Source organism: Cytophaga sp. FL35 (assembly GCF_014349235.1).
Lineage (GTDB): Bacteria > Bacteroidota > Bacteroidia > Flavobacteriales > Flavobacteriaceae > Euzebyella.
This window is the reverse complement of sequence record NZ_JACSOH010000031.1, coordinates 1-50004: the sequence shown is the minus strand read 5'-3', so window position 1 is coordinate 50004 and position 50004 is coordinate 1. Positions and strand designations below refer to the sequence as shown.

At 39.7% G+C, this 50004-nt stretch carries 45 protein-coding genes; 14 read left to right on the top strand and 31 right to left on the bottom strand.

Going from position 1 to position 50004, the window contains the following annotated elements; genetic code table 11:
* The first annotated feature begins 343 nt into the window (after window positions 1–343).
* A complete protein-coding gene (locus BIZ36_RS18285; RefSeq protein WP_187459338.1) occupies window positions 344–889 on the top strand; it encodes a pyridoxamine 5'-phosphate oxidase family protein in 546 nt (181 codons plus the stop codon).
* Here BIZ36_RS18285 and bshC read toward each other — a convergent pair.
* Window positions 886–2559, bottom strand: coding sequence for a bacillithiol biosynthesis cysteine-adding enzyme BshC (bshC, locus tag BIZ36_RS18280; protein ID WP_222937458.1), 1674 nt, complete (start codon window positions 2557–2559; stop codon window positions 886–888). The genes BIZ36_RS18285 and bshC overlap by 4 nt on opposite strands.
* Before the next feature lie 115 nt (window positions 2560–2674).
* Between bshC and BIZ36_RS18275 the strand changes: the two genes are divergently transcribed.
* Window positions 2675–5140, top strand: coding sequence for a M14 family metallopeptidase (locus BIZ36_RS18275; RefSeq protein ID WP_187459337.1), 2466 nt, complete (start codon window positions 2675–2677; stop codon window positions 5138–5140).
* Between the two features lie 66 nt (window positions 5141–5206).
* The gene (locus BIZ36_RS18270; protein ID WP_187459336.1) at window positions 5207–6175 is read left to right on the top strand and encodes an NAD(P)-dependent alcohol dehydrogenase; all 969 of its coding nucleotides are present in this window, start codon (window positions 5207–5209) and stop codon (window positions 6173–6175) included.
* Between the two features lies 1 nt (window position 6176).
* On the opposite strand, the gene BIZ36_RS18265 is transcribed toward BIZ36_RS18270, so the two are convergent.
* The 4 genes from BIZ36_RS18265 to rimO form a co-directional block, all read right to left on the bottom strand.
* The gene (locus BIZ36_RS18265) at window positions 6177–7175 is read right to left on the bottom strand and encodes an SMP-30/gluconolactonase/LRE family protein (RefSeq protein WP_187459335.1); all 999 of its coding nucleotides are present in this window, start codon (window positions 7173–7175) and stop codon (window positions 6177–6179) included.
* 37 nt (window positions 7176–7212) lie between these two features.
* Window positions 7213–8535 carry a GntP family permease gene (locus BIZ36_RS18260; protein WP_187459334.1) on the bottom strand — a complete coding sequence of 441 codons (1323 nt, stop codon included), beginning with the start codon at window positions 8533–8535 and terminating at the stop codon, window positions 7213–7215.
* Window positions 8536–8592: 57 nt separating this feature from the next.
* Window positions 8593–9750: a galactonate dehydratase gene (gene dgoD / locus BIZ36_RS18255; protein ID WP_187459333.1), complete on the bottom strand. Its 1158-nt coding sequence runs from the start codon at window positions 9748–9750 to the stop codon at window positions 8593–8595.
* A gap of 141 nt (window positions 9751–9891) precedes the next feature.
* Window positions 9892–11193: a 30S ribosomal protein S12 methylthiotransferase RimO gene (rimO, locus tag BIZ36_RS18250; protein WP_187459332.1), complete on the bottom strand. Its 1302-nt coding sequence runs from the start codon at window positions 11191–11193 to the stop codon at window positions 9892–9894.
* A 106-nt stretch (window positions 11194–11299) separates the two neighbouring features.
* Here rimO and BIZ36_RS18245 point away from each other — a divergent pair, with 106 nt between their 5' ends.
* On the top strand, window positions 11300–12445 hold the full coding sequence (locus BIZ36_RS18245) for a serine hydrolase domain-containing protein (RefSeq protein ID WP_187459331.1): 1146 nt from the start codon (window positions 11300–11302) through the stop codon (window positions 12443–12445).
* Between the two features lie 3 nt (window positions 12446–12448).
* Here BIZ36_RS18245 and ftsY read toward each other — a convergent pair whose 3' ends face one another.
* The 11 genes from ftsY to recR all read right to left on the bottom strand — a co-directional run bounded on the left by ftsY (window position 12449) and on the right by recR (window position 20830).
* Complete coding sequence (gene ftsY, locus BIZ36_RS18240) at window positions 12449–13402, bottom strand: signal recognition particle-docking protein FtsY (protein ID WP_187459330.1); 954 nt, start codon at window positions 13400–13402, stop codon at window positions 12449–12451.
* 137 nt (window positions 13403–13539) lie between these two features.
* Entirely contained in the window at window positions 13540–13692 is a 153-nt protein-coding gene (locus BIZ36_RS18235; protein ID WP_187459329.1) for a DUF4295 domain-containing protein, read from the bottom strand.
* Window positions 13693–13732: 40 nt separating this feature from the next.
* On the bottom strand, window positions 13733–13915 hold the full coding sequence (rpmG, locus tag BIZ36_RS18230; RefSeq protein WP_187459328.1) for a 50S ribosomal protein L33: 183 nt from the start codon (window positions 13913–13915) through the stop codon (window positions 13733–13735).
* A gap of 11 nt (window positions 13916–13926) precedes the next feature.
* Window positions 13927–14163 (bottom strand): 50S ribosomal protein L28, encoded by a 237-nt coding sequence (rpmB, locus tag BIZ36_RS18225; protein ID WP_187459327.1) that lies wholly within the window; start codon window positions 14161–14163, stop codon window positions 13927–13929.
* A gap of 67 nt (window positions 14164–14230) precedes the next feature.
* Window positions 14231–15490, bottom strand: a complete 1260-nt coding sequence (locus tag BIZ36_RS18220) for a competence/damage-inducible protein A (RefSeq protein ID WP_222937457.1) — start codon at window positions 15488–15490, stop codon at window positions 14231–14233.
* 26 nt (window positions 15491–15516) lie between these two features.
* On the bottom strand, window positions 15517–15855 hold the full coding sequence (locus BIZ36_RS18215) for an Hpt domain-containing protein (protein ID WP_187459326.1): 339 nt from the start codon (window positions 15853–15855) through the stop codon (window positions 15517–15519).
* Window positions 15855–16466: a fumarylacetoacetate hydrolase family protein gene (locus BIZ36_RS18210; RefSeq protein ID WP_187459325.1), complete on the bottom strand. Its 612-nt coding sequence runs from the start codon at window positions 16464–16466 to the stop codon at window positions 15855–15857. The genes BIZ36_RS18215 and BIZ36_RS18210 overlap by 1 nt, the downstream gene beginning before the upstream one ends.
* 3 nt (window positions 16467–16469) lie before the next feature.
* On the bottom strand, window positions 16470–17246 hold the full coding sequence (locus BIZ36_RS18205) for a 3'-5' exonuclease (RefSeq protein WP_187459324.1): 777 nt from the start codon (window positions 17244–17246) through the stop codon (window positions 16470–16472).
* An 80-nt stretch (window positions 17247–17326) separates the two neighbouring features.
* On the bottom strand, window positions 17327–18595 hold the full coding sequence (locus tag BIZ36_RS18200) for a DUF481 domain-containing protein (RefSeq protein WP_187459323.1): 1269 nt from the start codon (window positions 18593–18595) through the stop codon (window positions 17327–17329).
* Between the two features lie 166 nt (window positions 18596–18761).
* On the bottom strand, window positions 18762–20129 hold the full coding sequence (locus tag BIZ36_RS18195; RefSeq protein WP_187459322.1) for a dihydrolipoamide acetyltransferase family protein: 1368 nt from the start codon (window positions 20127–20129) through the stop codon (window positions 18762–18764).
* Between the two features lie 80 nt (window positions 20130–20209).
* Window positions 20210–20830, bottom strand: coding sequence for a recombination mediator RecR (recR, locus tag BIZ36_RS18190; protein ID WP_187459321.1), 621 nt, complete (start codon window positions 20828–20830; stop codon window positions 20210–20212).
* A gap of 108 nt (window positions 20831–20938) precedes the next feature.
* On the opposite strand from recR, the gene BIZ36_RS18185 reads away from it, so the two are divergent.
* The gene (locus BIZ36_RS18185; protein ID WP_187459320.1) at window positions 20939–22423 is read left to right on the top strand and encodes a sodium:solute symporter; all 1485 of its coding nucleotides are present in this window, start codon (window positions 20939–20941) and stop codon (window positions 22421–22423) included.
* Between the two features lie 69 nt (window positions 22424–22492).
* Here the strand turns inward: BIZ36_RS18185 and BIZ36_RS18180 are convergent, their stop codons facing one another.
* Both BIZ36_RS18180 and BIZ36_RS18175 read right to left on the bottom strand, forming a co-directional pair.
* Window positions 22493–22852 carry a CoA-binding protein gene (locus tag BIZ36_RS18180; protein ID WP_187459319.1) on the bottom strand — a complete coding sequence of 120 codons (360 nt, stop codon included), beginning with the start codon at window positions 22850–22852 and terminating at the stop codon, window positions 22493–22495.
* 211 nt (window positions 22853–23063) lie between these two features.
* Entirely contained in the window at window positions 23064–24071 is a 1008-nt protein-coding gene (locus BIZ36_RS18175) for a 3-oxoacyl-ACP synthase III family protein (protein WP_187459318.1), read from the bottom strand.
* Window positions 24072–24560: 489 nt separating this feature from the next.
* Here BIZ36_RS18175 and htpG point away from each other — a divergent pair, with 489 nt between their 5' ends.
* Entirely contained in the window at window positions 24561–26453 is a 1893-nt protein-coding gene (htpG, locus tag BIZ36_RS18170) for a molecular chaperone HtpG (RefSeq protein ID WP_353616857.1), read from the top strand.
* A gap of 74 nt (window positions 26454–26527) precedes the next feature.
* Here htpG and BIZ36_RS18165 read toward each other — a convergent pair whose 3' ends face one another.
* Together BIZ36_RS18165 and BIZ36_RS18160 are read right to left on the bottom strand one after the other, a co-directional pair.
* Window positions 26528–27337: an inositol oxygenase family protein gene (locus BIZ36_RS18165; protein WP_187459316.1), complete on the bottom strand. Its 810-nt coding sequence runs from the start codon at window positions 27335–27337 to the stop codon at window positions 26528–26530.
* Between the two features lie 51 nt (window positions 27338–27388).
* The gene (locus BIZ36_RS18160) at window positions 27389–29017 is read right to left on the bottom strand and encodes a solute:sodium symporter family transporter (RefSeq protein WP_353616856.1); all 1629 of its coding nucleotides are present in this window, start codon (window positions 29015–29017) and stop codon (window positions 27389–27391) included.
* A gap of 147 nt (window positions 29018–29164) precedes the next feature.
* Between BIZ36_RS18160 and BIZ36_RS18155 the strand changes: the two genes are divergently transcribed.
* Window positions 29165–29866: an MOSC domain-containing protein gene (locus BIZ36_RS18155; RefSeq protein WP_222937456.1), complete on the top strand. Its 702-nt coding sequence runs from the start codon at window positions 29165–29167 to the stop codon at window positions 29864–29866.
* Between the two features lie 59 nt (window positions 29867–29925).
* Window positions 29926–30294, top strand: coding sequence for a DoxX family protein (locus BIZ36_RS18150; RefSeq protein ID WP_187459315.1), 369 nt, complete (start codon window positions 29926–29928; stop codon window positions 30292–30294).
* Between the two features lie 80 nt (window positions 30295–30374).
* Here BIZ36_RS18150 and BIZ36_RS18145 read toward each other — a convergent pair whose 3' ends face one another.
* The gene (locus BIZ36_RS18145) at window positions 30375–30959 is read right to left on the bottom strand and encodes a T9SS type A sorting domain-containing protein (protein ID WP_187459314.1); all 585 of its coding nucleotides are present in this window, start codon (window positions 30957–30959) and stop codon (window positions 30375–30377) included.
* A gap of 214 nt (window positions 30960–31173) precedes the next feature.
* Between BIZ36_RS18145 and BIZ36_RS18140 the strand changes: the two genes are divergently transcribed.
* Together BIZ36_RS18140 and BIZ36_RS18135 are read left to right on the top strand one after the other, a co-directional pair.
* A complete protein-coding gene (locus BIZ36_RS18140; protein WP_187459313.1) occupies window positions 31174–32061 on the top strand; it encodes an AraC family transcriptional regulator in 888 nt (295 codons plus the stop codon).
* Window positions 32062–32661 carry an alpha-ketoglutarate-dependent dioxygenase AlkB family protein gene (locus BIZ36_RS18135; protein WP_187459312.1) on the top strand — a complete coding sequence of 200 codons (600 nt, stop codon included), beginning with the start codon at window positions 32062–32064 and terminating at the stop codon, window positions 32659–32661.
* Window positions 32662–32910: 249 nt separating this feature from the next.
* Here the strand turns inward: BIZ36_RS18135 and BIZ36_RS18130 are convergent, their stop codons facing one another.
* Complete coding sequence (locus BIZ36_RS18130) at window positions 32911–33684, bottom strand: S1/P1 nuclease (protein ID WP_187459311.1); 774 nt, start codon at window positions 33682–33684, stop codon at window positions 32911–32913.
* Window positions 33685–33852: 168 nt separating this feature from the next.
* On the opposite strand from BIZ36_RS18130, the gene BIZ36_RS18125 reads away from it, so the two are divergent.
* From BIZ36_RS18125 to BIZ36_RS18110, 4 genes are all read left to right on the top strand, one after another.
* Window positions 33853–36036 carry a transglycosylase domain-containing protein gene (locus tag BIZ36_RS18125; protein ID WP_222937455.1) on the top strand — a complete coding sequence of 728 codons (2184 nt, stop codon included), beginning with the start codon at window positions 33853–33855 and terminating at the stop codon, window positions 36034–36036.
* Between the two features lie 55 nt (window positions 36037–36091).
* Entirely contained in the window at window positions 36092–36922 is an 831-nt protein-coding gene (locus BIZ36_RS18120; protein ID WP_222937454.1) for a Cof-type HAD-IIB family hydrolase, read from the top strand.
* A gap of 28 nt (window positions 36923–36950) precedes the next feature.
* Window positions 36951–38213 (top strand): DUF819 family protein, encoded by a 1263-nt coding sequence (locus tag BIZ36_RS18115; protein WP_187459309.1) that lies wholly within the window; start codon window positions 36951–36953, stop codon window positions 38211–38213.
* Window positions 38214–38280: 67 nt separating this feature from the next.
* On the top strand, window positions 38281–38985 hold the full coding sequence (locus BIZ36_RS18110) for a DUF4369 domain-containing protein (RefSeq protein ID WP_187459308.1): 705 nt from the start codon (window positions 38281–38283) through the stop codon (window positions 38983–38985).
* A gap of 45 nt (window positions 38986–39030) precedes the next feature.
* Here the strand turns inward: BIZ36_RS18110 and BIZ36_RS18105 are convergent, their stop codons facing one another.
* The 9 genes from BIZ36_RS18105 to BIZ36_RS18065 all read right to left on the bottom strand — a co-directional run.
* Window positions 39031–39303, bottom strand: a complete 273-nt coding sequence (locus BIZ36_RS18105) for a hypothetical protein (RefSeq protein ID WP_187459307.1) — start codon at window positions 39301–39303, stop codon at window positions 39031–39033.
* A gap of 64 nt (window positions 39304–39367) precedes the next feature.
* The gene (locus BIZ36_RS18100) at window positions 39368–40336 is read right to left on the bottom strand and encodes a type I phosphomannose isomerase catalytic subunit (protein WP_187459306.1); all 969 of its coding nucleotides are present in this window, start codon (window positions 40334–40336) and stop codon (window positions 39368–39370) included.
* Entirely contained in the window at window positions 40333–40791 is a 459-nt protein-coding gene (locus tag BIZ36_RS18095) for a peroxiredoxin (protein WP_187459305.1), read from the bottom strand. Before BIZ36_RS18095 ends, BIZ36_RS18100 begins: the two co-directional genes overlap by 4 nt.
* Window position 40792: 1 nt before the next feature.
* A complete protein-coding gene (locus BIZ36_RS18090; protein ID WP_187459304.1) occupies window positions 40793–41200 on the bottom strand; it encodes a 6-pyruvoyl trahydropterin synthase family protein in 408 nt (135 codons plus the stop codon).
* On the bottom strand, window positions 41190–41729 hold the full coding sequence (gene idi, locus BIZ36_RS18085) for an isopentenyl-diphosphate Delta-isomerase (RefSeq protein WP_187459303.1): 540 nt from the start codon (window positions 41727–41729) through the stop codon (window positions 41190–41192). The genes BIZ36_RS18090 and idi overlap by 11 nt, the downstream gene beginning before the upstream one ends.
* A 106-nt stretch (window positions 41730–41835) precedes the next feature.
* Complete coding sequence (locus tag BIZ36_RS18080; protein WP_187459302.1) at window positions 41836–45246, bottom strand: T9SS type B sorting domain-containing protein; 3411 nt, start codon at window positions 45244–45246, stop codon at window positions 41836–41838.
* A gap of 342 nt (window positions 45247–45588) precedes the next feature.
* Window positions 45589–46542, bottom strand: coding sequence for a PorP/SprF family type IX secretion system membrane protein (locus BIZ36_RS18075; RefSeq protein WP_187459301.1), 954 nt, complete (start codon window positions 46540–46542; stop codon window positions 45589–45591).
* A 5-nt stretch (window positions 46543–46547) separates the two neighbouring features.
* Window positions 46548–48563 carry a T9SS type B sorting domain-containing protein gene (locus tag BIZ36_RS18070; RefSeq protein WP_187459300.1) on the bottom strand — a complete coding sequence of 672 codons (2016 nt, stop codon included), beginning with the start codon at window positions 48561–48563 and terminating at the stop codon, window positions 46548–46550.
* A gap of 21 nt (window positions 48564–48584) precedes the next feature.
* Window positions 48585–50004: collagen-like domain-containing protein (locus BIZ36_RS18065; RefSeq protein WP_222937453.1), on the bottom strand; the 1420-nt coding region annotated here is incomplete at its 5' end.

The following is a 50004-nucleotide window of genomic DNA, read 5'->3' as shown; positions in this document are numbered from 1 at the left end:
TTATTGTAATATCAGAACAATATACACCTTTTAAATACAATCTAAAGTTTTAAAGAAAAGGAGTTAGAAAAGCTTGTAAAAAGTAGTTGATGCAGGATAAAAGAGAGTCTGGAAGAAAAAGTCTTTTTTACTGAAAAATCCAAAAAACGATAGGTAAGAACAAAGAAAAGCCCGGGCTACCAAACCCAGGCTTTACATCAAAATCAAAAAACCAACCTAAACACATAAACTAATTCAAAGAATTAAATCTTTTTCATAGCAATTTATATCTATAACACCCCCCTCATGAAATACCCTACCTAAAAAGGAACTTTTTTCTAATTTTATCTAAAAACTTATGGTCATGACACAACATTTTTGGTCTGAGCTGACAGAAGAGCTCAATAAAAGCGTAACAGAAAAAGAACACCCCTATAGGTTTGTCACATTAGGCACTGTGGGGAATGAACGACTGGCCAGACTGCGAACCGTTGTTTTAAGGCATGTTAACGAGAATCTCAACCTTATTTTTTATACGGACAAGCGCTCAAAAAAAGTGCTTCATATTAAAGAAAACAACCGGGTTAGCATGTTATTTTACCATCCGGAACTTTTACTGCAGCTAAAAGTTGAGGGCCTAGCATATATTTTAAAGGATGAAGATGCCAAAGACAGGTATTGGAGTAACATACATGAGAACAGTAAAAAAGATTATACTAGCCACAAGGCACCTGGCAGCGAAATAAGCAACCCAGATCATGTAGAATACCTAACCAATGACCATTACTTCTGCGCCATTGAAGTGGAACCATTTAAAATTGAGTACCTAAAACTAAAAAGACCCAACCACATTAGGGTCAGGTTTTCTAAAGAAAATAGTGATTGGAACGGAGAATTTTTGGTGCCCTAAAACTTTAAAATTGAGAATTTTAAGTCCAACGGTTTAAAGGCTTTCAATAACATAGGAATAAGGTCCTCGCCAAGTTCCAAATAAAGTTCAGAGAAATTTAGAGTGCGCTCCTGTAAAGAACCATTGGGAAAAAGTTCATTTTGAATTTCACTCATTCTACTTACCTGATCCTTTAGTTTTCGCTTCTGCGCCTTTAACAATCTTTTTTCTAAGTTATCCAATCCCTTTTTTTGTTTTACCTCTTGGGCCTTAACGGCACCCAGAAACGACTTATCCGTCTGCTCCGCCAATTCGTATAAACCTTGGAATTGCTCTTCTAGCAGTTTTTTTTGAGGAGAAAAATCGATATCAATATTGGATATCTCCCTTATTTTTTTGTTGATAAAACTACTACGTTTCAAAAATAAATCGGCCACCTTGAGATTCATCTTCTGCAATTTTTCACTTTGTTTCTGGGTGATGACCAATGCAGAATTCCGAAGTAACAAAATGGGAAACGGCACTTGCATACCATCAAACATGGACCTTAACTGTAACCAATACGCAATTTCTCCTCCTCCACCTACATAACATAGGTTGGGCAAAATAATTTCTTGATACAAGGGCCTAGCAATCACATTTGGAGAAAAACGTTCCGGGTGTGCCACCATTTCCTTCCTTAGCTCTTCCTCAGTAAACTTAAGATCCGTATCCAACACATGGAAAACTCCATCTTGTTGTACCAAGCGCGCCCTTATATCATTCTTTAAATAGAAGTAATTGATTTCCCTTGGGTTGACCTGTATACCGTAATTGGAACCTAATTGCTGAATTTGGGTAATGGTATTAGAAACCTCTTCATGACCTAACCCCTCAAAAATATCTTTTTGGGCATATGGAACAAGTTGGGATTTAAGATTCACATCATCCCCGTCCACAATTACCAAACCATATTCCCCAAACAGTTCATTAGCCAAATATCTGGTAGCCTTGGCAAGATTGCTATGTTCTAAATAAGCTTTTTTAAATAAGTCCTTTAAAGTTTGGGCGTCCTTGCTGTTACCCAGTTGATCGGATAAAGTTTCAAAAACATCTTCAAGTCCTGTACTATCAAATGGACCTACAGCCCCAGTTCTTCCATCACCCGGATTCCATTGAATCTTCTTTCCCTTAAAATTAAAGTAGTTAATTTCTTCAAAATCATGATCCTCCGTAGCCATCCAATAAATAGGGACATAATTATATTTTGGATAAGCCTTTTTCAGTTCCAAGGTCAGATTTACGGTAGACGCAATTTTATATAAGAAGTAAAGAGGCCCCGTAAAAAGGTTCAATTGATGACCTGTAACCACTGTGAAAGTTATGGGCTCCTTTAATTTTTTAAGGTGGGTCTGTGTGGCTTCACTTAGTTGAAACCCCTCATATTGCTTTTGTAATGAGGAATAAAGGATTTCGCGATTCTTTTCAGGAAAACTCTCCGCCTTTTCCTTTATCTGAGCTTCAAAATTGGCCAAATTGGGATACCGATTGTAAAATGGTTTAACCTCTTCTTTTTGAGCTACATAATCACAAATAAAATCCGAAAAGTATCCGGTTTGATCAAAAGGTAAACAATCAATATCCATAGGGGTGTAAATATAAAACAGTTCAACATTAGGTCCTCCTAAAAAATCGTTAATACGTTTATCCAAAATATGAACCTGTGATGGACCATGAAGGCCTACTTCTTATAATAATCACTAGATTTGAGTTGCTTACAAATTCTTTTAAAAGATAAAGTCTTTAAAAGGATGCTAACTATAAAAAATGCGATTTAAATTACCTTTCCTACTCATATTGGCGCTTTTAGTAGGTGCCATAACCTATGCTCAAAATTTTAAAAGCCCTGCAGAATTTCTGGGTTATGAAATAGGTGAAAAGTTTACCCGCCACCACAGAGTGATGGACTATTTTGGACATTTGGGCGAAACTAATCCTGATCGGATTCAATTAAAGGAATACGGTACCACTTATGAAGATAGGCCTCTAATGCTTGCCTTTATCTCCTCTGCGGAAAATATGGCCAATCTGGAGGAAATACGCCAAGCGCACATTGCTAATACCAATGGACAGGGCAATCCCGAAATAGCCATTGTTTGGATGAGCTACAATGTACACGGCAATGAAAGTGTTAGCACAGAAGCTTCGATGCAGACTGTTTATGAATTGCTGACTACGAAAAAGGAATATCTGGAGAATACCGTGGTTATTGTTGACCCCTGTGTAAATCCTGATGGTCGGGAACGTTACGTAAACTGGTACGGTCAATACAAAAACAGTGCGCATGAAGTAGACCCTAATAGCAAGGAACATCATGAACCTTGGTTAAACGGTAGGGCAAATCATTATATGTTCGACCTTAATAGGGATTGGGCTTGGCTTACCCAAAAAGAGAGCCAGCAACGCATTAAAGTTTATAATAAATGGTTGCCCCACGTACATGTGGATTTTCACGAGCAACAAGTAGACAGCCCCTATTACTTTGCTCCTGCGGCAGAACCATTTCATGAGGTAATCACCAATTTTCAGAGGGAATTTCAGGTAACCGTAGGTAAGAACCATGCCAAATATTTTGATGCCAATGGTTGGTTTTACTTTACCAAGGAGGTTTTTGACCTTCTTTATCCCAGCTATGGAGATACCTACCCAACCTATAATGGTAGTATTGGCATGACCTATGAGCAAGGCGGAAGTGGGCGCGCCGGGTTAGGTATTGTTACTTCCCTGGGAGATACCCTTACCTTGAAAGATCGTATTGAGCACCATAGAACAACAGGCCATTCCACATTGGAAATTGCTTCCAAACATGCAAAAAAACTAAATGAGGAATTCAAGAAATTTCATCAAACCAAGGATTATAAATATAAAAGCTATGTTCTTAACGGAAAAAAGGACAAGTTAAAAGCTTTAACGGACCTATTGGACCAACATGAGATTACCTACGGAAAAGCCAATTCTGGTTCAATTAGGGGGTTTCATTACTCCACCGGGAAAACAGGCACCCTTAGAGCCACTGAAAAGTCGATTGTTGTTCCTGTGGACCAAAAGAAAGGCACTTTGGTCAAGGTTTTGTTCGAACCCAAAGCCAAATTGACGGATAGCCTCACTTATGATATTACCGCCTGGTCCTTACCTTACGCATACGGACTAGAAGCCGTAGCTACGGAAAACAGTATAAAGTACGAGGCTAGTGCTGATGGTAAAAACGTCAATAATAACCCCAACCTAACGGATGCATACGCTTACATAGCCCATTGGAACAGTTTTAGCGATGCCCGGTTCCTCGCCCACCTATTAAAGAATAAAATCAAAGTAAGGTTTGCCATGAAGCCTTTTACGCTGGACGGCCAGAAGTATAATAGAGGTTCATTGATTATCACAAAGTCTGATAATCAAAATAACAAATCATTTTTGACAACACTGTCCACCGCGGCCAAAGCATACGATAAACAGATTACCCCCACGAATACCGGATTTGTAGAAGCCGGGAAAGATTTTGGTTCTTATTATGTGCAGATGGTTCCTAATTCAAAGATTGCCGTTTTAACCGGAAATCCCACCTCAACCTTGAGATTCGGTGAAGTATGGCACTTTTTTGAACAACAATTGGAGTATCCCGTTACCGTTTTGGACGAAAGTTATTTTGACCATGTAGCGCTAAACGAATATGATATTCTCGTTTTACCTGACGGTGATGGGTATGGAAATTTTCTAACAGATTCCATTTCTGAAAAAATAACGGAGTGGATTTCCAACGGCGGAAAGCTAATTGCTATGGGTGGAGCGCTAAAGTCCTTTGCAAAAAATAAATCCTTTCCCTTAAAAGCAAAGGAAAATGTGAAAGACAGTACTCAAATAGCTCCTAATTTTGATTATTCCCAAAGGGAACAAATAAAAACGGAAATCACCGGAGCTATATTTAAAACACATGTGGATACCACCCACCCCTTGGCGTATGGTTATGATGAAGTTTACTTCTCCATGAAACTTGGCAGTGATTCCTATGACTATTTAGAGAAAGGAACCGTAGTATATCTTGATGAAAATAATGTAGAACCCGTTTCCGGATTTGCCGGTAGTGAAGCAAAAAAGAAAATTGGAAACTCCATGACTTTTGGTTCAATTAACCACGGAAAAGGGCAAGTTGTTTTCATGGTGGACAATCCTTTGTTCAGAGGTTTTTGGGAAAGTGGCAAATTATTTTTTGCAAACGCCCTCTTTATGATCAATTAGCATATTTAATCAACTTTGTGGTAACATTATGTCTTTGCAAACGACTTGTAGGCAAACAACATCGGAATGAAGGCACTTTGTTATTCCAAATATGGACGGCCCAGGGACATTTTTACCATTAAGGATGTCCCAATACCCAAAATTGAATCCAACGAAATTCTGGTACAGGTTAAAGCAACTACCGTAAACCGTACCGATGAAGGCCTCGTAACCGCTCGCTATTATGTTAGCCGATTCTTTACAGGTTTGGCACAACCAAAAAAACAATCACCAGGAACCGACTTTTCGGGGGTGATTATTGAAATAGGCCAAAATGTAAAACAATTTAAAGTTGGGGACAGGGTCTTTGGTTTTGACGATGAAATTCTGAGCTCTCATTCCCATTTCATGACTATAGAGGAGAATGACTCTTTATTACATATGCCCAGTGATCTGGATTTTGTAACAGCCGCAGCTTGTTGCGAAGGAGCACACTATGCCCTAAACTGCATTAATAAACTACAGTTAAAAGAAGGTCAAAAAGTTATGGTTAATGGTGGAACCGGAGCTATTGGAAGTGCCGCCATTCAAATATTAAAAAGTAGGGGACTTAACATTGTGGCGACCGCTGCGACTGAACATTTACAGCTTGTAAAAAATTTAGGAGCAGATACAGTGATAGACTATACCCGAGAAGACTTCACACGATATCCCGGCACTTTTGACTTGGTGCTTGATGCGGTAGGTAAGAGTAGTTTTAGAAAGTGTAAAAAACTATTGGCTCCCAAAGGAGTGTACATTTCTACAGAGTTGGGAAAAAGAGGTGCCAATATTTTTTGGGCGCTTATTACGCCGCTCTTTAGAAGAAAAAGAGTAATTTTTCCTATTCCATCGAATATTAAAGATAGCCTAAATACAATGAAGGTTTTAATTGAAAACGGGCAATTCCATCCTTTAATTGACAAAATCTATCCTTTTGAAAAAATTGTTGATGCTTACGAATATGTTAGCTCAGGTCAAAAGGTAGGTAATGTAGTTATTCAAATGGAACACTGATTTATTTCAAATCCAATTTTAGAATAAAATCATCGGCAGTCATAAATAGACTTTTATCATTGGCACCAAAAGCACAATTAGCCGTTTTCTCTCCTGTATAGATTCTTGCAACCGGTTTTTTACTATTAAAGACCCAAACCCCACCCGGGCCTGTTGCAAATAAAAACCCTTTGGCGTGCATTTTCATACCATCCGGGAGCCCTTGTTGTCCTTCCTTATTAACCAAAGAAGTTACGCTATGGAATATTCTTTTATTCTCCACCTGACCTACGTCCATTATATCATATTCATACCAAACGGCATGTTCCGGGTTTGATACCGCAACATACAATTTATCCCCATCAGTTGAAAGGGCCACGCCATTAGGCCGGGTTAATTTATCCACAAGGACCAATTCTCCCGTAGCTTTTAAACAAAAAAGTCCTTGAAAGTCCAGTTCTTTGTTTGGGTCATCCATTTTTTGGGGCAAGCCATAAGGAGGGTCGGTAAAATAAAGATTTCCGTTTTTATCGAATACCCCATCATTGGGGCTGTTGAACCGCTTTCCATTATAGGAATTTGCCATTACCTCGTATTCAGCTTTTGGCATTTTTAAATCCGATTTCATTTTGGCTACTTGACGTTCCCCATGCTGCATTAAAACCAGTTCGCCTTGCGGACTAAGCAACAATCCATTGGAACCCGGTTCATCACCATATTCGGAGGCCCCTAAATATCCGGATGGTTTCAAATAGGTATCTAACTTACCGTCTTCCAGTAATTTAAACACTGTATTATTTGGAATATCCGAAAAAAGTAAGGCTTTTTCATCCTCCAAATACAAGGGTCCTTCGGTCCATTTAAAACCTTTGGCCATTACCCTAATCTTAGCCGTAGTATCAATTACCTCCAAAGCGGAGTTATCCAAAATTTCAATCCAGGTACCTTTTTTCACCTCTTGGCAATACAATCCGGTTTGTACCATGAGACTAATAGCCAACATGCCGATAATTCCTTTCATTTTATTCAAGTTTTATTTCGCTCAAACAATTAAAAACCTACACCATCACTTTTGAGATAAGATATATAAGTGTGATGGCAGTAGTACCTAATACAAGTGTCCCCAAGGTTTGCACTTGATTTCCCTGTTTCACGTCCATACCGGTCAATTGCGTCAACACCCAAAAGAAACTGTCATTAGCATGGGAGACCACGGTAGACCCTGCACCAATGGCAAGAACAGTCATGGTTCTCATAAATGTTTCTTCCAATCCCAAAGCGGGCAACATAGGGGCAACAATAGATGCCGTAGTAATCAAGGCCACTGTGGAGGAACCTTGGGTTGTTTTTAGACAGGCCGCCAATAAAAATGGAAAAAAGAGACCAATGGACATACCCGAGAAATTTTCTGTAATTACATCTGCAATACCAGAATTTTGCAACATGGAACCGAAAATTCCTCCCGCCCCGGTAATTAAAATAATGGGAGCTGCAATTCGCACAGAATCGCCCAACCAACCGGTAGCGGAATATACTTTTTCATCCAACTTTTTCGGTAACAGCAACGCAAGTGCAACCCCAATTAACAATGCAATGACCGGACTTCCCAAGAAGGCAATGACCGGGTAGATAGCCAAATCCGTTAGTGCCAATTCCGGATAATCAAAAATGGATTTCAGCACAATCAACACAATTGGGACCACAATACATAGAAGGGATAGCCTCAATTTTGGTTGATGTAGCGCATCTTTTGAGGTTGCCATAACAATGGGCACCTGCACCTTGGCGGCAATCTTGATGGCAAAAAAGTAGCAAGAAACCAAGGAAAGTGAGCTTATGATAAGCCCCCAAAGAATAACACTACCCAAATCTGCATTTAATATACCTGCAGCGGCAATGGGACCAGGCGTTGGTGGTACCATTACATGGGTAGCGGTCAAACCCAAAGCCATGGCAGCAGTTGTACCGGCAAAGGATACTTTGGCCTTATCGGACAGTGCTTTGTTCAATGAGTTCATAATGATGAAGGCACTATCGGCAAAAACCGGAATAGATAACAAGTATCCGGTAAGCATCATTGCCAAATGAATGGATTTTTCGCCTATTAGCTTAATCATTCTACTGGCAATTACCATGGCACCACCTGATTTTTCCAAAATGGTACCAATCGCCACCCCAAAGAAAATAATCAAACCAATTTTACCCATGATACTACCAAAACCATCGTTAACCGATGAAATTATACGATCAATGTCCATCCCCGTTATAAAACCATAAACTATAGCCGCAAGCAGTAACACAAAAAAGGGATGAATTTTCCATTTGACAATCCCTACCACAATAAAGGTCAAGGCCAAAAGAAGTGCAATTACATAAATCATAAAACTGGAATCTTATTATTTTCTCTTATCGAGTATTGTTATCGGTATGTGATAGAACTACCATTCCGCAAAGCTTCCATCTGGGTTTCGCCAAATAGGATTGTTCCAATCGTGTCCTATATTTTGGCCTTCCCGAAGCTTTTCCTCATTCATTTGAATCCCCAAACCAGGCCCCTTTAGCAAATCAATATAGCCATCAGCTATATCAAATACTTCTGGATTCCCCATATAATCCAATAAATCAAAACCTTGATTGTAATGAATGCCCAAACTACTTTCTTGAATGAATGCGTTGATAGAAGTAAAATCTATATGTAAGCAAGAAGCTAGGGCAATTGGCCCTAAAGGGCAATGCGGAGCCAATGCCACGTCATAGGCTTCTGCCATGGACGCAATTCTTCTCACCTCGCTAATTCCACCGGCGTGACTTAAATCTGGTTGAATTATGTCTACAGTTCCCCTGTGAAGCAGTTCTTTAAAATCCCATCTGGAAAACATACGTTCCCCAGTAGCGATCGGAATGGAGGTAAAGGAATAAATATGGTCCAACGCCTCATTGTTTCCACTTAAAACGGGTTCCTCAATAAACATGGGATTATACGGAAGTAACTCATCAATCAAACGCTTGACCATACCTTTATGAATTCTCCCATGAAAATCAAGACCTATATCCAATTGATTACCAAACTCTTCCCTTAGAAGTTTTATATTTTGGGCTACGGTTTTTACTTTTTCAATAGAATCAATCCACGCAAAGGCTCCTGTGGCATTCATCTTAACTGCCTTAAATCCTTGCTGTACTTTCTCCCTAGCTTGCTCAAGCACCACTTCAGGATGGTCACCGCCGATCCAACAGTACATTTTCATTTTTTTCCGTACGGCACCTCCCAAAAGTTCGTAAACAGGAGCATTCAAGTATTTTCCTTTAATATCCCACAAGGCTTGATCAATTCCTGAAAGAGCACTCATTAAGATAGGACCGCCCCTATAGAATCCACCAGCATAGAGGGTCTGCCATATATCCTCTATATCGTTTGCGGACCGTCCAATAATAAATTTTGAGAGTTCGTGGACGCAGGCCTCCACGGTTGCTGCCTTACCTTCAACTACAGGCTCGCCCCAGCCTATAAGTCCGCTTTTTGTAGTAATTTTTAGAAAAAGCCATCTTGGGGGAACTTTAAAAAGTTCCACTTTTTCAATCAGAAGGTCATTCATTATAGTTAGGTAGTTTCAAATATGTCAATTTTAATTATTGACAAAAATTTAGTTGATTTCCCTAAAGTAATGAAAAAACTAAAGTCTAGAAATGCAAAACCCCTAAAACAATTGGAAGTATAAAATAAATAGTTGAACTAACTAAACGGGCTCTCCATACAAATCAAAATCTGCCGCATCAAATATTTTGATTTCGGCAAACTCTCCTTGTTTTAAATAGTGCTGTGTAGCATCGATTAGCACTTCATTATCAACGTCTGGAGAATCAAACTCCGTTCGCCCCACAAAATAGTTGCCTTCTTTCCTATCAATCATACATTTGAAAGTACGGCCAATTTTTTCTTGGTTAAGTTCCCATGAAATCTGGGACTGAAGCTCCATGATTTCATTGGCTCGTTCTTGCTTAACATCCTCTGACACATCATCTACCAACGAAAAGGCATGCGTATTTTCTTCATGACTATAGGTAAAACAACCCAATCTTTCAAAGCGCATTTGCTTTACCCATTCCTTTAATATCTGAAAATCTTCTTCTGTTTCACCAGGATAACCTACTATTAAGGTAGTTCTAATGGTCATTCCGGGAACAGCTTGCCTAAAGTCTTGTAACAGCTTGGTAGTCTTGGCTTGAGTAGTACCTCTACGCATACTTTTAAGGATGGAATCCGATATATGCTGAAGCGGTATATCAAGGTAGTTACAGATTTTTGGCTCCCTTTTCATTACCTCCAGTACATCCATGGGAAAGCCGGTAGGAAAAGCATAGTGCAAACGAATCCATTCAATACCCTCCACCTTGACCAAATTTTCCAAAAGTTCGGCCAAGTTCCGTTTTTTATATAGATCTAAACCATAATAGGTAAGGTCCTGAGCAATTAAAATAAGTTCTTGCACACCCTTGGAAGCTAATTTTTCAGCCTCCGTAACCAAATCTTCTATAGGTGTACTCTTATGTTTGCCGCGCATTAACGGAATAGCACAAAAAGAGCAAGGTCTATCACAACCTTCCGCAATTTTAAGGTACGCATAGTTTTTAGGAGTAGTGGTCAACCGCTCCCCAATAAGTTCATGTTTATAATCCGCACCTAGCGCTTTCAAAAGATTAGGTAGTTCGCTTGTACCGAAGTATTGGTCCACATTGGGAATTTCTTTCTGAAGGTCCGGTTTGTAACGCTCGCTCAAGCACCCTGTTACAAAAACCTTATCTACTTGCCCAGCTTCCTTTTTCTGAACATACTCCAATATGGTGTTAACGCTTTCTTCTTTTGCATTGGCAATAAACCCACAGGTATTTATGACCACAACATTACCATCTTCTTCATGAACCACCTCCTTTTGATTTGCCCGAAGCTGCCCCATGAGTACTTCTGAGTCATAGAGATTTTTGGAGCAACCCAAGGTTACTACGTTGATTCTGTTTTTCTTAAGAGTCTTTGTGCGCATTGAATTTTATTGGGATGCAAAAATACAACTTGAACTCTGTTTGGGGATATAATTAAGACGATTTCTTACTTTTTTACGTTTTGTTCCTAGATAGAAAACAATACTTATGAAATTTCGATATTGGACTTTTATATTATGTTCAGCCCTATGGACCAGTTCCTGTTCCACTGATAAAGATGGAATGGAGACCGAACAACAAATAATAACTGCTGAAGATGGGGATAACAGCACAGGCAACGAAGACGTAGACCCGATGGACGAATCCCTTTATTTTCCTCCTGTAGCTTCCGATGAATGGGAACAATATACTTTGAACGAACTTAACTGGAACCCAACTGAGGCCGATAATTTATCAGAATACCTACAAGAAAAGGGTACCGATGCCTTTTTGGTGTTAAAGAACGGAAGACTCGTCATTGAATGGTATTATGGTGATTTCACACAAGAATCCAAACACACGTGGAACTCCGCCGGTAAAACACTTACCGCTTTAATGGTAGGCATTGCACAAGAAGAAAACAAATTATCAATTGAGGATCCCGTAACCTTACATTTAAACCCAGGGTGGACCAGCATGGAAGTGGAAAAAGAAAGTGCCATTACCGTTAGAAATCAGTTAACCATGACCACGGGTTTGGACTATACGCAAGATATTTTCTGCTATGACCCAGAGTGTTTAAATTTTCTGAACGACCCCAATGATTTTTGGTACTATCACAATGCCCCTTACACCTTGCTTGATCAAGTGATCAGTAATGCTACCGGCACCGACTTTAAAGAATATTATAAAACAAAAATTGGTGACGCAATAGGAATGGAAGGAAATTGGGTAAAGGTGGGCTATAACAATCTCTTTTTTAGCAACGCACGTAGCATGGGCAGATTTGGCCTGCTAATTTTAAATAAGGGAGATTGGAACGATATATCCGTTCTTTCCAACAAAGACTATTTTGATTCAATGACCAATAGCTCCCAAGAATTGAATCCTAGTTATGGTTACTTATGGTGGCTGAACGGAAAAGAATCTTTTAGGGCACCAGGTTCAGAAGATTTATTTGAAGGGTCACTAATTCCTTCTGCTCCCTTAGACCTCATTGCCGGACTTGGAGCAAATGACCAAAAACTATATGTTATACCCAGTGAAAATTTAGTAGTTGTACGCTTAGGTGGAGATGCCAGTGAGAACAACCTTGGTCCTTCAAGTTTTGATGAAGGAATTTGGACGCGATTAAATGCAGTGATGAACCCCTAAATACTATCCGAAGAAAGAATCTACAAATTCGTATTTATTAAAAACCTGAAGGTCTTCTATTCCTTCACCTACGCCAATATATTTTACAGGTATCTTAAATTGGTCACTAATCCCAATGACCACTCCACCTTTGGCTGTGCCGTCCAATTTGGTAACGGCCAAGGAGGTAACCTCGGTTGCTTTGGTAAATTGTTTGGCCTGTTCAAAAGCATTTTGACCCGTTGAACCGTCCAAGACCAATAATACATCATGCGGTGTATCTTCCACAACTTTTTGCATTACCCTTTTCACTTTGGTAAGCTCGTTCATTAAATTCACCTTATTATGCAACCTACCAGCGGTATCAATAATGACCACATCGGCATCTTGCTTAACAGCAGAGCTCAAAGTGTCAAAAGCAACGGAAGCTGGATCACTTCCCATTTTTTGTTTGATTATAGGTACCTCTACCCTATCTGCCCAAACCTGTAATTGGTCAATAGCCGCAGCTCTAAAGGTATCTGCCGCCCCCAATACTACTTTTAATCCTTTTTGTTTGTATTGATGTGCCAATTTTCCAATGGTGGTAGTCTTACCTACTCCATTTACCCCCACAACCATTATCACATAAGGCTTTTTGTTCTGTGGTACGGTAAACTCCGTTTCCTCGCCAGAATGGGTTTCAGAAAGAAGGCCTGCAATTTCTTGTCTTAAAATGGTATTAAGCTCCTCCGTCCCCATATATTTATCCTTGGCAACCCGGGCTTCAATTCTATCAATAATTTTTAGAGTCGTATTTACACCCACATCCGAGGTTACCAATACCTCTTCCAGATTGTCCAAAACGTCATCATCTACCTTGGATTTTCCGGCAACGGCCTTACTTAACTTCGAAAAAAAAGAAGTTTTGGATTTTTCCAACCCTTTGTCCAACGTCTCTTTTTTCTTAGAAGAGAAGATATTTTTAAATAAACTCATGATACACTAATTGGTGGCTGTAAATATAAGAAAGTCAGCGCCAAGTTCATAAAGGGAAAAAGTGCATAATTTTTAATCGCAATTCAAAAAAAAAGCCCCTTTCTTTCGAAAGAGGCCTCAAATATTTTTTAAAGCGATTATTTTTTCGACAACCACTCATTAACAAGTTCAGGAGCCATAACAGACTCTACGAATGTGTAAGCACCACTTTTTGGAGACTTAACCATTTTAATGGCCTTTGTCAATCTTTTTGAACTTGTCTGTAAACTTGCTACCGTCTTCTTTGCCATGGCTATTATTTTTTTATTCTACTTTTTGGTAGAAACTATCTTACTTAATTTCTTTATGAACCGTCATTCTTTTAAGAATGGGGTTGAATTTTTTAATCTCCATTCTTTCTGGAGTATTCTTCTTGTTTTTGGTAGTAATGTACCTTGAAGTACCTGGCTTACCAGATTCCTTGTGCTCAGTACACTCTAAAATAACCTGAATTCTATTACCTTTTTTTGCCATCGTAATCTAGCTTATTTTATAAGTCCTTGTGCCTTAGCCTCCTTCAAAACGGCAGAAACACCTCTTTTGTTGATAATCTTCAACGCTTTGGCAGATACCTTCAAAGTTACCCAACGGTCTTCTTCCGGAATATAAAAACGTTTCTTAGAAAGATTAACGTTAAACCTTCTTTTGGTCTTATTGATGGAAAAAGAAACATTGTTTCCAGACATCGCCCTCTTACCCGTAATTTCACAAACTTTTGACATTGCGCTGATTTTTCTTTAAACAGGCTGCAAATTTATATCATTTTTACGGGACAGACAAAAGAAAATTCTAGATTTTTAAAATTTCTTTTTGCAACAGCTCCAGCGCCTTGTGCACGGTCTTTTGGACTATTCTTTCCCTATGGTTTCCCATGTTGAATTTCTCCACAATAATTTCGGTAGGAGTAGCAACAGCTATAAAAACCGTACCAATTTCAGCATCTGAATCTCCCTTTGAAGGTCCTGCATTGCCTGTTGTGGCAATCGCAAAATGGGATTGCATTATATGCTTCACACTTTCGGCCATTTGAACGGCCACCTCAGCACTTACCACGGAATGTTCGTTGATGGCATCTCTTTGAACTTTTAAAACATCAATTTTAACCTCCGTAGCATAGCTTACCACCGTTCCCTTATAATAGGCAGATGCTCCCGGAAGGGACGTTATTTGCTCCGCTATTTTTCCTCCCGTACAACTCTCCGCGGTGGCCAAAGTCATTTTTTTACTCGTAAGCAACTTGGCAATAACTTCCTCTAGGGTCTCTTCATCGTCTACACCATATAAAATATCCTTTACAAGATCATGCAGTGACCCTACTTCCTTTTCCATCGCCTTATGCAACTTCTCACCATCCGTACCTTTTGCGGAAAGACGTAGTCTAACCTTTCCGAGACTTGGTAAATATGCTAATTTAATAAAGGGTGGCAGGTTGTCCTCAAAATCCTCCAACCTAGCGGCAATGGAACTTTCTCCCATGCCATAGGTTACCAAAGTTCTATGAACGATATAAGGTCTTTTAAACTCTGCTACAACCTTTGGAAGTACCTTTTCGGTTATGAGGTGTTTCATTTCAAAAGGAACACCCGGAAGGGAGACAAAAACTACTCCGTCCTGCTGCATCCACATGCCAGGGGCGGTACCATACCTATTTTGCAGTACTTGGGCCTTGGAAGGAACCAAAGCCTGTTGCCTGTTTATATCGGATATGGGCGTATTACTTATATGCTTTTTGAACAGCATTTCAACATTTTCCAGAACCTCATCATTCTGCACCAAGGTATCATCAAAAAACTCGCAAAACGTACGTTTGGTAATATCGTCCTTGGTAGGCCCCAAACCGCCTGTAACAATAACAAGCTGAACGCGCGATTTAGCATCTGCAAATGCTTGCAGAATATGCTCCCTTTCATCTTGTACCGATGTAATCTGATAGACGGAAACCCCTATCTTATTAAGTTCTTTTGAAATAAATGCCGAATTGGTATCAACAATTTGACCTATAAGAATCTCATCCCCAATTGTGATGATTTCCGCTAGCAGTGAATCCATTTAATAACTATTTGGGAAATTTAGAACTATAAATCGAAGTCTTTCTTTAGTTCTGCTACTACTTGGTGAATGTCTTTTTTTAGCATTGGAAACAAGGAACGTATTTCTTCCATACTAGCCTTGTCCTTACCCATGGTTTCCAATTGCAAGGCTGTTGCCCTGGTCTGTTCCATACCCAAGAGATCAACGTTAGGCTTGATTTTATGGGACAGCTTATAGACCCTTTCATGATTATGTTGCTCCAAGGCAGATTCAAGTTCCTCCAAATCATGAGGCACTTCTTCCAAAAAAACAGAGATAACGGAGTTGATAAAAGCCTCATCCCCTTCTGCCATCTCATTGATCTTATCTAGATTGTAAATCATTATTTTACGTTTATTTGAAAGAGTTCCTGCCCTTCCAACCTACCCGAAAGATAGTCATTTGCTTCAATTCTTCCAACACCTGCCGGGGTTCCAGTGAATATTATATCACCCTTTTTGAGCATAAAAAACTTTGAAACATAGGCAACCAATTCATCTATCTTCCATAGCATGAGCTTAGTATTGCCCTTTTGCACCTCCTTTTCATTTTTAAAAAGTGAAAAATTGAGGTCGTTCAAATTTTTAAAATCCGATTTTGGCAACCATCTACCCACTACGGCAGACCCATCAAAACCCTTGGCCTTTTCCCAAGGCAGACCCTTTTCCTTTAATTTTTGCTGAAGATCCCTTGCTGTAAAATCTATTCCTAGTCCAATTTCATCATAATATTTGTATGCAAACTTTTCTTCTATATGTTTGCCTACCTTTTTGATTTTCACCAACACTTCTACTTCATAATGAATATTATCGGAGAATTCAGGTATGTAAAAATCCTGTTCATTAGGTAGAATGGCAGAATCTGGCTTAATAAATACCACCGGTTCATCTGGACGCTCATTGTTTAGCTCCTCTATGTGCTCCGTATAATTTCTACCAATACAAATGAGTTTCATGAACTAGACTAATTTATTGTTTAATTGACTGAGCTTGATTTGTGTAAGCACTTTTTTGGTGTATAGCGGAAAATCTGCATTTAGAATCCAACCAAAATAGCCAGGTTCCTTCTCCAACACATCCAATACCTTTTTCCCCTTATGCTTACCAAAAGCGAAGGTTTCGTTACCTTCCTTATCAAATCCTAAAAAACCGGCAAAATCAGCAAATTGCCTATGGGTAGAAAAATCCGCCAATTTTTTTACATTGTTCTCTAACTCTGGATATTTATCCAACTGCGCCAATAATACCTCATAAGTTGCCAAGGTATCTGCCTCCGCACTATGTGCATCGGTCAATTCTTTGTCGCAATAAAATTTATAGGCCGCTCCCAAGGTTCTTTTTTCCATCTTGTGGAAGATAGTCTGCACATCTATGGAAACCATTTTTTTCATATCAAAATCAACATCGGCACGTAACATTTCTTCGGCCAGTAATGGAATATCAAACCTATCTGAATTAAAACCGCCCAAATCGCAATCCTTGATCATGGCAAAAATCTCCTTAGACAATTCCTTAAAGGTCGGCTCATTGGCAACTTTTTCATTGGATATACCATGGATGGCCACAACTTCTGCCGGAATTTCCACCTCCGGATTTACCAACCACGTCTTACTCTCCTTATTTCCATTCGGATATACTTTTAGGATGGAAATTTCTACAATGCGGTCTTTTGCCACATTGGTTCCCGTTGTCTCCAAATCAAAAAAACAAATAGGTCTCGTTAAGTTTAGGCTCATAACAGTTACAATTTGTTGCAAAGATAGGTTTTAACAACAACCACCGAAACGAAACTCAGCATAATCGACCAAGCAACAATTTACAATCTGGTATTGATGATGTTATTGAAAGCCGAGCCAAACGTATAACTTAATCCTACACTGAACCCTAATTGATATGCAGTTGCTATTTGCTTTTGTTGAAGCAGAACATCTTCGATGGAAGCATCTCCGGATGGCAAATTAATTTGATCCCTAATTATTTCGTATCTACTGGCAAAACGTACGGCCAACCCTTTTAAAAGCCGAACATTTAGGTTACTGTTAAATTGCAGCCTATTCTTTTCAAAATCATTCAAGAAAGATGAACCTACAATTCTTGCGTAAATATTGCCCCATTGCTGTCTATATCTAACTTGCAGGTCCAGTCTATGGTTAAATACACCCTCTTCCAGTTTATTGAAAATAGTTGTTTCAATATAGTCGTTATGAAAATATCCAATTTTGTAGGCGAAGACAATTTCCCTTCTTAGCACCTCACTATAGGGATAAATATTGTATTCTATAGCGGGCTGAAAATAATATCTAAAGTCTAGATTGGTAAAAGTGTCATGCCTTAGACCAGAAAAAATACCCGAAGACCAATGATCACTGATACTACGCACAATACTGCCATCTGCATAATACTGAAACCGCTCACTTGTATAAATTTCCCCATCCGTTTCATATTCACTATCGGCTTTAAATAGCCCTAAATCGGTACGAATTCTCCAATTTTCCGTAACATGGTCACTTTCAAACCCTAAACGATATTTAAAATCTTTTCTACTGGTTTCCTTGCCTAAGTCCGCAGATCCAAAAACCTCAAAAATCCAATTGTTCCAAGGGTCCCTAAAATCGATTTCCTGTACCTCTGCAAACCCGCTCTGATCAACGGTATAGGTAATATCCTCTGCTAACCCCGATTCCAATACATACTTTAACAATCCGGATTGCACTTTTTTAAGAAGGCCTTTTCGCACCTCATCCGAAGTCATATTGGCAGTAGTGTCATAAGAGAGCTTATCCGAAATATTTTGGTAATCCCCGCTACCCGTAAATTCCAGGTCATAGGTACGCCCTCCACTACCGTTGGCAATATCAAAAATAAACAAGGTAATATTGGCTTGGGCTTGATCGCGAACGTGGCCCACATATTTTATTTCCTGCCTGAGGTAATTCTTGTCGCAATTACAATTTATGAAGAGGCGCATGGGCGCCTTTTTCAATTCATCTTCTTGTGCTGTGGCAGAAAATTGGACTACCAAAAGAATACAAAACGTTAGGTAGCCAAGGATGCCCTTGATAATAAAAATTGGATTTTCTGGCATTTTTTTGGTCGGTATGGACCAAAGTTAATGGCTGACGAAGAAAATTTTTGTTAGAAAATTGTTAATCGGAAATATCCAAAAAAAAACAGCTTTTTGCCTACAATATGACAGACAAAAAGCTGATAATCAAAATCAAATTGTGAAATTCTTTTTTTAACCAGTTTTTTCAGACATCCCTTTCAGTATCCCATCCTTCCAGATAGTCTGCCACCGCCTTTACGAACATACTACCCAAGGCTCCGTTCACCACACGATGGTCGTAACTATGCGATAAATACATCTTGCTTCGGATACCTATAAAATCACCTTCCTCCGTCTCTATTACAGAAGGCATTTTTCTAATAGCTCCCAATGCAAGTATACCTACTTGAGGCTGATTGATAATGGGAGTTCCAAAAACACTGCCAAAAGTACCTACATTGGTAACCGTATAAGTACCGTCTTTTACTTCGTCTGGCTTTAATTTATTCTCCCTTGCCCTATTTGCCAAATCATTCACCACTTTGGCCATCCCAACCATATTAAGTTGGTCTGCATTTTTAATTACAGGAACGATTAAATTACCATCTGGCAAGGCTGCTGCCATACCCAAGTTAATATTTTTCTTCTTTATTACCGTATCCCCATCTACGGAGATATTCATCATGGGATATTTTTTCAAAGCCTTCGCTACAGCCTCCATAAAAATAGGCGTAAAGGTTAGTTTCTCCCCTTCCCTTTTCTCAAATTCATTCTTTACTTTATTGCGCCAATTGACCACATTGGTCACATCTACTTCAATAAAGCTTTGGACATGGGCAGAGGTACTCACACTATCTACCATATGCTTGGCAATAAGCTTGCCCATGCGAGACATTTGAATAACCTCGCCATTTATATCTGCAGTAGTTTTTTCCGTTGATGTTGATTCGGAAACAGAGTTTTGCTTTACCGGTGTCGCAGTGGACTCTGGAGCCTTTATTTCTTCAACTGGTTTTACTGGTGGAGCTGGTTGGTTATGGCCATTTTCAACATAGGCCAATATGTCGTTTTTGGTGACACGACCTTCCTTTCCGGTTCCGGAAATAGTATCCAATTGTGCTAAGGAAATACCTTCTTGACGGGCTATGTTCTTAACCAAAGGGGAGTAAAAACGCTCTGAGCTTGTAGTATCCAAACGCTTGGAAACCGGTTCTGAGACCGTTTTTTTGGCAACTTCTACCCTTTCGGCCACAGCAGCTACAGTTTCTGGCTCCGGGTTAGAGCTCTCTTGTTGCGCTTCTAAAGTTTCAGAGGTGGCCGCTATATTTTGGGAATCAGTTTCGATAATGGCGACAGTTTGCCCTACCTTGATGACATCATCCACCTCAAACAATTTTTCAACCAAGACCCCTTCCACTTCACTAGGCACCTCAGAATCAACCTTATCCGTAGCAATTTCAAAAATTGGCTCATCCAACTCAATAGTTTCCCCAATTTCCTTTAGCCATGTGGTCAATGTTGCCTCTGCAACACTTTCACCCATCCTCGGCAATTTCAATTCAAACTTTGACATATTCCCAAATAAATCTTAGAAATTCTATATTTCAGTACAAAAATACCAAAAAATACTCCTGTTGATCAAAAAGACTGTATCTAGTTGGCCTTAAGTGAGTTTACAAACGGTATTCTATTAACTATACTTCTACCCAACGTTACCTCATCTGCATATTCCAGTTCATCGCCCACAGAAATACCTCTTGCAATAGTAGATGTATTTACGTCCAAGCCCTCCAATTGTTTATAGATATAAAAATTGGTAGTGTCTCCCTCCATGGTCGAACTCAAGGCGAAAATAAGCTCCTTTATTTCTCCTTTTTTAACCTTATCCACTAATGGAGCAATGGTCAAATCTTGCGGCCCCACACCTTCCATTGGTGAAATTTTACCACCCAAAACGTGATACAACCCCTTGTACTGGCTAGTATTTTCAATAGCCATTACATCTCTAATATCCTCCACTACACAGACCAAACTTCTATCCCTTCTAGGACTGGCGCAAATTTCGCAAACCTCCACATCGGAAATATTGTGGCAATTGGTACAAAACTTAATATCATTTCTTAAATGCTCCAATGCCAGGGTCAACTTTTGCGTCTGCTCGGCTGGCCTTTTTAAAAGATGTAATACCAACCTAAGTGCCGTTCTTTTACCGATACCGGGCAACTGAGACATTTCATAAACGGCGTTTTCAAGTAGTTTTGACGAAAATTCCATGTAGCTAATTTACCCAACAAAATTACAATTTTATATAGGTAAATGATAGCTGACATCATTTGACTTGAATGAGTTCAACTTTTCGTAATTTGGCCCAAATTTATTTTCATGACCGCCATCCACATTCTCATACTAATTGGAATCTATTTTCTAATGCTTTTGGCCATTTCCTATTTTACAGGTAAAAATGATTCCAATAATGATTTTTTTAAGGCGGGAAAATCGTCTCCTTGGTATTTAGTAGCCTTTGGTATGGTGGGAGCATCGCTATCCGGAGTAACTTTTATATCCGTACCTGGCTGGGTAGAGAGCTCACAGTTTAGCTACATGCAGGTAGTCATGGGTTATTTGGCAGGCTATTTAGTTATCGCTTATGTTCTTCTTCCTATTTATTACAATCTAAATGTCACTTCTATTTATGAATATCTAGAAAAACGTTTTGGAAAGGTCAGCTATAAGGTTGGTGCGGTTTCTTTCTTTATTTCCAGGGTTTTAGGAGCTTCATTCCGGTTGTTTTTAGTGGCCATTGTTTTACAACAATTTGTGTTTGATGATCTAGGGGTTAGATTTGAGGTAACCGTTGTTCTCTCAATTCTCTTGATTTGGATATACACTTTTAAAGGCGGAATCAAGACCATTGTCTGGACAGATACCTTGCAGACCACTTTTATGATATTAAGCGTTTTGTTGTCCATATATTTTATCAATGACAAGTTGGATTGGAGTATTTCGGAATTTCTGGTTTCTGAAGAACTCAAGGAGTATAACAAAATGGTTTTTGTTGACGATTTTTTTGGAAAAAACCACTTCATAAAATCGTTTTTAGGGGGTATGTTCATCACTATTTGCATGACAGGTCTGGACCAAGATATGATGCAAAAAAACCTTACTTGTCGCTCCCTAAAGGATGCCCAAAAAAATATGGTTTCCTTGAGCGTGGTGTTGGTAGTTGTGAATTTCGTATTCTTGCTTTTGGGAGCACTGCTGTTCATTTATGCCGATAGGTTTGATATTGCAACTCCTTTAATGAACGGGCAAGCCAAATCTGATCTACTATTTCCCGAAATTGCCCTTAAAAGCGACTTGGGCATTGTGGTAGCCGTCACCTTTATGTTAGGTTTAATTGCCGCAGCCTATAGTAGCGCAGATAGCGCCTTGACTTCTTTAACAACCTCTTTTTGTGTGGATTTTCTGGGAATTGAAAAACGTCCTGAAAACCAGCAGAAAAAGATTAGAAAAACTACGCATGTAGGTATGAGTCTACTTTTAGTGGTAGTGGTCATAATTTTCAAGCATGTTTTGGACACCAATGTAATTGATGGCCTATTACAGGTAGCCACCTTTACATACGGACCTTTGTTAGGCCTTTTTACCTTTGGGATTCTAACAAAATATCAATTAAAGGATAAATATGTATGGATAGTTGCCATAGTAGTGGTAGTTCTAATTTATCTCATTTCCAAACTGCCCGCGGAAGCATTGGGCGGTTACCAAATTGGTTATGAGCTTTTACCCATAAACGGACTACTTACGTTCTTAGGCTTATGGCTGATTAAAGACAAAAAAGGCATTTCATCGGACGTAACATTATAAATGTATTTTTTACAAATGTTAAACTTTGATGCGAAAAATCCCACTTGTTTTTCCTTCAAAATCCATTGTTCAATATTGACCGGTTGCGAGTAAAACCAATGTGCAGGCAACCTCTACCTCAATGCCTTTTTCCTGTAAAATAGGATAAAAATCGGGATTTTCCGTACCGGGATTAAAAATGACCCTATGTGGATTTAGTTGTAGGATTTTGTCGATATATTCAGGCTGACGCTTTGCACCAATGTATAAAGTATTGGTGTGAATGTTTTGAAATTCCTTAAAATTGGTCTTTATTTGTATATGTCTGATATCCCCCTCTTTTAAACCAAATGCTACAGTATCAATGTTATGGTCAAGTAGGCGATTAACCGCAAGGTTACTATAACGATTTTGTTTGAGCGAGGCTCCAAGAACTAGTGTTTTTTTCATGATGGGAGCAGAATGTTAAATTAATACAAAAGCTGTAACGTTTGTAAATCCAAACCGTCTATTCTCAACGTTCAGCATTTTAACTTTATAAAAAGAAAGGTCATTGACAAAGCTATAATTTATAGTTAATGGTTAGTGTTTAGTATAGTGGAGTCAATGATAGAAACCCCGATGGAAACATCGGGGTTTTGTTTTTAGGCAACCAAGTAATCTACCATTTTATAATGGCGCTTCCCCAAGTAAAGCCACTACCAAAAGCGGCCAACACCACTACATCTCCTTCCTTTACTTTCCCTTGTTCCCAAGCCTCAGTTAGCGCTATGGGAATGGAAGCTGCTGTAGTGTTACCATATTTCATAATATTATTGAAGACATTGTCATCTGCCAGACCAAATTTATTCTGAATGAACTGAGATATCCTAAGATTGGCCTGATGTGGCACCAACAAATCAATATCCGTTGGTTTAAGATTGTTTTTGGCCAACCCCTCCATGATTACCTCACTAAACCGTACCACGGCATTTTTAAATACAAACTGACCGTTCATGTATGGGTAGTAAGACTCATCTTCAGGGTCATTTTCTTCAATAATATCCGTAACCCACCTTTTTCCCATCCCCGGGGCAATTAAAGACAGTTCTTCCGCGTGTTGCCCCTCAGAATGTAAATGGGTAGACAAAATTCCTTTTGAGGTATCTTCCTCTCTACTCAATATGGCCGCTCCGGCACCATCTCCAAATATAACGGAGACCGCCCTGCCCCTAGTGGTCATATCCAACCCTCTAGAATGAAGCTCAGAACCAATTACCAGAATGTTTTTGTACATTCCGCTCTTTATATATTGGTCTGCAACAGAAATGGCGTAAATAAAACCGGAACATTGGTTTCTTACATCCAAGGCGCCAACTGTTTTTATTCCTAAATCTCTTTGCACCAAAACACCGGGACCGGGAAAATAATAATCCGGACTTAGTGTAGCAAAAACGATAAAGTCTATATCATCCTTGTCCAAACCTGCTCTTTCAATAGCGATTTTAGCAGCTTTGACACCCATGCTGGTAGTGGTATCCTGTTCATGGGCCACATGCCTCCTTTCCTTTATGCCCGTACGCTCTTGAATCCACGCATCATTGGTATCCATCACCTTGGACAAATCATCGTTGGTTACTACATTATCAGGTACGTAGTATCCAAGGCCCGTAATTTTTGAATTGTACATAGTATAAGTTTCTGTTGAAATTATAAAAGGATACATCTAATTGTATATTGCTCAATGAGATTTCCTTTCAAACAAAAATAAGAGGTTATTTAGGAATAACTGCCCTTGCTACCTAACAAGATAGTGAATTTGAGATTGGGTATATTCTAATATGTGGTCTTTTTTTAGACTATATCATAAATTAAAAACGTGCCTCCATTTGGAGACACGTTTCCAAACAACCTAACCAATAAATAATCAGCATGTGGTAATAGACTATCCTTTTTCATAGCAAATTTCCCTTTACCACATATCAAATATACAATTTGTTTAATTAATATCTAAATAAGTTAAACAAAAAATATTGTTAAAAAACCTGCCACTTATATTATTGATTAAATGTCAGTTTGTCACTTTTATAGGAATGGTATTTTTTTTGAACCCGGGAGACAAGAAAAGTTTATTCCCATTATTGGGAAACCTATTTAAAAACAAGTTCAAAAAAATATAATTATGGCAACAGGTAAAATCAATGTCTCGGTAGACAACATTTTTCCATTGATCAAAAAGTTTTTATACAGTGATCATGAAATTTTTCTAAGGGAGCTAATTTCAAACGCAACGGATGCTACCTTGAAATTGAAACATTTAACCTCTATAGGCGAGGCTAAAGTAGAATATGGTCAACCCATTATTGAAGTTAAGGTAGATAAAGAAGGAAAGAAAATCCACATTATCGACCAAGGAATAGGTATGACCAAAGAGGAAGTGGAGAAGTACATTAATGAGGTTGCTTTTTCCGGTGCCGAAGAATTTTTGAACAAGTACGAGGATGGGGCCAAAGATGCAGGTATTATAGGTCACTTTGGTCTTGGTTTTTATTCTGCTTTTATGGTGGCCCACAAAGTTGAAATTCTGACCAAAAGCTTCAAGGAAGGAACCGAAGCCGTTCATTGGTCTTGTGATGGCTCTCCTGAATTTAATCTAGAAACGGCAGAAAAGGAGGAGCGCGGTACGGAGATTATTCTTCACGTAGCGGACGATTCCACCGAGTTTTTAGAGGACAATAAAATAAGTGAACTTTTACGTAAGTACAACAAGTTCATGCCCATTCCCATAAAGTTTGGTACCAAAACGGAAACGTTACCGAAGCCTGAAGATGCCAAGGAAGAGGATCCGGCTCCTACCAAGGAAGTAGACAATATTATCAATAATCCCAATCCAGCTTGGACCAAGCAACCTACAGATTTAGAGGATGAGGATTATAAGGAATTTTACAGGGAATTATACCCAATGCAGTTTGAGGAGCCACTATTCAACATACATTTGAATGTAGACTACCCCTTTAATCTCACCGGTATCCTTTATTTTCCAAAGCTTACCAATGACCTAAATATCCAAAAGGATAAAATTCAGTTGTACCAGAACCAAGTATTTGTTACGGACAATGTAGAAGGTATTGTACCAGAGTTCTTGACCATGTTACGTGGGGTCATAGATTCTCCGGATATCCCGCTTAACGTATCGCGTTCCTATCTCCAAGCAGATGGTGCCGTTAAAAAGATTTCTTCTTACATCACCAGAAAGGTAGCCGATAAATTAAATAGCCTCTTTAAGAACAATCGTGAGGATTTTGAACAAAAATGGAACGATATAAAAATCGTTATCGAATACGGAATGCTTTCCGAAGAAAAATTCTTTGACAAGGCAGATAAGTTTGCGCTCTACCCAACCGTAGATGGTAAATTTTACACCTTTGAAGAGTTACAGGAAAAAATTAAGGGCAACCAAACGGACAAGGATGACAAGACCGTTATTCTCTATGCTTCCGATAAACAGGCACAGCACAGTTATATTGAATCTGCTAAGGCTAAAGGATATGAGGTTCTATTATTGGATTCCCCCATCATCAGCCATTTAATGCAGAAGTTGGAAACTAGCAAGGAGAATATATCTTTCGCCAGGGTTGATGCCGATCATATTGATAATCTTATCAAAAAAGAGGATACCCAGATTTCCAAATTATCCGACGAGGAAAAAGAAACCCTTAAGACCAATTTGGAAGAGGTTATAGATGATAAAAGCTACACCATACAACTAGAAGCTATGGATAGTAGTGCATCACCTTTTATTATCACGGAGCCAGAGTTTATGCGAAGAATGAAAGAAATGCAGCAAACCGGTGGTGGCGGAATGTTCGGGATGGGCAATATGCCAGATATGTACAACATTATCGTAAATACCAATCATGAATTGGTAGGTGAAATCTTAAGTACAAAGACCTCTAAAAAGCGAGAACGACTGATCAATCAGTCCATTGATTTGGCTAAACTTTCAAAAGGTTTGCTTAAAGGTGAGGAACTTACCAATTTTATTAAAAGAAGTTACGAGATGGTGAAATAGTTTCATCTTCTTTTAAAACTAAAAAGCTCCAGTTTTCACTGGAGCTTTTTGTTTATTAATTTTCTAAAGGCGTTTTACCAATAAATAGGCCCCGTACCCAAATACTTGTCTGCAATAGGCTTGTAATAATCTATGACATCATCCAAATCATAAATTCTTTGAGATTTGGTATATAGGTCATACTTGTTAAAATCCTTTATTATCTGAAGGTATTCCTCATCTTTCTTGTTAAGAAGTTCCTTATAACTACCTCCCGTATGCCAAGGGTAGAAAGAATGGTAACGAATCATTACCATGGCTTCAGCCGGTAGTTTATTGTCCTTATGGTTAGCTAAAACTCGATATAGGTACTCATCATGTCCCCAGGCTAGATTGAGGTTATCCAAACCACACCCTTCTTCATAAATTCCGGTGGTGGTATTGTATTCCGGATTGTCCATATCTGGGTTCAACTTATTGAATTCCGGATACACACAAGTGTCCGGTAATTTACAACCAACTACGAAAACATCTCCTACAGTTCCCCATTGCTCGTCTTGACTTGTACCGTCCTCATCACTTCCCCACATGAACATAACCTTACCCAAATCGTGGATAAGTCCCGTCAATTGCATCCAATCAGGTCTGTTGTCTTCCCTAATGGCTTCCGCACTCTGTATTAAATGCTGAACATTTGGCAAATCCAAATCGGGATCACTAACATCAATTAGCTTATTTAAGTGTGCCATAGCCTCAAAAAGAGGCATAGGCTTATCAAAAGTGAGGTATTTTTTGTGCATTCTTTGAACGTAATCCACTGTTTGCTTGGATCGCATTTTACGATAATGTTCCTTAACAGCGGCCTTTACATCCACGGCCTCGTAATTTCTAAACGTTTTTTCCATTTGAGTAGTTGTTAGTCTATAAAGAGTTTAGTTTATCCGATATAAGTGTTTTTAAGACACATTTCCAAGTACAATGTACAAAATTATTGCGCAAAGTACGAGTATGGCGCTAAAGTGTTTGGCATACTTCCATGGTTTCAAATCCAATACCCCGGCATCTTTCATTACAAAACGCTCCTCTTTTTTCATTAAGGCAGATGCAATGTGCATCACTAAAATATTAAGTACAAATTCTATCGCCCAAATATGTATAAAATGTAATTGAACTTGAATGATATAGTCCATCAACACATAAAAAACCAATCCAAAGAGCAGGCCAATCTTGGCTCCTCCTGCAGAAACCCTTGGAAAAAGGAATCCGGCCAAAATAACACTGGCTATAGGAATAAAGAAGATACCATTCAATTGTTGCAATAATTGATAAAGTCCTTCAGGGGCATTTGCCACAAAAGGCGCAATGCCAATGGCAAAAACTGCCAACAAGGCGGAAGTCCACTTACCAATGGCAACCAGTCTTTTATCACTGGTATTTTTATTGATATATCGTTTGTAAATACCCAGACTAAATAGGGTGGCCGCACTATTAAGAGCACTATTAAAAGTACTTAAAATAGCTCCCATCATTACGGCCACAAAAAAACCAGTAAGCCAGAGCGGCAATACCTTTTTTACCAACAATGGATAAACACTATCTGGATTATCATACAAACTTTCCCCAAAATAATAATAACCAATTAGGCCGGGAAGAACCACCACCAAGGGTACCAATATCTTCAGTAGTCCGGTGAACAGTAAGCCTTTTTGTGCTTCTTTTAAGTTTACAGCCCCCAAAACTCTCTGAATAATGGACTGGTGCATACACCAAAAATAAACTTGGTTGAGCATAAAGCCCGTAAACAAAACCTCAAAAGGTAAAATAGCGGTACGCGCTCCTTCCCCTACACCTGGTTCATCGCTTACCACATTGAACTTTTCCGGTGCATTGTTAAATACCGCTCCAAAACCTTCAAAAAGGTTTCCTTCCCCGATACTTAAAAGTGCCAAGATAGGAACCAATAGCCCCGCTACCAATAGTCCAAAACCATTAATGGTATCTGTGTAGGCAACCATTTTGAGGCCCCCAAAAATGGCATAAATAGCACCAATGGTACCTACAATAAGGATAGTTATCCAGATACCTTGCTGCTGACTTACGTTTAGCAAATCTGATATTTCAAAAATAGCTTCTATGTTCAATGCCCCAGTATAAAGTACAATGGGCAGTAGCGTTGCTACAAAGGAAAAAATGAGCAGAGCGGCAATTAAGGTTCGGGTCAAGCCATCAAATCTATTTTCCAAGAATTGAGGAATGGTAGTCAAGCCCATTTTCAAATAGCGTGGGGCAAAATACAACGCTGCAATTACCAAGGCTACCGCCGATGTTACTTCCCAAGCAATAATGATGGCACCATTTCTATAGGCCGATCCATTGAGCCCCACTAAATGCTCCGTAGAAATATTGGTAAGTAACAGGGAACCCGCTATAACAATTCCCGTAAGGGAACGTCCTCCCAAAAAATAACCATCTTGGGTATCAAGTTTATCTTTTCTCAGCTGCCAAGTTGCGTAAAACGCAACAAATCCGGTAAATAATAAAAAGGTTAGTAAGGCCATGGCGATAAATGTAGATATTTTTTTCAAACCGTAATATCCTTTTCTACATGAGAGAAAAACAACGGAAACCATGAATTAAAAGACACGACCCCACATCTTACTGACAATTAATCAGTTATAAGAACAGGTGAGAAAAGTAAATTTTACAACATTAAGAACTATAAATGTGAAGGGATGATCATTGTAAATGGAAAGCCTCTAATATTTTATTGTCCCGATGCCGCAGCTTGTGTATTTTTGAATATGAAAATTATTTCCACCAACCTTGGTAACCCGGTAACTATTACTTGGAACGGTAAAGAAGAACAGACAGGTATATACAAATATCCTGTCGAACATGCATTGGAGCTAAATAAAACCATTATTAAGGACGACACGATTATTGATAAAGTTCATCATGGAGGCATCAATAAAGCTTGTTATATCTTCTCATCAAATCATTATCCCTATTGGAAGGAACAGTACCCAGATTTGGATTGGGACTGGGGAATGTTCGGAGAAAACCTGACGGTGGAGGGTTTGGACGAGACCGAAATTAGGGTGGGTAATATTTACAAGTTGGGAACTTCTTTGGTGCAGGTGACTCAACCTCGGGAACCATGTTATAAACTGGGGGTACGCTTCCAAAATCAATCCATTCTTAAAAAATTTATTGATTATGGACTCCCAGGGACTTATCTTAAAGTTCTAGAAGAAGGCTTAGTAACAAAGGGAGATACCATGAAATTGGTAGAAGAATCCAAAAATGAGCTTACCGTTAGCCAATTCTACCAACTTTTATACTCAAGAAATAAACCTAAGGAATTATTACATCTTTTCATGACCAATTCTGCGGTTCCTGAATACAAAAAGGAGAAATTCAAGAAATTTTTATAATTTCAACTAAGCCCATTTATTAAGAAGAGATATTACTTTGGGTTCAAACACTATAAAATATGTACCTAGACGGTCCATGGCATTTGTACCTGATGGCAACGTTGTATATCGTTGCCGGAATTCTACATTTTTTAAAACCTAAAATGTACAAAAGAATCATTCCCTCCTATTTACCGGGACATGGTTTCATTGTTGTAATAAGCGGTATTGCAGAAATTCTGTTTGGTTTGGCCGTTTTTTACCCCCCAACAAGGAATGCTGCCCTATATGGCATTATCATAATGCTCACATTTTTTCTTCCTGTTCATTTTTACATGCTCAACAATACAAAAGCAGGAATGGGACTGCCTAAATGGGCGCTTTTTGCTAGAGTTCCTTTACAGTTTGTTTTAATGTTCTGGTCGTTTTGGTATCTAAACATCACTTAAAACATGATAATTAAAAAACCCTGCCGGATATCCGACAGGGCCTTTAACTCAACTCAACTTAAACTACTATTTTTAACTACTTATTTGATATTGATCGTTTCGTAGTATGATTTCTTTCCGTCAGTTACAACTACGGTATAAACGTCTTTGTAAGCTGTTTTGAAGTTGAACACTTTCTCAACTACCATACTGTCTTTCCACTCTTGGGAGAAAACCAAACGGTTGCTACTATCGAAAACATCAACGTTAACATCGTTTTTGTCAAGGTTCAAGTGATTAAAATAAACCACTCCGTCCTTTAGCCTATAAACCGGCTTTGTTTCTTCTTTTTTATCTGTGATAGCTACGTTACTACCATCAACGGTAATGGTGTAAACTGTAGTTCTTAAACTATCATCGGTAGTAAAGTAATACTGACCATCTTTCAAGTTTTTCAAGTCGAATTTTTTAGCGTACGACTTTTGATCTACGGTTTCAAAGTAGATAACGTTACTATCTGTATCTAGAAGTTTAATCGTAGTCTTGCTGGTTTCAGAATCCAATTCAAAAACTACGCTTTTTGCATTTTCATTAGTGATTAGGCTTAATTTCCCTTCGATGGCCGAAGCTGTCATTGTTCCGAACATAAGGGCGATCATTGCTACTGTTCTTGTTACTTTTTTCATGACATTTTGTTTTAAAGCCTGTCTTACAACAGGTTCGGTTAATAATCTAGTACAAACTTACTACGGAATACCACCTCACACTACTACTCATTTTTCCAATTTATGTGCTATATTAACATGGGTAGGGTACCTTTTATCGATAAAAGATAATTTTGAACATTTTTTGGTTAATTTTGCAAAGAATTGCGTTTTTATACTGTACTAATTTTGCACTATGGAAAGAAAGTTCCCCATTACCCAAAAACCTGCTTTTGAAGCTATAGAACCGAGTTTTGGTCACTCATATACCTATCAAAAGTTTGATGCTACCAAAAACAACAAACAGAGTGTGTGGCATTATCATCCAGAAATTGAACTGGTTCACGTTAACGGTGGATCCGGAAAAAGACAAATAGGTAGCCATGTTTCTTACTATTCCAATGGAGACCTTATATTAATAGGTAGCAATTTACCCCATTGTGGTTTTACGGATAAACTAACTGGCAACGAAAGTGAGACGGTCATACAAATGAAACAGGACTTCTTAGGAAATGATTTCTTTAACATTCCGGAAATGAAGAATATTCAAAATCTGTTTGAAATTGCCAAAGGTGGTATTGCCTTCTCTGGAAAGACCAAAAGGAAGCTAGGTGAAAAACTGTTGATTTTGGAATATCAAACAGATTTCCAACGGTTGCTGTCAATTCTGAATATCCTGAATGAACTGGCCATTTCAAAGAATTTTAAAATTTTGAATGCCGAAGGCTTCTCAATGGAAACCGAGGTTAAGGATAACGACCGTATTAATATCGTCTTCAACCATGTGAAGGCTAATTTTAAGGAAGAAATTACGCTTGATGAAATTGCCAATATGGTGAGTATGACCGTTCCTTCTTTTTGTAGGTACTTTAAAAAGATTACCAATAAGACGTTTGTTCAGTTTGTCAATGAATACCGTCTAGTGCATGCTTCCAAATTATTGGCAGAGCAGCCTATGAGTATTACAGAAGTTTGTATGGAGAGTGGTTTCAACAACTTCTCGCACTTTAACAAACAGTTTAAGGCCTTTACAGGTCAAAATCCGTCTGAATACAGGAACGAGCTTAAAAATGTCTTGCAGTAAATGCATAGATTGTTCCCCTCACAACCAGATTTACAGCTTTGTGAAAGCACCATGAGCTATTACCCACGTTTTTTGGGTAAGGGAGAGGCGGATACACTTTTCCATGTATTACGTAAAAATGTACCTTGGCAACAGGATTCTATTAAAATTTTTGGACGGGATTATTTACAACCCAGGTTAACCGCACTTTATGCCAACAATGAAAAGCCGTATAGCTATTCTAACATAACAATGCATCCCAAGAAATTTATACCGGAGCTACTAGAACTGAAACATCGTATTGAACAAAAATGTAAAACGGAGTTCACAACCTGTTTACTTAATTTATACAGAAATGGAAAGGATAGCAATGGCTGGCATGCAGATAATGAAAAAGAATTGGGCAAAGAACCAATAATTGCATCAGTTTCTTTAGGAGCGGAACGGTTCTTTCATTTAAAGCACCGAAAAATAAAAAATGAACGACACAAATTATTACTGGAGCACGGTAGCCTATTGGTGATGAGCGGACAGACCCAACATAAATGGTTACATCAAGTTCCCAAGACATCTAGGGAAATAGGGGAACGGATTAATTTGACCTTCCGATATATCCAATAAAAAAAATCGACCGCCTAATAACAAGTGGTCGATTTTTTATAGTGCCCATATCTTTACGAAAGTTGAGTACTGCCTTTAGCTACTGGGCAGGCAACTAATGTCCTCATAGCCAACTTTCAACATTAATATAACTTCAATTTTTGTTCCAAAGTATCTCTAATCGATATGATTATAGCTTTTTTAGATGATTTGTTGTGAAAGCCATATTTTTAGATGTAAGAATTTTCTTTAAACCTGAAAATTACATTCTTATCCAAAAATATCGTTTAAAACTTTGGCCAAGCGAATGCCTCCTTTTTGTAATTGAACTTCCACCGTAGACCACCAATCATAACTGTATCTATAGTAGAGTTTCTCTCCTACTTCCACGGAGTTATATACCTCATTGGCCAAATCTTGGGTCTCATCCACCCAAGTGAACAAATCCCCTTCTTGGAGAGACAATACTTCTTTTTTATTCAACTTTGGAAGTGAAGATGCCAGCTCGGTATAACTCATTTGATAATCATCGATCATATGACTGTCCCAAACACGGTGCAGATTGGTTCCTTCACCAAACCATTGCAACTGTATGTCGTTGCCACCCTTATCCTCTGCCCTACCCACATGCAGGGGTTGATGCATATCTCCCATTAGATGTACCAACATTTTAAGGTAGAATTGTTTATCCTGTAAAGTGCTTTCCTCATCTTTCAAAATGGCAATGCACTTTTGAATGCCCATGACCACATCTCCATACGGGTTTGGTTCCACATCTTTATATCTCTTATTTTCCGGCATATTCACATAATGCCACGGTCCAAATTTTCGGTAAGCGGTATCGGATTTAATTTCATCCGCAAAATTGGCAACCGTTGCCAAGCTTCGTCCGTCCAAAAGTGTTTTAATTGCCTTTTTGGCTTTTCTGCTCAGGTGCTCTTGTGCAATTTTGCCCACCGCTCGGTGACCGGTTTTGGACCAATCCCCATCCGAAGCCATTAAAAAACTCGTACTAAATAATACAACGATCAATAAGATTCTCATAACTGCTTAAAATATGCCCCAAAAGTAGCGGATGAGATTAAATCTATTGTTAAGAAACACCTGCAATTCACGATTTAAATTGATATTGCAGCCCAAAATTGAAAAACATTGGTTCTAAAAACAATAAAAAACAAGTTTCTACGGTACGGTATATTTGCAATTATAGGCTTGATATTGCTATTTCTCCTATTTATTTTAAGTATCAAATGGGGTGCTTGGGGTAAACTTCCCACGAAAGAAGACTTGTCCGATTTTCAATACCAGCGGGCATCCGAAGTCTATTCTGCCGATAGCGTTCTCATAGGTAAGTACTATCTCTATGACAGGCAACCCATCGCCTTTAAAGATATTCCAAAAAAAGTACTAGAGGCCTTAGTAGCCATTGAGGACGAACGTTTTTACGAACACGAAGGTATTGACTACCCAAGTTTGGGACGTGTAGCCCTAAAAACCATATTAATGCAAGACCAGTCCGCTGGTGGTGGTAGTACGCTCACCCAGCAACTGGCAAAAAATCTATATCCCAGACGAGACCGTACCAAAGCCAATATTGTGGTGAATAAAATCAAGGAAATGATGATTGCCACTCGTCTGGAAGACATTTTTAACAAAGAGGAAATACTCACCCATTATCTAAATACAGTTTCCTTTGGGGATAATACTTTTGGAATAGAAAGTGCTTCGCTTAAATTTTTTAACAAGAGAACCCAAGACCTGAAACTAGAAGAGGCCGCAGTATTGGTCGGTATGCTGAAAGCTACCTATGGTTACAACCCCAGGGTCTTTCCGGAAAGAAGCTTGCAACGAAGAAATTTGGTATTGGCCTCCATGGCCAATAATGATTTTATTTCAGAGGCCGAAAAAGACAGTTTGATCAAAACTCCCCTCTTTCTTAATTACCGCCAATACGATAATAACGAAGGTATTGCACCCTATTTCAGGGAGGAGGTACGAAAGAAAATGCTCAAGTGGACACAAGAGCAGCAAGAAGAGGGAAATGAGTACAATATTTATACCTCTGGACTTAAAATATATACCACGCTCGACTACAATATGCAATTTTGGGCAGAAGCGGCCATGCGCGAGCACATGCAATCGCTACAAGCTAGTTTTGAAAAAAGTTACGGAAACAACGCGCCATGGATAAAAAATAAATCGCTTATCAATAAATGGATCAAGCAGTCTCCGCTATACAGAAAAATGAAAGCCGCTGGATTGGAGGAAAAACAAATCATGGATTCCCTTCAACAGAAAAAGAAGATGGTCTTGGTAGATTGGGAAGGAGAAAAAAACGTGGAGGCAAGTTCGATAGACAGCTTGCAACATTACATGAAGTTTTTAAATACCGGCTCCCTATCCATTGACCCTCATGATGGAGCAGTCAAAACATGGATTGGTGGCGTTGATTTTGAACACTTTAAATTTGACCATGTTGCACAGAGCAAAAGACAAGTTGGTTCTACCTTTAAACCCTTTGTCTATACTGCTGCCCTTGAGGTGGGCATAGAGCCCTGTACCTATTTTTCTGCGGAAGAGGTGGAATATGAAAATCTTAAAGGATGGTCACCCAGCAACTCTGGTGACAAGGACGAAGCCTATCTCAACTATTCCATGGAAGAAGCATTGAGCAACTCTGTCAATACGGTAGCCGTAAAGGTTTTGGAAAAAACAGGTATTGAAAATGTTATTACCATGGCCAAAAACATGGGCATTTTCAGTGAGCTGCCAAAGCAACCTTCTTTGGCTCTGGGTACCGGCGAAATCTATCTAAACGAATTGGCAGGCGCTTATGCCAGTTATGTGAATAAAGGCCGCGCTATACTACCCTATTTTATTAGGACGATTGCTGACCAAAAAGATTCCGTACTGGTTGAATTTGAACCTAAACGGGCTGTAGAACCCGCTTTTTCCGAACAAACAAGACAGGTAATGGTAGAGATGATGAAATCGACTATTGACAAAGGTACGGCATCCCGTTTACGAACAACCTATAAATTGACTAACGCCATTGCAGGTAAAACAGGTACCACACAAAATAATAAAGATGCCTGGTTTGTAGCCCTTACCCCCAATTTGGTACACGTAACCTGGGTAGGGTTGGACAACCATGAAATAGGCTTCAGAAGCACTAGTTTAGGGCAGGGAGCCAATGCGGCTTTGCCCATTTTTGCCAAATTGATGCAAGAAATGAACCAACACCCCAGTTACAACGAAATTACCAAGGCGCAATTTCCTTCAACCGATCCAAGGGTTTTAAGTATGCTGGATTGTGAACCTGTTAAACGAGATGGATTTTTTAAACGGTTATTTAAAAATCCTGATAAGAAAAAGAAGAAAAAGTTCAGAAATTAAAAAACGTGACCCGCTTTGTAAGAGGGCTAGGCTATGGCCGCCTCAATTCGTAGCTTTGCAGCCAAATAAATTCAGTGCTGTTTTGACCTATAAAATTCTTTGTTCCGATTTGGATGGAACCCTTCTATCCACCAAAAGTGATGTATCCCAAGCAACTATATCCGAAATAAATAAAATTAAATCCGCAGTCAGGACAATATTGGTATCTGCTCGTATGCCTAGAGGAATGCGCTACCTACAAAGAAGATTGGGTATTGAAGAACAACCTATTATCTGCTACAACGGTGCACTTATTCTTGATGGGGATGAAATTATTACTTCCACCGAAATAGCCATTGACCACGTTAAGGAAATATTTGCCATGGCTACCGTGAGACAAATAAAATTAGGACTGTATCATAATGATGAGTGGTATGTAGAAGAAAATACGGAACGGGTTCGCAAAGAAATAAGATATACGCAAGCAACACCTGCTTTTAGAGATACCGAAGAATCTATTCTCGATTGGTCCAACAGAGGTTTGGGAGCACATAAAATCATGCTGATGGGAACCAAGGATACTTCGGATGCCATTTATCCTGAACTGGAAGAACGTTTTTCCAATGACCTCAACTTATATCGTTCCAACGATACGCTTATAGAAATTGCGCCTAAATCGGTTTCCAAACTTACCGCTATCCAAAAACTGCTTAAAGAAAACGAAACCATGGAAGATGTAATTTCCTTTGGGGATAATTACAATGATGTGGAAATGATACAACATTCCGGTTGCGGGGTAGCCGTTGGCAATGCAAGGGATGAAGTTAAAGCCGTAGCCAACTTTGTTACCTTGCCCAATACGGAAGATGGCGTAGCAGTGTTTTTAAAGGAGCATCCCCTCTTATAATTAAGTATATTTGGGCAAAAGCAATTTTATGACGGAACCTCTCATTACGGATGACACGGTAGTTTTTGGCTTGCTCTCCCTTTGTTTGGGCTTTATATTTTACACCTCTTCCATCACTGCCGGTTTTTGGAAGAAATTTTATTCTGTGGTTCCCGCAGTATTAATGTGCTATTTGTTGCCGGCCATTTTAGCCAGTTCCGGACTCATATCGGATGAGACTTCCAATCTATATTTTGTGGCAAGTAGGTACTTACTGCCTGCGGCCTTAGTGCTTATGACGTTGAGTATTGACCTCAAGGCCATCAGTAATTTAGGTTCCAAAGCATTAATTATGTTCCTAACGGGCAGTGCCGGAATCATCATCGGAGGTCCAATTGCCATTCTCATCGTCAGCATTTTTTCACCCGAAACTGTTGGAGGTAACGATTTTGATGCCGTCTGGCGTGGACTATCCACTATTGCAGGTAGCTGGATCGGGGGTGGTGCCAATCAAGCGGCCATGCTCGAAATCTTTAGGTACAATCCTGAAAAGTATGGTGGAATGGTACTCGTAGATATTGTAGTGGCCAATGTGTGGATGGCCGTTATTCTTCTAGGGGTTGGCAGAACCAAACAAATTGATAAATGGTTAAAGGCCGATACTAGTGCCATTGAAACTCTTAAGGTAAAAGTAACTGCCTTTGCTGAAAAAATTACACGAGTGCCTACTTTAAAAGACTATATGATGATGCTCTTCTTTGCTTTTACCGCTACGGGTATCGCTCATTTTTTTGGGAATCATATCAGTACTTTTTTAACGAACGGATTTGATAGTGTTAGCGACAAAAAAAGCTTTCTATCCTTCTTGGGCTCCAGTTTTTTCTGGATGGTAGTAATCGCCACTACTTGCGGAATAGCCCTTTCCTTTACAAAGGCTAAAAATTATGAAGGCGCCGGGGCGAGTAAAATTGGCGGGGTCTTTATCTACATTTTGGTGGCGACCATAGGCATGAAAATGGATTTGGGCAAAGTTTTGGAAAATCCAGGGCTTATAGCCATTGGTTTTATTTGGATTTCCATTCATGCAGGGCTACTTATTTTGGTGGCTAAACTCATAAAAGCACCTTATTTCTTCTTGGCCGTAGGTAGCCAGGCCAATGTGGGGGGTGCAGCATCCGCACCTGTTGTTGCCGCTGAATTTCATCCATCATTAACCTCTGTTGGGGTACTTTTGGCCGTATTTGGCTATGTAGTAGGTACCGGTGGGGCTCTGTTATGCGCTTACCTAATGGAAGTTGCATCTACGATGTAAACTTCTGTTTTTATACAAGCTGTCAAAATCATTTTTTTTTGGATATTTGCGCCGATAAAAATTACTCATGAAGAAAATATCTTTTTTAGTTTTTGCGAGCCTGCTTATTATTTCCTGTTCAGGAAATGGTTCAAAAGATACCATGATCGTTAACGGTAATGTAAAAGGTTTAAAGAAAGGCACCCTCTATTTGCAATATCTTATAGATACCACCTTGACCACAGTAGATTCCTTGGAAATTGCCGGTGATGGCGCCTTTCAATTAGAAACTGAGCTTGAAAGTCCAGAAGTTTTCTACTTATATTTAAAAAAGGATGATGCCAATGATATTAATGACAGGATTACTTTTTTTGGCGAGCCTGGGACCATAACCATCAACACTTCGTGGAATACTTTTGACATGAGTCCTGAAATTTCCGGTTCGGAAACTCAAAAAAAATTGGAAGAATACCAAAAAACCATGTCCAGGTTCAATATGCGAAATCTGGAAATTTTGCGCGAAGCATCCAATACAGAGAAACCCTTAGACTCCCTTCAATTGGACTCCTTACAACTTTTAAGTAATAAAAATTTAAAACGCGGTTATGCATATGCGCTCAACTTTGCACTTAACCATAGAGATTCCTACATAGCGCCTTATATAGCCCTTAATGAAGTATCAGATGCCAATGTAATTTATTTGGATTCTATATATAAGGTACTAAGTCCGGAGGTTGCAGAATCCAAATACGGGAAAAAGCTAAAAGAGCATATAGAAAAAGTAAAGCAATAAAAAAACCGGCTTTTAGCCGGTTTTTTATTTAATATTCTAAACGTTCTATGAACCTAATTGATTCACCTTTTCTACCAATCCGGTAGCTTTGGTTTCCAGTTCGGCCCTAACATTTTTTAGGTGTTTTTGCCTATTTTCTACGGTTCTATCATTTACTTTTGCAATAAGCTCATCAAAAGTTGAGATGGTTTCATCTATAATTCCTTCACCTTCCTTTGAAACCACATTGTTCTTAGAATCATCTACGATGTAAACAGCTTCAATGATATCGCCCAAAACGTTATTGATGTCTTTCTTTAAGTTTTTTACACTTGCCATAATAGGTATATTTTTGGCAAAAATAGGCTATTTACCCAGAACTTGTATCTAAAAAAAGTAGTTACTAAATAGTGACCTCCAATAATTTGGCCCCCTTGGTTTTTATGTGAATGCTTTGGGAAGCCGCAGAAACCAAAATAGTTTCGCCCTTTTGTATATCTGCCGAGCCATTTTCATCGGCAATGGTAGCAGCACCTCCTACACACATATAGATTGTAAAAGAATCTCTAGAGCCCACATCTTGGCGTAAATCTTTGTCCAAATCCAAATAGTTAGTAGTGAAATACGGGCAGTCTACCATATCGTTCACCGTATTTTTGGCATTGGGATAATTGACCTTAAAATCGTCCTTTTTGGTATAATCAATGGCATCAAGAGCCATTTCAGTATGCAATTCTCTTAAGTTTCCATTTTTATCCCGGCGATTGAAATCAAAAACTCGATAGGTAATATCGGATGTTTGTTGAATTTCTGCCAATAAAACACCCGCTCCTATGGCATGTATTTTTCCTGTGTTTATAAAAAAAGTATCGCCTTCTGTTACCTTCTCATAATTCAATAATTCTAATAAGGTATCATTTTCGAGGCTTTTGGCGTATTCATCTTTGGTCACATCTTTATTGAAACCCACAATCAACTCCGCATCATCATCGGCATCCATCACATACCACATTTCCGTTTTCCCAAAGGAATCATGACGCTCTTTGGCCAATTCATCATTAGGATGCAATTGAATGGAAAGGTCTTTTTTGGCGTCTATAAACTTTATGAGAATGGGAAAATCAGTTCCAAAACGCTCATAAACACTTTTGCCAAGGAGATTTTCAGGTTGTTCGTTAATAAGTTCTTGCAGTGAAGTTCCTGCCAATTTTCCATTAGCAATGACAGAGACATCTCCCTTTACAGTGGAAAGTTCCCAACTCTCGCCAGTAATATCAGATTCAATCGGTTTTCCTAAAACATCTTTTAATTTGGTTCCTCCCCAAAGTCTTTCCTTTAATATGGGCTGAAATTTAAATGGGTATAGACTCATTGCTGCGATTTTTTTAATGCGTTTATTGCTTCTGTGATGTGTTTTTCAGCATTCAAAAGATTATTGAATACCATTATAATTTTACCATTTCTGTCAATGACATAGGTTTCCCTACCCGGCAAAATTAACATACTTTTTCCTACTTTAAACGCTTTTCGTACTTCATTATTACTATCGGACAAAAGTATAAAGGGAAGTTGGTGTTTTTGGGCAAATTTTGAGTGACTTTTTACCGTGTCCCCACTAATACCGATAACTTCGGCGCCTAAATCCTTGAAGTCCTCATAGCTATCTCGAAAAGAACAGGCTTCTTTGGTACACCCAGGTGTGTCGTCTTTTGGGTAAAAATAGATGACTATAGGCTTTCTACCCAATAAATCAGAACTGGAGAACGGCTTTCCATGTTGGTCTTTGAGGGTAAACTCTGGAACGGTATCGCCTACTTTTAATCCCATACTATCCGGAAAAGGTTACAAAATTGCGGGGCGTTTCATAGAGCACCACCTCAAGTTCGTGCTCTTTATTTATGTGAGGCCTTAATTTTTGCCAAATAACTACCGAAATATTCTCTGCGGTCGGATTTAAATCTTTGAACTCCGGTACCTCAACATTTAAATTCTTGTGATCAAAGGCATCCTCGATTTCAGCTTTAATCAAATCTTTTAAATCCTTCATATCGATAACGAAACCGGTAACTGGGTCAATTTCACCCGTGACGCTCACCACCAACTCATAATTGTGGCCGTGAAAATTAGGATTGTTGCATTTGCCAAAAACCGCATCATTCTTGGTCATGTCCCAATCTTTTCTATACAGCCTATGCGCTGCATTAAAATGGGCCTTTCTGCTTACCTTAACCTTCATCTTGGGTATTATTTAAGGTAATATGACTATAAAATTTCTCAAAAATGATTTTGAACCATTCTGTGTATTGGTCGGGATTTGCCTCAATATCTTTTTTGACATCCGAAGGTTTCATCCATTTCCAGGCCGCAACCTCATCTGGGTTAATTTCCGGATTGCCTTCAAATTCGCCGATCATGACATGGTCAAATTCGTGTTCCGTAAGTCCATTATCAAAAGCAGCCTTATAGGTAAACGAGAACAACTCCTTTAGGTCCGTTTTAAAACCCATTTCTTCCTGTAGTCTCCTTTTTCCCGCCTCAATATTGGATTCCCCCACTCTTTGGTGGCTGCAACAGGTGTTGGTCCATAATAGAGGGGAGTGGTACTTATGCGCTGCTCTTTGCTGTAACATGGTTTCCCCTTTTTGGTTCATTACGAATACCGAGAACGCCCGATGCAATAACGCTTTTTCATGGGCCTCCATTTTCCCCATGGTGCCAATAGGTTCATCGTTTGGGTCTACTAGAATTACTTGTTCTTCTTTCAAATGCAATTTATTTGTTGGGATAGGCTCAAGGCCTACCTCACAAAAATAACATCTTTACGACCATATTAGAAAATGAGCGATATAAATAATAGTTAATGCGTCAATCTTAATTGAGATACAAATATCCACGAAGGTGCATCGTCTCACCGTTCATTTCCTCGTACTTTAGAATGTAAAAATAGGTACCTGAGGACATTCTCTCTATAGCGCCATCGTTCAGCTGGTCTAAAGACTGCCCCGTAAAGTTATTGCCGTTCGAATCATAACCATCGGTTTCATACATTAGAATACCCCAACGGTTATAGATTTCAAGGTGATTGACCGGACGCGACTCCAAACCGGTAATGGTCAAATAATCATGAACGTTATCGCCATTGGGGGTTACCACATTATAAACGATTACCGGAGTATAAGGAGCCTCTAAATAATTGGGAATTCCATTATTGTTTTCATCATCGTTGGCATAGTTACCATCATTGTTACTATCTTCATCTATGGTCATAATTCCGTCACCATCATCATCAATATCCCTATAATCAGATTCAAAGTCATTATCGGTATCAGGAAGGTCATTAACGGGATCGTCAATTTCATCGTTGATATCGTCATCAATAGCTTCTTCGCCTTCAAAACCATCGTCTAAACCATCGTTATCTTTATCAGAACCAATGAAAATAACATCGGGTACACCGTCCTGGTCGTGGTCATGGGCTTCCGTAGCATCAAGAATGTTGTCATTGTCACTATCCGTATCTAAGTAATCGGGTAAATCTTCTCCATCGGTATTTACAGGAATCAAGCCCTCGTTGCCATCCTGCTCGTAAGCATCATCCAGACCATTGTTGTTTTCATCAAGATTGCTTGGCGGAATATATCCGGAGGTGGTTTGTGCCTCCACATTATCGGGAATACCATCGTTGTCACTATCAATATCCAAATAATCAGGAAACTCGTCATTGTCTGAATTGGTTGGATTGGTAGACGGGTCATTATCGCCATCGGTATTCAAATCTTCAAAAGCATCGGTAATACCATCGCCATCACTATCAAGAATCAAGTTATTCACCGACAATAGTGCCGGAATGGTTGCTGCGAAAGGATTGCAGAGATTCTGAGTGCTGGTGGCCGTCAGTCGGTACAGCCCCGTAAGGGATGGGTTCACACCCGTAACCGTCAACTCTTGAGACTGAGCTCCCGAATAGTTCTCATTATCAGAGAGGTTACCCCAAGTGTCGCCATTATCACGGCTATTTTGCCATCTATACGAAAGATCCGGACCGCTAATACCTGCAGCAAAAACGACAGTTTCTCCTGAAACGGCTTGAACGTTATCTGGAGAGATATTCACGGTCATGTGAGCACTTGCTTGGGTTACCTCGGTAGTGGTGCCATAATATCCTCCTTGCCCGGTAATCTGACCGTAGGCATCTACGTTAACGGGAGAAGTTCCTAAAATAAAATCCCCGTCATCATCTGTGTGACCCGCTTCGGTCGTGTCTGCACAGGTATCGTTATCACTGTCCAAATCTTGATGATCAGGATTTATATCACCATCGGTATCCTGTTCCTGGCAGGAAGAAATCCTCACCGTAAAATCGTCAAAAACGGAATAAGCCACATTACCATCATTTTGCTGATTATAAGTATAAACACGAATGGTATAAGTCGTATTCTCTTCTAGATTAAAATGGGAACCTACTGGCATGAGGTCAAAAAATTCAGAAACTCCATTAGTGGGATAGTGCACCCTGATATCGGAGTACAGTAATACGGAGGAAGCAAAATTATCGTTTGAAATGGCGATGGCCGCATCATAGCTATTGCCTACCGTGGTACCGTTGGAATTACGGAACCAGTTAACACCCATGCGTTCAATTAATGGATTTATTAAGCCGGAAGCAGTAGTAAACGATACTTCTATATATTCTGCTTGAACCAGCGCTTCTTGATAGGTGTCGGCCTCTATTTGGGAAATCTGTAATTCAGAACCCGGTGAAGCTGCAGTAATACCTGCTCCGGTAACAATAGTTCCGGTGTTGGCCAAAAACCAATTATTAAAGGCGGGGTTTTGTTCAAAATCTACTTCTCGTGTACCTACAGGACTATTGAATCCCCAAGCAAAATAATCATCGTCTATACAATCTTGCGCTTCATTACCATCTAAAATACCATCATTATCATCATCAACATCGGTTCTGTTGTCAATTCCATCACTGTCGGTGTCATAATCAACGGTAATGTACACCGAAGCTTCATCCGTATTTCCACCAGCATCGGTAATTTCGTATGTAAAAATATCCGTTCCCGAAAAATCAATTGAGGGAGTATAAGTAAAGTAATCATCGTAGGAATCTGCCGTTCCGTTGTCCATTAGGATTACGGAACCGTTTGTTGGCTGACTAAAATTGGTAACAGCACCATTTAATAGGGGACCCGCACTACCAAAATTATCGTTGGAAAGAATTTCTATTGGATTATCAGCTGAGTTAACGCCTACATTGGCGCTATCAAAAATAGCTTCCAATTTAATAACTATTATTGCCGTGCCCGTATCACATACGCCAGTATTGGGTGCAGGAAGACAAACCTGATATTCAAATGTATCATTTCCTGTAAATCCGGGATTAGGAATATAGTTGAAGCTTCCATCTGGGTTAAAAACCAGTATGCCGTTAGTAGGGTTGCTCAATAAAGTATACGTACTGCCAGCAGGTACTAAATCATTTTCGGCGATATTACCATTACCTTCCCTATCCAATTTTATACGAAGACTATCATCCTCAGCATACGTCTGCATTAGAAAGAATTTGCCATCACCGTGGTCATTGGTAGCGCCCATGTAGCGAATAGAGGTAATTATGGAACCTACGGGTGCCAATTCTGAAAGCTCATAAAGGGCAATCCCTATCACCTGCCCATTTTCATTATTCCTTCCACTGCTCCAATAATCGCTATTTGCGGTGGGGGCCGCCTGAGGCCCAACTCCGGTTAAGTTTCCCTGATTACGAACAAAGGTGCTACCCAGCATCTGCTCAGGGCCTCCCCCTACAGGAATACCATAGAGTTCAATATACATACAATTGTTTCCGCCACGTTCGGTCACTGCTATGACCCCATCGGGATTGGAAGGAATGCCAGGGTTATAAGAAATGGTCTGAATTTGAGCATCGGTCGTACTTAGGGCCGAATAGTTCCCACAAAAATTACGTCCGTTTTGATTGCTCTGAAAGTAATGGTTGAGATTTAATGATTGATAGGCGTTCAATGCCTCGGCACCCCAATTAGCCGCATCGCTACCGGTAACAATTCTTATACCGTTGTTCCAGATATTATTTTCTCCATTACCACCAGGCCCCAAACGAGTCATTTCATAATTGCTAGGTACCACAAACGTAGTATAATCAACCCCATTTATAGTGATGGATTGTAAGTTGGCGGGGTCTGAAAGTATGCTCTGATTATTAGCCCAATTAAAAGTAACTCCCGTTCGAATAGATGTTGCTTGACCCCAAGTCAAGGAGATTGAGAATACTAAGAGTATTGTAGGTATACATACTCTAAATAGAGTTACAGGGGGAAAAAATTTTACCATAGGCTAAGTAGTAACATTTGACATGAGGTAGACTTGGGACCTACAACAAACAAAATTATAGCTCAGCAAAACAGATTGACAATTTACACGTCCTAAGGCACTTTTTCCCGTTTGAAAACCCTTTTTCGAGCAGATTGTTCAAAACCAAAGAAATCCTAAAATGAACAATAGACAGTACTGATCGATAAACGGCACCAATCAAAAATAAAAAAGTTGCTATCCTGGGATAACAACTTAGTTCATTAATTGAAATATGAAATTAGGTGTTTAAAAGAATCTAGGCGACTTTAAATTACCTTGGGTACTAATGAAATCGTAACGTAAAATAACCTCAAAAGAACCATCATTGTACAGCGCATTACCTAACTCCGTAATTTCTCGGTCATAGGCCATACCAATTAAAAACTTGTTGGAAACATTGAATCCTACCAAACCACTGAATGCGGCATCCCACCTGTATGCGGCACCTAAAATAAATTTCTCGTTGAGCATGAAATTGGCAGATAAATCAACTTGTAAAGGCGCACCTTTAACCGCTTTAGTCAATATGGAAGGTTTAAACTTTAGATTATCATTTAAATCCCAAACATATCCGGTTATGAGATAAAAGTTCATTTGTTCCTTTGCGGTGGAAGGAGTTGGTCCTTCCTTGAAGTGTTTAGTTTCTAAAATTCTAGGAACGGATATTCCAGCGTAAAACCTTTGCGTATGATAATATACCCCTGCACCCACATTGGGAGAAAACTGATTGTCTACATCGCTTTGCAAATCATTATCCGGAGCTATCTGGTTTAATTCTGAATATCTAATATCCAATAAATGAGCGGAGCCTTTTAACCCAAAACTTAATCTACCTTCATTGGAGGTGTATACCGTATAGGAAAAATCAACATCAAAATAAGTTTCCGATGTAGGCCCTATTTGATCGTTAACAATGGACAATCCAAGTCCCACCCCTCTATAACCAATAGGTGAGTGTATATTAAAGGTCTGTGTTTTAGGCGCTCCATCTAACCCTATCCATTGTGACCTATGCAATAAGGCTGCACTAACATGTCCTCTAGAACCTGCATAACCGGGATTAACACTCATGGTATTGTACATATACTGAGTATACTGTGCATCTTGTTGGGCATTAATTTTATTACAAGTAATAAAACCACCGAAGATCAATAGTAGCAATATTCTTGTGACTTGTAATTTAAGATTTGGGGTAATCATTTGCACTATCTATTTAGGTATATGTATCCGTTCAAATTTTTGGTCTCTCCGTTATCTATTTTGTATTCAAGGATATAGAAATAAGTTCCTACAGGAAGTTTTCTATCCACATCTACGGTAACCCTTCCTTCCGATGTTCCATCAAAAGTATTTCCTTGGGTATTGTAAGCCTGGGTACTATAGACCAATACGCCCCAACGATTGTAAATTCTCAAAGAATTATCCGGGAAATTTTCCAAACCATGTATGGTGAGTACATCATGAACTCCATCGCCGTTTGGCGTAATCACATTGAATACCTCTATTTGTTCTTCATCTGCATTTGGCTCGAGGTATTCTGGAATACCATCATTATCGCTATCGTCATTGGAATAGTCTCCATCGATGTTTACATCTTCATTTTTACTCTCAATTCCGTCATTGTCGTCATCAATATCCCTATAATTACTTTCCCCATCTCCATCAGTATTTGGAAGGTCATTATATGGGTCGTTAATTTCGTCGTTCACGTCTAGATCAATGGCAGTTTCTCCTTCATAACCATCGTCCAGACCATCATTATCCTTATCCGATCCAATTAAACTTACCTCTGGTATACCATCTTGATCGTGGTCATGTGCTTCAATTCTATCAGGTATATTATCATTATCACTATCCTCATCCACATAATCAGGTAGCCCATCACCATCAGTATCTTCTGGTATCAGACCTAATTGACCTCCGGTCTCATATGCATCGTCCAAACCGTTTCTATTGGCATCTGTCAAACTAGGAGCTATATATCCTACTGTGGATTGAGCTTCCACGTTATCTGGAATTCCATCATTATCACTATCAATATCCAAATAATCCGGAATTCCATCTCCATCCGTGTCCGTAGGGTTGGTTGACGGATCATTGTCCGCATCCAGGTTCAAATCCTCAAAGGAATCAAGAATACCGTCATTATCTGCGTCTAAATCTTCTGCGTCCGTTACCACTAGCGAAATAGATGCCGAACTACAATTTCCAATAGCATCACACAAGGTGTAGATAAAGGATTCCGTACCAATAAATCCATCATTAGGAATAAAGGTTACAACATCATCTGACGGAGTATTTGGTGTTCCTCCATCATTAATAGATAATGTTCCATTGATTGGATTTTCTACCGATAAAGTTCCAGTGGCAGGTACATCATTATCATTATCCATAATATGTATTTCTACTGGTGTTCCTTCGGTTGTGGCCACGGCATCATCGATAGCGTCCACAATAGGGTTCACATTCACCGTCACTGAAGCTGTACTACAATCGCCAAAGGTGTTGCAAACACTATAATTGAAAGTATCCGGACCATTATAATCTGGATTTGGAACATAGGTCACAATATCATCTGTAGGGTCATTAGGCGTACCATTGTTATCGATGGTGACCTGACCATTATTTGGATTCCTAGAAATAGTTAGTAATCCAGAATCCGGTAAATCGGAGTCATTGGCATAGATATCGACAATTGTGGAGGTGTCTTCATCCAATGACACCAAATCATCTACCAAAATGGCCGATTCATCAATACATACCACCGTAAAATTAGGAAGGCTCTTGCTGTTTCCGGCCTTTAGAATCGTGGCGGTATACTTTTGAACGGTCTGCGTGGCTATTACTGTTGGTTGCATTTGGTCTCCAGACACCGCCGGACTCCAGGTGAGCGTCGCACCTGGGGGCAAAGGGTTTCTAGAAATATCTAATGTAACCTCGTTATAAGGTGAATTACAATTGGTAACTATAAAATATCCCGTAGCATTATGTCCGCATGCCGTACCATCATAAGTAGCGAAATACACCCCTCTTTCGGTTACTTCATAAAAGGAATCAGTACCTAGGACCGTACTTGTATCTGATGCTTCGTACCAACGATAGTTATTTTCATCGCCCCCATTGGGCGCCTGAAGTAAAAACTGAGCATTTGAAGCGGCAATTCCTAATATTGTAAGGACAATACCAAGTACAATGGCCTTATATGTAGCGACGGTTTTCAATTTTATTCTATCGGATTATATTTATTTAACCATAAACACTACGTTGATCAGGGAATTGTAATCTGCCGGTTGCCCTATAATTGTATAGGTCAAAACACCATTGGCATCAATTGACATTGTTCCCGTATTAAAAACAGTAGGGTCAGCATACGTAACATAGTAATATAATTCTGTGGCTCCATAGGTAGGCAACGCAGCTGGAGCTCCTGCACTGGAAACGGTAGGTGTACCATATTGAGCCGTATATTGTGCATATAGATCAATAGTAAACGTTCCGTTAATGGAAGCATCAACTGCTATGGATGGAGGGTAAAAAATTCGTGCTGCCTTAGAGGTTATTGGGGCTATTGCTTCAATAACTTCTTGTACATTGGTTTCATTTGTTGGTGAAGCCTCCCCAGCCTCATCTACATCAATTGGAGTTCTTAAAGGCACCTCATCATCGTATTGGTCGTCAGAACCAAGGCTAGAGAGTGGAACGTCCAAGTTGCCTCCACCATCGGTCAAACGCAGGTTTCCGCCAACCACTCCAAAGCTGTTGTTGTATTCGTTACCTACCACAGAATCTGCGTCATTTACATTAATTGTTATACTGTTTCCTCCGGATATCGAAATATCTCCAGGACTGTTATCCGTTGAAAGAGTTTGATCATCGGTCGCTGGGTCACCTGCAGGGCCTTGGGGACCTTGCGGACCTGTTGCACCATCTGCTCCGTCCGCTCCTGCCGGACCTTGGGGGCCTTGTGGACCTGTTGCGCCATCAGCGCCGTCTGCTCCGTCTGCTCCTGCCGGGCCTTGGGGGCCTGCGGGACCCTGTGGACCTACCGCACCGTCTGCTCCATCTGCACCTGCTGGACCTTGAGGACCTGCGGGACCTTGTGGGCCTGTTGCACCGTCAGCGCCATCTGCTCCGTCAGCACCTGCCGGGCCTTGGGGACCTTGTGGACCTGTTGCACCGTCTGCTCCGTCTGCTCCTGCCGGGCCTTGGGGACCTTGTGGACCTGTTGCTCCGTCTGCACCTGCCGGACCTTGGGGACCTTGTGGGCCTGTTGCTCCGTCTGCTCCGTCTGCACCTGCCGGACCTTGGGGTCCTGCGGGACCCTGGGGGCCTACCGCACCGTCAGCGCCGTCCGCTCCTGCCGGGCCTTGGGGACCTTGTGGGCCTGTTGCTCCGTCTGCTCCTGCCGGACCTTGGGGACCTTGTGGGCCTGTTGCACCGTCAGCGCCATCTGCTCCTGCCGGACCTTGGGGTCCTGCGGGACCCTGGGGGCCTGTTGCACCATCCGCTCCGTCTGCTCCTGCTGGGCCTTGGGGACCTTGTGGACCTGTTGCACCATCAGCGCCGTCTGCTCCTGCCGGACCTTGAGGTCCTGCGGGACCCTGGGGGCCAACCGCACCGTCAGCGCCGTCCGCTCCTGCCGGGCCTTGGGGTCCTTGTGGA

Coding starts and splice junctions, on each gene's coding strand:
- BIZ36_RS18140 (WP_187459313.1), top strand. CDS start 31,174: ATGGAAAGAAAGTTCCCCATTACCCAAAAACCTGCTTTTGAAGCTATA.
- BIZ36_RS18145 (WP_187459314.1), bottom strand. CDS start 30,959: ATGAAAAAAGTAACAAGAACAGTAGCAATGATCGCCCTTATGTTCGGA.
- rpmB (WP_187459327.1), bottom strand. CDS start 14,163: ATGTCAAAAGTTTGTGAAATTACGGGTAAGAGGGCGATGTCTGGAAAC.
- BIZ36_RS18220 (WP_222937457.1), bottom strand. CDS start 15,490: ATGGATTCACTGCTAGCGGAAATCATCACAATTGGGGATGAGATTCTT.
- rimO (WP_187459332.1), bottom strand. CDS start 11,193: ATGCGCACAAAGACTCTTAAGAAAAACAGAATCAACGTAGTAACCTTG.
- BIZ36_RS18260 (WP_187459334.1), bottom strand. CDS start 8,535: ATGATTTATGTAATTGCACTTCTTTTGGCCTTGACCTTTATTGTGGTA.
- BIZ36_RS18185 (WP_187459320.1), top strand. CDS start 20,939: ATGACCGCCATCCACATTCTCATACTAATTGGAATCTATTTTCTAATG.
- BIZ36_RS18095 (WP_187459305.1), bottom strand. CDS start 40,791: ATGGGATTAAAAGTAGGCGATACCGTTCCAGAGTTTACCCTCAAAGAC.
- BIZ36_RS18270 (WP_187459336.1), top strand. CDS start 5,207: ATGAAGGCACTTTGTTATTCCAAATATGGACGGCCCAGGGACATTTTT.
- BIZ36_RS18200 (WP_187459323.1), bottom strand. CDS start 18,595: ATGCCAGAAAATCCAATTTTTATTATCAAGGGCATCCTTGGCTACCTA.
- BIZ36_RS18245 (WP_187459331.1), top strand. CDS start 11,300: ATGAAATTTCGATATTGGACTTTTATATTATGTTCAGCCCTATGGACC.
- BIZ36_RS18090 (WP_187459304.1), bottom strand. CDS start 41,200: ATGAAGGTTAAGGTAAGCAGAAAGGCCCATTTTAATGCAGCGCATAGG.
- BIZ36_RS18235 (WP_187459329.1), bottom strand. CDS start 13,692: ATGGCAAAGAAGACGGTAGCAAGTTTACAGACAAGTTCAAAAAGATTG.
- BIZ36_RS18135 (WP_187459312.1), top strand. CDS start 32,062: ATGCATAGATTGTTCCCCTCACAACCAGATTTACAGCTTTGTGAAAGC.
- BIZ36_RS18215 (WP_187459326.1), bottom strand. CDS start 15,855: ATGATTTACAATCTAGATAAGATCAATGAGATGGCAGAAGGGGATGAG.
- BIZ36_RS18155 (WP_222937456.1), top strand. CDS start 29,165: ATGATCATTGTAAATGGAAAGCCTCTAATATTTTATTGTCCCGATGCC.
- BIZ36_RS18115 (WP_187459309.1), top strand. CDS start 36,951: ATGACGGAACCTCTCATTACGGATGACACGGTAGTTTTTGGCTTGCTC.
- BIZ36_RS18130 (WP_187459311.1), bottom strand. CDS start 33,684: ATGAGAATCTTATTGATCGTTGTATTATTTAGTACGAGTTTTTTAATG.
- BIZ36_RS18195 (WP_187459322.1), bottom strand. CDS start 20,129: ATGTCAAAGTTTGAATTGAAATTGCCGAGGATGGGTGAAAGTGTTGCA.
- BIZ36_RS18105 (WP_187459307.1), bottom strand. CDS start 39,303: ATGGCAAGTGTAAAAAACTTAAAGAAAGACATCAATAACGTTTTGGGC.
- BIZ36_RS18100 (WP_187459306.1), bottom strand. CDS start 40,336: ATGAGTCTATACCCATTTAAATTTCAGCCCATATTAAAGGAAAGACTT.
- dgoD (WP_187459333.1), bottom strand. CDS start 9,750: ATGAATGACCTTCTGATTGAAAAAGTGGAACTTTTTAAAGTTCCCCCA.
- recR (WP_187459321.1), bottom strand. CDS start 20,830: ATGGAATTTTCGTCAAAACTACTTGAAAACGCCGTTTATGAAATGTCT.
- BIZ36_RS18150 (WP_187459315.1), top strand. CDS start 29,926: ATGTACCTAGACGGTCCATGGCATTTGTACCTGATGGCAACGTTGTAT.
- BIZ36_RS18285 (WP_187459338.1), top strand. CDS start 344: ATGACACAACATTTTTGGTCTGAGCTGACAGAAGAGCTCAATAAAAGC.
- ftsY (WP_187459330.1), bottom strand. CDS start 13,402: ATGAGTTTATTTAAAAATATCTTCTCTTCTAAGAAAAAAGAGACGTTG.
- BIZ36_RS18180 (WP_187459319.1), bottom strand. CDS start 22,852: ATGAAAAAAACACTAGTTCTTGGAGCCTCGCTCAAACAAAATCGTTAT.
- BIZ36_RS18205 (WP_187459324.1), bottom strand. CDS start 17,246: ATGAGCCTAAACTTAACGAGACCTATTTGTTTTTTTGATTTGGAGACA.
- BIZ36_RS18175 (WP_187459318.1), bottom strand. CDS start 24,071: ATGTACAATTCAAAAATTACGGGCCTTGGATACTACGTACCTGATAAT.
- BIZ36_RS18265 (WP_187459335.1), bottom strand. CDS start 7,175: ATGAAAGGAATTATCGGCATGTTGGCTATTAGTCTCATGGTACAAACC.
- BIZ36_RS18075 (WP_187459301.1), bottom strand. CDS start 46,542: ATGATTACCCCAAATCTTAAATTACAAGTCACAAGAATATTGCTACTA.
- BIZ36_RS18210 (WP_187459325.1), bottom strand. CDS start 16,466: ATGAAACTCATTTGTATTGGTAGAAATTATACGGAGCACATAGAGGAG.
- rpmG (WP_187459328.1), bottom strand. CDS start 13,915: ATGGCAAAAAAAGGTAATAGAATTCAGGTTATTTTAGAGTGTACTGAG.
- BIZ36_RS18275 (WP_187459337.1), top strand. CDS start 2,675: ATGCGATTTAAATTACCTTTCCTACTCATATTGGCGCTTTTAGTAGGT.
- BIZ36_RS18110 (WP_187459308.1), top strand. CDS start 38,281: ATGAAGAAAATATCTTTTTTAGTTTTTGCGAGCCTGCTTATTATTTCC.
- BIZ36_RS18165 (WP_187459316.1), bottom strand. CDS start 27,337: ATGGAAAAAACGTTTAGAAATTACGAGGCCGTGGATGTAAAGGCCGCT.